The sequence below is a fragment of the Pseudomonas sp. DCA-1 genome (assembly GCF_046523955.1).
Taxonomy (GTDB): domain Bacteria; phylum Pseudomonadota; class Gammaproteobacteria; order Pseudomonadales; family Pseudomonadaceae; genus Aquipseudomonas; species Aquipseudomonas putida_Y.
In genome coordinates this window covers 632,672-688,694 of record NZ_CP169881.1, presented here as the reverse complement: position 1 = coordinate 688,694, position 56,023 = coordinate 632,672, and the positions used below count along the sequence as shown (strand labels likewise).

Sequence of the window (56,023 nt, the reverse complement as noted above, 5' to 3'; positions counted from 1 at the left end):
AGCGATTGGCGATCAACTGCCGATGGGCGCAAAGCCGACTCACTTGCTGCGTTCATGTCTACACGTACTCCCTGGCCCGTGAGTGGCTAATTTACGTAGTTATTGTTACAGATCCGAGGCGCGGCCTGGCCGTGCAACCTCGCTATCTGTTTGAAAAACAATACAAAACGTATGCCAGCTCGGCCTCCGGGCGTCGCCCGCGCAAAAAAAGGCCCGTCATACGACGGGCCTCTTTATTCATCACGCGTTCAGCGCTTGATCGGCGCCGGCTGCTGTTGGGTCAGGCAGTGAATGTTGCCGCCACCCAAAAGCAGCTCGCGGCCCGGGATCATCACCACCTCGTGGTCGGGGAAGATCCTTGCCAGGATCGCTCTGGCTTCGGCATCTGCCGGGTCGTCGAAGCTTGGGGCAATGATGCCACCGTTGACGATCAGGAAGTTCACGTACGAACCCGCCAGACGCACCGAAGGGTCACGTTCCTGGCTGCCGGCGACCTGGTCGACACCGGCGCACTCTTCGGCAGTGGCGAACAGCGGGCCCGGGATCGGCATCTTGTGCACGATGAACTCGCGGCCCTTGGCGTCGCGGGTGTTCTTCAGCACATCCATGGCCGCGTGGCAGCGCGCATAGTTGGGGTCGTTGGAATCATCGGTCCAGGCCAGTAACACTTCACCCGGGCGCACGTAACAGCAGAAATTGTCGACATGGCCGTCGGTTTCGTCGTTGTACAAGCCATCCGGCAGCCACACCACGGTGTCGACTGCCAAGTGATCGCGCAGCACCGCTTCGATCTGCTCGCGGCTCAGGTGCGGGTTGCGGTTGCGATTGAGCAGGCATTCCTCAGTGGTGATCACGGTGCCTTCACCGTCTACGTGGATCGAACCACCTTCAAGCACAAAGCCTTCGGTCTGGTAGCGCTGGCAGCGCTCCATTTCCAGCACCTTGGCGGCCAGTTCCTCGTCGCGGTTCCAGGGTGCGTACAGGCCACCATCAAAGCCGCCCCAGGCATTGAAGCCCCAATCTACACCGCGCACTTCGCCATGGTCGTTGATGACGAAGGTCGGGCCGGTGTCACGCACCCACGCATCGTCGTTGCTGATTTCAACCACACGAATGTTCGGCTGGTCGAGTTGGCGTCGAGCGTTTTCGTACTGGCCGGCGGAGACTGCGACGGTCACAGGTTCGAAACGGGCAATGGCCTTGGCCAGGGTTACGTGGGCAGCCTGCGCCGGCTTGCCGCCCAGGCGCCAGTTGTCCGGGCGCTCCGGCCAGACCATCCATACCTGAGTTTGCGGGGCCCACTCGGCGGGCATGTGGAAACCATCGGCACGGGGCGTGGAGTTGAGGGTTTTCATGGGTGACCTCTGTGATGGCCCTGAGCCGGGTGTGCTGGGGCGTTTGTCAATTTATAACCGATATATATCGATATTTAAAGCCTGGAATCCTAAGAATTTGCTGCCTCACGGCGAACTTAAATCGATAACAATCGGCAATCGTTAGGGCTGGTCTGGTTAAAGGAACTGCCTGCCGTCTACCATAGCCATCCCTTATGCATCCTGTTACAGCTACGCGCGGAAATTTCCGGCAAGGCCGACTAGGGTCAATACTTGAGCGACGGGCCAGCGAGCCGCTATGAACATCATCCCTACAGCAATACCTGAAGTACTGATCATCGAGCCAAAGGTGTTCGCTGACAGCCGTGGTTTCTTCTTCGAGGCATTCAATGCCCGTGAGTTCTCACAGCAAACCGGCGTGAACGTGGAGTTCGTTCAGGACAACCACTCGCGCTCCATCAAGGGCGTGCTCCGTGGGCTGCACTACCAGGTGGCAAACACCCAGGGCAAGCTGGTGCGCGTGGTGCACGGGGAAATCCGCGATATCGCCGTGGACGTGCGCAAAAGCTCGCCAACATTCGGCAAATGGGTCGCGGTGCACCTGTCGGCCGACAACCATCGCCAGCTGTGGATTCCACCTGGCTTCGCCCACGGTTTTGCGGTGATGAGTGAATCGGCCGAGTTCCTCTACAAGACCACCGACTACTACAACCCGGGTGCTGACCGCTGTATCCGCTGGGACGACCCCCAGCTGGACATCGACTGGGGGCTGCAGCAGCCACCGCTGTTATCGGACAAGGACAAGGTGGGCCTGACATTGGCAGAGGCGGAACTGCTGCCTTAACTAGCGCATAATTGCGTCAGACTTTTCTGGCGCATTTACGTGATGATTGCAAAACCCACGCCCCCACGCCGTCCCCGCTGGCGCAGCCTGGCCCTGCTGGCGCTGAGCCTGGCTCCATTGCTGTGGCCCCTGCATCACTTGGCCGAGCGCTATTACCAGGATGAGCTGGCCTCGCAGAACCGCCAGACACTCGACCTGTATGTCGCCAACCTGCTCGGCACCCTGCACCGCTACGAGACCTTGCCGCAAATTCTCGGCGACCTACCGGCGCTGCGTGGCGTGCTGGCCGACCCGTTCCGCCTGGAAGCGGTGACCAACGCCAACCGCCTGCTCAAGGACATCGTGCAACAGACCGGTGCCGAGGTGATGTACCTGATGGACGTCAGCGGCAACACTTTGGCCGCCTCGAACTGGGACAAGCACGACACCTTCGTCGGGCGAAACTTCGCCTTCCGCCCCTACTTCAACGAAGCCATGGCCGGCCATCTGGGCCGCTTCTTCGGCCAGGGCACCACCTCGGCCAAGCGCGGCTACTTCTTTGCCGCGGCCGTGCGGGACCGCGAGCGGATCGTCGGTGTGCTGGTGGTCAAGGTCGATCTCGACCACACCGAAACCCTGTGGGGCCGTACACCCGAGCAGCTGTTGCTGACCGATCACAATGGCGTGGTCATCCTGACTTCGCGGCCCGACTGGCGCTTCCGTGCTACCCGCACGCTGACCGACGCCGAGCGCCAGGCCATCATCGCCATCCAGCCCTATCCGACCCAGGCCCCACAGCCACTGGTTCTCAACCCGCAGGCCTGGATCACACAGACCCGCGACATCAAGGAAACCGGCTGGCAAGTCAGCATCCTCGCCCCGCGCACGCTGGTTGATCGCTCGGTGCAAACGGTAATGGCCATCGGTGCCGGTACGCTGTTGGTACTGATGCTGCTGGCCGGTCTGGTGATGCAACGGCGGCGCCATTACATCGACCGCATCGACTTCGAAGCCCGTGGCCGCCAGGAACTGGAAAAGCGCGTGGCCGAACGTACCGCCGACCTTGAAGGCCTGAACACCCGCCTGAAAAATGCCGTGCTGGAGCGCGAAAACGCTCAGCAGGAGGCAGTGCGCGCGCAGGACGAACTGGTGCAGGCCGGCAAGCTGTCGGTGCTCGGCACCATGTCGGCCAGTATCAGCCATGAGCTGAACCAGCCTCTGGCCGCCATCCGCAGCTACGCGGAGAACGCCGAGATCCTGCTCGACCACCAACGTACCGAAGACGCCCGCGGCAACCTCAAGCTGATCGGCGAACTGACAGGGCGCATGGCCTCGATCATTGCCCACTTGCGTGCCTTCGCCCGTCGTGACCGCCATGCCCCAGAGAGCGTGGCCCTGCAGCCGGCCCTGGACGATGCCCTGGCGCTGCTGGCCAAGCGCCGCCGGGCGATGGCCGTAGAGCTGATACGCGACCTGCCGGAAGCTACCTTGTGGGTACAGGCCGGCGAGACCCGCTTGCGCCAAGTGCTAGGCAACCTGCTGGCCAATGCCCTCGACGCCCTGACCGAAAAAGCCAATCCGCGCCGCCTGTGGCTAAGTGCCGAGCAGCGTGATGACTGCGTCTACCTGTACATCCGTGACAATGGCCCCGGTTTCAGCCGCCAGGCTCTGGAGCATGCCAAGGAGCCGTTCTTCACCACCAAGACCCGTACACAGGGCCTGGGCCTGGGCCTGGCCATCTGTGAAAGCCTGATGCGCGCCCTGGGCGGTGAACTGCTGCTGGCCAACCACCCGGAAGGTGGCGCAATGCTGACCCTCCAGCTGCGTGTGGCCGCGTCTGGCGCTACTTTGCCCAATTCGGAGGACCCCTCGGCATGACCACCGAGACACTGATCGACAGCCGAGCCCAGGTCATCCTGGTGGACGATGACCCCCACCTGCGCCAAGCCTTGAGCCAGACTCTGGACCTGGCCGGGCTCAAGGTAGTCGCCCTGGCCGAAGCTCAAGGCCTGGCCGAGCGTATCGAGGCCGACTGGCCAGGCGTGGTGGTCAGCGACATCCGCATGCCTGGCATCGATGGCCTGCAGTTGCTGGAACAACTGCACAGCCGTGACAGCGAGCTGCCGGTGCTGCTGATTACCGGCCATGGCGATGTGCCTCTGGCGGTGCAGGCGATGCGCGCCGGGGCTTATGACTTCCTGGAAAAACCTTTTGCCACAGACGCTCTGCTCGACAGCGTACGCCGCGCCCTGGCCTTGCGCCGGCTGGTGCTGGACAACCGTAGCCTGCGTCTGGCACTGAGCGACCGCCAGCAGCTGGCAACCCGCCTGGTCGGCCATTCACCGGCCATGCTGCGCCTGCGCGAGCAGATCGCTGCCTTGGCCGGCACACGTGCCGATGTGTTGATTCTGGGCGAGACCGGCGCTGGCAAAGAGGTGGTGGCTCGCGCCCTGCACGACCTGTCCAGCCGCAGCGAAGGGCCGTTCGTGGCGATCAACGCAGGCGCACTGGCCGAGTCGGTGGTCGAGAGCGAGCTGTTCGGCCATGAGCCCGGTGCGTTCACCGGCGCGCAGAAGCGCCGTATCGGCAAGTTCGAATTTGCCAACGGCGGCACGCTGTTCCTCGACGAAATCGAGAGCATGAGCCTGGATGTGCAAGTGAAGTTGCTGCGCATGCTGCAGGAGCGGGTGGTCGAACGCCTGGGCGGCAACCAGTTGATCCCGCTGGATATCCGCATCATAGCCGCCACCAAGGAAGACCTGCGTCAGTCTGCCGACCAAGGGCGATTCCGCGCGGACCTGTATTACCGCCTGAACGTGGCGCCGCTGCGTATTCCGCCCCTGCGCGAACGCGGGGACGACATATTGGTGTTGTTCCAGCATTTCGCCGATGCGGCCAGCCAACGCCACGGCTTGTCGCCGCATGCGCTGCAGCCAACGCAACGCGCCCTGCTGCTGCGTCATGACTGGCCAGGTAACGTCCGCGAGCTACAGAACGCCGCCGAGCGTTTCGCCCTTGGCCTGGAACTGGCACTGGATGGCCAGGCACCCTCGGCAGCAGCACCGACAGCGCCCAAGCTGAGCGGTAACCTCAGCGAGCAGGTCGAGCAGTTCGAACGCTCGCTGATCGCTGCCGAACTGGCCCAGCCACACAGCTCCATGCGGAGCCTGGCCGAAGCACTGGGTATCCCCCGCAAAACCCTGCATGACAAGCTGCGCAAGCACGGCTTGAACTTCGACGGCGGCAGCGGCGGGCATGATGATCAAGAGGACAACCGTTAATGAGCACCGATAGCCAGTACCTGCAGTCCGTACTGCACAGCGACATCCCCCTGACCCGCGAAATGGGCCTGGAAGTGATCGATTGGCAGCAGCACACCCTGCGCCTGCAACTGCCGCTGGCGGCCAACGTCAACCACAAAAGCACCATGTTCGGTGGCAGCCTGTACTGCGCAGCAGTGCTGGTGGGTTGGGGGTGGTTGCACTTGCGCCTGCGTGAACTGGGGATCGATGACGGGCACATCGTTATCCAGGAAGGGCAAATCAGCTACCCGCTGCCAGTGACCGGCACGGCGGTGGCGCGTTGTGCCGCGCCGGACGAGAAAACCTGGGAGCGGTTCCTGACCCTGTACCAGCGGCGTGGGCGGGCACGGTTGACGTTGGAGACCACGGTGAGCAATGACGGCAGTGACGAGCCAGCGGTGAGGTTCAGCGGCCAGTACGTCTTGCACCGCTAGCCCAGCAGCTGCTGAAAGCAACCGCGCTGCACAAAACCCAAAGGCTGGCGCAAAACCTGTGGGAGCGGGCAGGCCCGCGAACACCGGCGAAGCCGGTGCCATTCACCGCGGTGCCTGCTTCGCGGGCTCGCCCGCTCCCCCAGGGTAGGGTGAGACTCCGTCAGATCAGGCTCAGGAAGGCCTGGCGCCATGCAGCATTGGCGGGCAAGGCCAGGAAATACGGGTTAAGCAACGACTCGCGCGGCGGATACCGGAATGGCAAGCCATCCAGCCCGATCACCTCGCCGCAGGCCCCTTCCACCACGCCTTGCGCCGCTGCAGTATCCCACTGCGAAGTCGGCGCCAGGCGCGGATAACAATCGGCGCTGCCCTCGGCCAACAGGCAGAACTTCAACGAGCTGCCGATATTGGCCAGCTCCAGCTCTCCCACCGCAGCCCCAAGCCCGGACAACAGCGCTTCCTGTTCCGCGCTGGAGTGCCGACGGCTGGCAACTACGGTAAAACGCTCGCCCTCCGGTGGTGCGATGCGTACCTGGATCGGTTGGGCGGCCTCGCCGGCATCAGCACGCCAGGCTCCCAGGCCGCGCCCACCGAAGTAGCAGCGCCCATTGGTCGGCATCGACACCACGCCAAACACCACTTCGCCGTTCTCGACCAGGGCGATGTTGACCGTAAATTCTTCACTGCCAGCAATGAACTCCTTGGTGCCATCCAGCGGGTCGACCAGCCACCAGCGGCTCCAGCGTTGGCGCTCGGCCAGCGGAATATTGCAGTCCTCTTCGGACAGCACCGGAATCTGCGGCGCCAGCGCCAGCAGGCCATCGGCAATTACCCGGTGCGCTGCCAGGTCGGCGGCGGTAACCGGCGAATCGTCGGCCTTGTTGGTCACTGCTACATCGGCGCGCCAGAATGGAAGGATCGCTTCGCCTGCCGTCAGCGCCAGCTTGACCACTTCGTGCATCAGTTGCAGGTCGGTCATAGCTCCAGCAGCCCCCGCTGAATCAGCAGGTCACGCGCCAGGTAAAGCGCCGCCAAGGCGCGACCCTCGGTGAACTGCGGATGCATGGCCAAGGCCGACAACTCACGCAGGTTGACCTTGTCGACCCGCATCGGCTCGGGCTCATCGCCTTCCAGGCGCTCTTCGTACAGGTCGCTGGCCAGCACCACCTGAATCTTCTGGCTCATGTAGCCCGGCGACAGCGACAGTTCCGTCAGGTGCTCCAGCTGGCGTGCGCCAAAACCGGCTTCTTCCTTGAGCTCCCGGTCAGCTGCCGCCAGCACGTCTTCGCCCGGCTCGATCAGGCCCTTGGGCAAAGACAGCTCGTATTCATCAGTGCCACCGCAGTATTCCTCCACCAGCACAGCGTGCTCGGCATCGAGCATGGCCACGATCATCACCGCGCCGTAGCCGTTACCCCGGCCCACCAGACGCTCATAGGTGCGCTCGGCGCCATTGCTGAAGCGCAACTGTACGGCTTCGACGCGGAACAAGCGGCTGCTGGCGACAATTTCGCGGCTGAGTACGGTGGGTTTCTGGCGCATGGGGCGGCTCCTTGGCGTGAACGGGTTACTATACCGTGGCTTGCCGACTGATCGAGAGTTTCCCATGCCTGTTCTTCCCTGGTCTGCCATCGATACCGTCCTGCTGGACATGGATGGCACCCTGCTCGACCTGCATTACGACAACCGCTTCTGGCTGGACCACCTGCCTCAGCGCTATGCCGAGCTGCACGGTGTAAGCCGGGCCATGGCGGAAATGGAGCTGCAACCGCTGTTCGAACGCAATGCCGGCACATTGAACTGGTACTGCCTGGACTTCTGGAGCCGCGAGTTGCGCCTGCCCATTCGCGAGCTGAAGCGGGAAATTGCCGACCTGATTGCCCTGCGCCCGGATGCCGATACCTTTCTGGCGGCGATTCGCCAGGCCGGCAAGCGTGTCGTGATGATCACCAATGCCCACCGAGACTCGCTGTCGCTGAAGCTGGAACGGGTGGAGCTGGCACCGTACTTCGAGCGGCTGATCAGCTCGCACGACTATGGCTACCCGAAGGAAAGCCCGCAGTTCTGGGATGCCTTGCAGGCGGATATCGGCTTCGAGCCGGAGCGCAGCCTGTTCATCGACGACACGCTGGCGATTCTGCGCAGTGCACGGCGCTTTGGTGTGGGGCACTTGCTGGCGGTGCGCCAGCCCGATAGCCAGGCACAACCACGAGATACCGAAGAGTTTGCAGCGGTCGAGGATTACCGGGCGTTACTGGAAGGCCTGTGAGGCCCCATTCGCGGGCAGGCCCGCTCCCACATTCACTGCTGGCGCTGTAGCTGTGGGAGCGGGCGCGCCCGCGAAGAGGCCTGTACAGACTTTAGCGATCAGTCAGGAATACGCAGCACCTGCCCCGGATAGATCTTGTCCGGGTGCTTGAGCATCGGCTTGTTAGCCTCGAAAATCTTGTTGTACTGGCCGGCATTGCCATACACGACCATGGCAATGGCTGAAAGTGTGTCGCCCGATTTCACAGTAACGAACCTTGCCGCCTGGACTATCGGCCCGGTCACGGTGATCTGGTCCTCGACACTGGCCACGCCACTGATGTTGCCCGCCGCCAGAATGATCTTCTCCTTCTCTTCCTGGCTGGCCACTTCACCCTTGAGGATGATCTTGTCTCCTTCTACAGTGGCGCTAATGTTCGGGTTGCCCAGGCCGACAGCTTCCACGTGTTTCTTAAGCTGCTCTTCGGCATTGGCGTTGCCAGGGGTCAGCAGGTCGATCAACTTCTCGCCGGCTTCCTTCACGAAACTGAACAGGCTCATTGCGCTCTCCTTGTTGACGAAACCTCGGACACAGGAGTCTAGGCCAGCTTTACCACTCTCGCCCTGTGCGACCAATCGACGCGGTCTATCAAGGCATAGACCCTAGCGATTAGACGCCGCCGGCCCGCGCGCCTAGGCTTGTGCTATCAGAAAGCCGCCGGTATTCAGCCCCGATGAACAGCAAGCCTCCGGTCTGCGCGGCCTCATCGCCTTTGTCCATGCCAGCCGCCAGCAACACCTACGATTACGTCCAGCTCAGCGATGCCAAACGCGACAGCACCCCGCTGGCCGAGGAAGTGGCCCTGGCCATTGTCTATAACGGCCTCAACCAGGCGGTGATGCTGGTAAGCCCTACCGATCTGGAAGACTTCGCCGTCGGTTTCAGTGTCGGCAGCGGCATTGTCGAAGGCACCGCAGAAATCTACGACCTCAAGCTTTCCGGCAGCGGCGCGGCAATGTACGCCGACCTGGAGATTTCCAGCCGGGCGTTCTGGAACCTGAAAAACCAGCGCCGCCAACTGGCCGGCACCAGTGGTTGCGGCCTGTGCGGGGTCGAAGCCCTGGAGCAGGCGCTGCCAGATCTGGCCGTGTTACCGGGTGCGCCCCTGCCCCCGGCCCAGTGGCTGGTCGGCCTGCGCGAGCGCATCGACGCCTTCCAGCCACTGGGCCAGCATTGCGGCGCCGTGCATGCAGCACTGTTCATGGACCGCCAAGGCGAACTGCTGCTTGGCCGCGAAGACATCGGCCGGCACAACGCCCTCGACAAACTGATCGGCGCCCTGCTGCGACAGCGCATCGACAGCCAGGGCGGCCTGGCGATCGTCACCAGTCGCTGCAGCCTGGAGCTGATCCAGAAGGTGCTGCGTGCCGGCATCCAGACCCTGGTCAGCCTGTCTGCGCCCACCGGCCTTGCCCTGCAATGGGCGCGCAAACACAACCTCAACCTTATCCACTTGCCCAAGCACAGTGCACCGCGGGTCTACAGCCCAGCGGCGGAGTCGTAACAGTCGTGACCTCGTACCAACCTCTTCCGAACAACGCCCCAACCTCCCCCCCTCGCTACAAGCCCTACCACGGCCCCGCCGGCGGTTGGGGCGCACTGCGTAGCGTGGCCAAGGCCTGGGTCGGCAGCGATAACGCGCTGAAGAACATTCGCGCCCTGCTCAAGACCAACCAGAGCGGCGGTTTCGACTGCCCCGGCTGCGCCTGGGGTGATTCGCCAGAAAGCGGCATGGTCAAGTTCTGCGAGAACGGCGCCAAGGCGGTGAACTGGGAAGCTACCAAGCGCCGTGTCGATGCTGCCTTTTTTGCCCGTTACAGTGTCACCTCGCTGCTGCAGCAGAGCGACTATTGGCTGGAGTACCAAGGGCGCCTGACCGAACCGATGGTCTACGACGCATCAAGCGACCGTTACCTGCCGATCAGCTGGGATGCCGCCTTCGCCCTGATCGCCCGCGAGCTGAACAAGCTGGCCAACCCTGACCAGGCCGAGTTCTATACCTCGGGACGTGCCAGCAACGAAGCGGCATACCTGTACCAACTGTTCGTGCGCGCCTATGGCACCAACAACTTCCCTGACTGCTCGAACATGTGCCATGAGGCCAGCGGCGTGGCATTGGGGCAAAGCGTCGGGGTCGGCAAGGGCACTGTCACCTTCGACGACTTCGAGCACGCCGACTCCATTTTTGTCTGGGGCCAGAACCCCGGCACCAACCATCCGCGCATGCTCGACCCATTGCGCGATGCGGTAAAACGTGGCGCCCAGGTGGTGTGCATCAACCCGCTCAAGGAGCGTGGTCTGGAGCGCTTCCAGCACCCCCAGAACCCACTGGAAATGCTGACCAACAGTGACCGCCCGACCAACACCGCTTTCTTCCGCCCAGCCCTGGGTGGCGACATGGCGATGCTGCGCGGCATGGCCAAGTTCGTCCTGCAATGGGAACGTGAAGCCCAGGCCAACGGCGAACCGGCCGTGTTCGATCACGCCTTCATCGCCGAACATGGCCATGGTGTCGACGAGTACCTGGCCGTGGTGGACGCCACGCCGTGGTCGCACATCCAGGCACAGTCCGGCCTCACCTTGGCCGACATCGAACTGGCCGCACGCATGTACTGCCGGGGCAAGCGGGTGATCATGTGCTGGGCGATGGGCATCACCCAACACCGTCATTCGGTGCCGACCATTCAGGAAATCGTCAACCTGCAGATGCTGCGCGGCAACATCGGCGCGCCCGGGGCCGGCCTGTGCCCGGTGCGCGGCCACAGCAACGTGCAGGGCGACCGCACCATGGGCATCAACGAGCGCCCGCCAGAGGCGCTGCTGGATGCCATCGAAAAGCGCTTTGGTTTCCCCGTGCCGCGGCGCAATGGCCACAATACCGTCGAAGCCATTCACGCGATGCTCGATGGCCGGGCCAAGGTTTTCATCGGTCTGGGCGGCAACTTCGCCCAGGCCACACCCGACACTGAGCGTACCGCCCAGGCGCTGCGCAACTGCGAGCTGACCGTGCACATCAGCACCAAGCTCAACCGTAGCCACCTGGTCCATGGCAAGCAGGCACTGATCCTGCCGTGCCTGGGCCGCACCGACATCGACCTGCAGGCCGACGGGCCGCAGGCAGTCACGGTGGAAGACTCGTTCAGCATGGTCCACGCCTCCAACGGCCAACTCAAGCCGCTGTCGACGCAAATGCGCTCGGAGCCTGCGGTGATCGCCGGCATTGCCGCCGCCACGCTGGGCAAACAACCGGTGGACTGGCACTGGCTGGTGGCCGACTACGACCGTATCCGCGACCTGATCGGCGATACCATTGCCGGTTTCAGCGGCTTTAACCAGCGACTGCGTCACCCGGGGGGCTTCTATCTGGGCAACAGCGCGGCCAGCCGCGAATGGGAAACCAGCACCGGCCGCGCCAACTTCAAGGCCAACCTGCTGCCCGACACGCTGCTTGACGAACGCGTACGCGCCAGCGGCCAGTTGCCAGACCTGATCATGCAGTCGATGCGCTCGCACGATCAGTACAACACCACTATCTACGGCCTGGACGACCGCTACCGCGGCGTGCGCGGCCAGCGCGAGGTGCTGTTCGCCAACGAAGCCGACATCATCCGCCTGGGCTTCCAGCCGGGGCAGAAGGTCGACATTGTTTCGTTGTGGGGGGATGAGCATGTGCGCCGGGTGCAAGGCTTTACCCTGCTGGCCTTCGACATCCCTGCCGGGCAGGCGGCGGCGTATTACCCGGAGGTGAACCCGCTGGTGCCGCTAGAGAGCATTGGCGTTGGTAGCCATACGCCAACATCGAAGTTCATTGCCATCAAGCTGGAGCGCGCGCGCGACGACGGGCGCATCCTGTAAAAATGAAAAAAGCCCTGTTCCGTGGCGGTTCAGGGCTTTGTCATAAGGGTCTCAGACAGCCTGAAAACGATAAAGTTTCATAGTAAATACAGCTAGTTAGAGAATTGTGTACAACTCGTGTTACTCGTCGGATTTCCGTTGCCAGCCACGCCTCTTAGCCTCAAATTCGCCTCGTCATCCCTATGAGGCTCTCTCGATGAAGAAGTACTCCTCGATTCTGTTGTTGTCTTTCAGCTTGCTCAGCGGCGTTGCCATGGCAGGCGGCACCACCGAGGCCGGCATTGGCGGCGCACTGGGTGGGGTACTGGGTTCTGTCGTGGGCCAGTCCATTGGCGGTAGCACAGGTGGCGCGATCGGCGCAGGCCTGGGCGGCGCAGCCGGCAGTGCGGTAGGTGCCGACAAGCACCAGCGCGGTGAAGCAGCCATCGGTGGCGCATTGGGCGCCGCTGGCGGTAACGTGGTCGGCCGCTCTGTCGGCGGCACCACTGGTAGCTACATTGGCGCAGCAGCCGGCGGTGGCGCCGGTGGTGCACTGGGTAACTACATGGGCAACAAGGCCGACGACGACGAGCGCCACGAGAATCGCCGCTACCGTCGCGACTACGACGACCGTCGCCACTGGGACCGTGGCCGCCACTATGGCCACCGCAAGCACAAGCGCCACTGGCGCGACTAACGCCTGAGGGCCCTGCCCCGGCAACAAACCCCGCCCCTGCCAGCGGGGTTTTTTATGCCTGTCGCTCCAGCATAAGGCCAGACAGGATCACCTGCAGCGCCTCTGGCAACGCCACAGGCCGGCCGCTGGCGCGCTCGATGAACACCTGCACCACCGTGCCTGCCGCGCACGCGTCCGGCTCGCCCGGACGGTACAGCGCCAGCCGGTACTCAACCGTGCTGCCCGCCAGGCGCGTCACTCCCAGCCCCACCTCCAACAAGTCCGGGAAGCCCGGCAGCGCGTAAAAATCCGCAGCCGAACTGACCACGAAGGCGGCCAGTTCACCGTGTCGCAGATCCAGTTCGGCCTGCTCGACGAGAAACGCCTGTATCGCGGTTTCGAAGAAGCCGTGCACCGTTGCACCGGCGATGTGGCCGTTCAGGTCGTTGTCCTGGGGGCGGGTGAGGATCGGGTGGAAGTGGGAGAAGGCAGTGCGCTGAGGGGCTTCGGTCATCTGGCTGACTCTTGTCTTCGCAATGGATGCTGACAGTGAAACAGAAAAACCTGACTTTCGCTGCTTATGCGGGCCCCTTCGTGGGCAAACCGCTCCTGCAAACTACAAAAAAGCCGCCCTCTGGGGCGGCTTTCTCGTTGCGGCTGAGCTCAGCTTACAGCTGCGGGCCAGCGGCTTTGATGGCGTCGGAAACTTCGAACTTCTTGAAGTTTTCGATGAACAGCTTGGCCAGGCCTTTGGCAGCCTCGTCGTAGGCCGCTTTGTCAGCCCAGTTGGTGCGGGGGTTGAGCAGTTCGGTTTCAACGCCCGGAACGGCCTTCGGCACGTCTAGGTTGATGATGTCCAGGTGCTCGGTTTCGGCACCGACCAGTGCACCGCTCTGGATCGCAGCGATCACGGCACGGGTGGTGGGGATGCTGAAGCGCTTGCCAACGCCGTAGCCACCACCAGTCCAGCCGGTGTTGACCAGGTAGACCTTGGAGTTGAAACCGTTGATGCGCTTGATCAGCAGCTCGGCGTACTCGCCAGCCGGACGCGGGAAGAACGGTGCGCCGAAGCAGGTGGAGAAGGTCGACTTGATGCCGCCGCCCGAGCCCATTTCAGTGGAACCGACCAGCGCGGTGTAACCGGACAGGAAGTGGTAGGCCGCCTGCTCGTTGTTCAGGATCGACACCGGTGGCAGAACACCTGTCAGGTCGCAGGTGAGGAAGATCACTGCGTTAGGCTCGCCGCCCAGGTTCGCTTCCGAACGCTTGGCAACGTGCTCAAGCGGGTAGGCCGCACGGCTGTTCTGGGTCAGGCTGACATCGGTGTAGTCAGCGTGCTTGTTGGCGTCGAGAACGACGTTTTCCAGTACTGCGCCGTGCTTGATGGCTTTCCAGATGACCGGTTCGTTCTTCTCGGACAGGTCGATGCACTTGGCGTAGCAGCCGCCTTCCATGTTGAAGACAACGCCTTCGCCCCAACCGTGCTCGTCGTCACCGATCAGGTAACGGCTTTCGTCAGCTGAAAGGGTGGTCTTGCCAGTGCCGGACAGGCCGAAGAACAAGGTCACATCGCCTTCTTCGCCGATGTTGGCCGCGCAGTGCATAGGCAGTACGTCGGCAGCCGGCAGCAGGAAGTTTTGCACCGAGAACATGGCTTTCTTCATTTCACCGGCGTAGCGCATGCCAGCGATCAGCACTTTCTTCTGGGCGAAGTTGATGATCACGCAACCATCGGAGTTGGTGCCGTCACGCTCTGGTTCGCACACGAAGTTGGCGACGTTGAGGATCTGCCACTGGTCGCGGCCAGCCGGGTTGAACTGCTCCGGGTTGATGAACAGGCAACGACCGAACAGGTTCTGCCAGGCAGTCTGGGTGGTCATCTTCACCGGCAGGTAGTGCTCGGCTGCAGCCCCTACGTGAACATAGGAAACGAAGTGATCCTGTGCGTTGTTGAACGCCTCGACGCGAGCCCACAGGGCATCGAACTTGTCAGCCGGGAACTTGCGGTTGATCGGGCCCCAGGAAATGGCGTCTTGGGTGGAAGGTTCTTCGACGATGAAACGGTCAGCCGGCGAACGGCCAGTACGGTGACCAGTCTCCACGACCAGTGCGCCAGTATCGGCTAGTACGCCTTCACCGCGTTGCAGCGCTTCTTTTACCAGCTCATCGACGCTCAGGTCGGTGTACACGGTGTTGTTGGCTTGCGTCATGAGATACCCCATCCGGCCCGAGGCCGAGTGCTCCAAACGTTTTGTAGTTGTCTTGAAAAAACTACTACAGCGAAAAAAGTGGCCGGATTATGCCAGAAACGCCCAAAAAAAGTAGGCCCCTCCTGTCAGAACTGCGCTTTTGCGCAATTCGGCAGGAGATTGTCCTGTGCTTTAACGTTTCAGTGACGAGTTTCTGAGGCCACGTCAGTGCCGCCACCCGCAAACAGTTGCGCCACGTCGCTGGCATCGAAGAAGTAGCGCTCGTTGCAGAACTGGCAATCGATCTCTACCGTCCCGCCACACTCTTCGACCAGCGCCTTGGCGTCGTGCTCGCCCAGACTGACCAGCGCATTGCCGGAGCGTTCCCGCGAACAACTGCAATTGAAGCGCAGCGGCTGGATATCGAACAGGCGCACGGCATCTTCGTGGTACAGGCGGTGCAGCAGGGTTTCGTTGCCCTCTGTCCACTCTTCGGACTTGAGCGTCTTGGCCAGGGCCACTACGTGCTGCCAGCTGTCTTCGCGTTCTTCATCATCCGGCTGGCGATCACGCGGCAGTTGCTGCAGCAATAGCCCACGTGCCTTGCCGCCTTCGGCATTGAGCCAGAAACGGGTATTGAGCTGCTGTGACTGAACGAAGTAGTTGGTGAAACATTCCGACAGGTTGGCGCCATCGAGGTCGACGGTCCCCTGGTAGCGCTGGCCCTTGACCGGGTCGATGGTCAGGGTCAGGTGGCCGTCGGGCATCAGCTGCGACAGGGTGGCACCGGCCGGAATTTGGTCCGCTTCATAGCGGGCCATGCCGCGGATTTCGCGGTCGCTGGAACACTCCACCATCAGCAGCGGAATCGGCCCAGCCGAACGCGCCTGCAGAATCAGCAGGCCATCGAACTTCATCGCCCCCACCAGCAAGGCGGTGGCGGCCATCAACTCACCGAGCAGCACCTTGACCGGCTGGGGGTACTCATGACGCGCCAACACTGCGGCGTAGCTGTCATCGAGAGACACCCACTCGCCGCGCACATCGCGCTCGTCGAAGATGAAACGTTGGGTGAAATCGGTATCAGGCAATTCGCTCATAGGTTTTGGCTATCTGAAAATGATGACAAAATGGTTACAAGGGTTATCGCGAACCTGCGAGAGCCCATGACAGAGCGCTCACACGGCGCTCCGATTTCTGTTTGCAATAGAGGTATTTTATGGACAATCGACCACTGTTCCAAGCAAGGTGGTCCTGGGGGCCGCTGGCAGCCTGTACGCTGCTTCCCATCGCTCTACTGTGTTTCTGGTTATGGCCCATTGGCCAGATCCTGTGCCTGACTTTCGACGAATGGCTGTTCCGCAGCCTGAACGCGCCGCTGGCCGATAACACCACCTGGCGCTACATCTGGACCATCGGCAGCCTGCGCCCGTTCGACATCGTCGTCGGCCTGATCCTGCTGGCTGTGCTCATTCGTGGTGACTGGGTGTTCAAGGCCGCTCAGGTTCGCCAGGCATTTTTCGGCTTTCTGGTCACGCTACTCCTCTTAGTGGTGATTCGCGCGCTGTTTTCCAAGTGGGTGGATGCAGCCGGGTGGCAACACAAGAGCCCATCGATGATCTTCGACGACGTCGTGCACCTGAGTGACTATTACCCGAACCTGGAGGCTGCCTGGGAACTCAAGGACCGTTCCAGCAAGAGTTTCCCGGGTGATCACGCCTCGGTGCTGCTGATCTGGGCGCTGTTCATGAGCGTGTTCAGCCGCGGCCTTTTGCAGTACCTGGTTGTCTGGGGGTTGGCGCTGCTGTTCATGCTGCCGCGCCTGGTAGCAGGTGCCCACTGGGGGCAGGACGACTACATCGGCGGCTTGCTGATGGCGGTGCTGGCGCTGGGCTGGAGCTACTACACGCCGCTGGCGGCCAAAGGCAGCGAGGCGTTGATGCGCTGGACAGCGCCGTTGTTCAAGCTGCTGTCCACGCTACCGCTGGTCGGGCGAATGGCGGTGCTCCGTTAGGTGCCTGGGGCTGCACGGCAGCCCCATTCAATCGTAACTTCCATGCAGCTGGTGGATCTGCCGACGCTGCTTCTTGGTCGGCCGGCCATCGGTGGTCACACCCATGGCCCCGGCCTTACGCATCTCAGCGGCCTGTTCACGGCGACGCACACTTTCTTCGGTTTCCTCGTACAACGTCTGCGCCTCCGGGGCACCACGACGCACCATCGACAGCGCCTTCACCACCACGGTGCGCTCATCGAACCCGGTACGCAGTACGAACTCGTCGCCCACCCGCGGCTCCTTGCCTGGCTTGCAACGCTCGCCCCGGCAATGCACCTTGCCACTCTCGATCGCCGCCTTGGCCAGCGCTCGGGTCTTGTAGAAGCGCGCCGCCCACAGCCATTTGTCCAGGCGAACCTTGTCGTCGTCTTCGGCTTTTTGTGCCATCCCGTTACCTCGGATTCTGTCTTTCATCGAACTGTACTACCTTCACATACGGATGCAAAAAGTCCCCGCCGTGCTTAAAGTTCACCACCTCATTCGCAGGGTGCGCTTCGTGAAGACATTTGACCATTTGACTGTGATCGGCCTGCGCGAGTGGGTCGCCTTGCCTGACCTCGGCGTGGCCGGGCTGCGCGCCAAGATCGACACCGGTGCCAGCACGTCGAGCCTGCATGCCACCGAGGTGGAACCCTTCGAGCGCGACGGCCAGCCCTGGGTTCGCTTCACTGCGCACCTGGGCTCGGTGGTGCAGTTGCGTCACCGCCGGTGCGAGGCACCGCTGGTGACCATGAAGACCATCAAGAGCTCCAACGGCCACGCCCAGACTCGCTACGTCATCCGCACGTCATTGGCGCTGGGTGATGGTGTGTGGGAGGTGGAGTTCACCCTGGCCTGCCGCAAGAGCATGCGCTACCGCCTGTTGCTTGGCTCCAAGGCCTTGATACACGGCCAGCTGGTGGTCAACCCCGGCCTGAAGTACGTACAAGACAAACCGGCCTTCCCGGCCACCCTTTCCCCTGTCACAGGTGCTGCATGAAGATCGCTGTGCTGTCGCGCAATCCGCGTCTGTATTCCACCCGCCGCCTGGTCGAAGCCGGTACCCAGCGTGGCCACGAAATGGTGGTGATCGATACCCTGCGGGCCTACATGAACATTGCCAGCCACAAGCCGCAGATCCACTACCGTGGCAAGCCGCTGGAAGGCTTCGATGCAGTGATCCCGCGCATAGGTGCTTCGGTTACGTTCTATGGCTGCGCGGTGCTGCGCCAGTTCGAAATGATGGGCGTATACCCGCTCAACGAGTCGGTCGCCATTGCCCGCTCGCGCGACAAGCTGCGCTCGTTGCAGCTGTTGTCGCGGCGCGGCATCGGCCTGCCGATCACTGGTTTCGCCCACTCGCCGGACGACATCCCCGACCTGATCCAGATGGTCAACGGTGCCCCGCTGGTGATCAAGGTACTGGAAGGCACCCAGGGCATTGGCGTGGTGTTGTGCGAAACCCCCCAGGCGGCCGAGTCGGTGATCGAAGCGTTCATGGGCCTCAAGCAGGACATCATGGTTCAGGAGTACATCAAGGAAGCCGGTGGCGCAGATATTCGATGCTTCGTGGTAGGCGATAAGGTAATTGCCTCAATGAAGCGTCAGGCAAAGCCGGGCGAGTTCCGCTCCAACCTGCATCGGGGTGGCGTCGCCAGCCTGATAAAAATCACCCCTGAAGAGCGCATCACCGCCATTCGGGCGGCCAAGGTGATGGGCTTGAGCGTGGCGGGTGTGGATATCCTGCGTTCCAACCACGGGCCGTTGGTGATGGAGGTAAACTCGTCGCCGGGGCTGGAGGGCATTGAAGTCACCACCGGCAAGAACGTCGCCGGGATGATCATCGAGCACCTGGAGAAGAATGGCGGGCCCAATCAGACCCGGACCAAGGGCAAAGGCTGATTCAAGCCTGTACCGGCCTCTTCGCGGCTGAAGCCCCACAGGTACTGCACAAACCCTGTAGGGCTTTAGTCGCGAAGAGGCCGGTGAGCCTTACACAGCATTACGCGGCAGCAGCAGCCCCAGCGGCAACCTGACCCGCGCCTCGATCCCGCCGCCAGACCTGTTGCGCAACTCCACATTCCCGCCATGTTGCGCAGCAATCCGCTTGACGATCGCCAGCCCCAGCCCGGTGCCCTTGCCACCCCGCGCCCGGTCACCACGAATGAACGGGTTGAAGATGGTTTCCAGTTCCGACTCGTCGATACCGGTGCCGCGGTCCAGCACGCTGAGCACCACATACGGCGCACTCTCGTCACCCGACACATAGGCAGCCACCTCGACCCCCTTGCCAGCATGGTGCAGGGCGTTGCCGATCAGGTTGCCCAGCATGCGCTTGAGCGAAACCCGGCGCAGCGGGAACGGTGGAATCGGCTCCAGGCACAGGCGCACGCGCTCTTCTGGCTGGTTGTACGGAGCCACCACCTCACGCACCAGATCAGCAAGGTCGACCTCTTCCACCGGCTCGTCACGGCCATCGCGGATGAAGGCCAGGAACTGGTCGAGGATCGCGTCCATGTCCTCGATATCGCGAACCATGTCATCGCTCAGCTCGTTGTCGCTGTTCAGCAACGACAGCGACAGGCGCAGCCGCGTCAGTGGTGTGCGCAAGTCGTGGGAAACCCCGGCCAGCATTAGCTCGCGCTCACGCCCGGCCTGCTCGACATCCTCGGCCATCTGGTTGAACGCCTTGTACACCTCGGTCATCTCGCTGGGAGTATCGCTGATCGGCAGGCGCACACTGCGCCCCTGGCCAAGCTGGCGGGCGGCGAACACCAGGCGCTTGAGCGGCTGGTTCAACTGGCGCACAAAAATCCACGCCGAGGCGGTGGACAACAAACCAATGGCCAGGAACCAGCCCAGCACGTTCCAGATCTTCTGCCCGCGCAATGGGTGCGGGTACAGCGGCACCTTCAGCCAACCTGGGCCAAGGCTTGGCGCATTGACCCACAACGCCGGAGGCGCATGAATGCGCAACCGCACCTCGGTGTCTTCACCCAACTCGGCCTGCATCTGCCGTTGGTAGATTTCACTGTAAGGCCAATGCTGCTCACCTTCGGGCACACCCGAACCGGTCACCCGGATAAGGCCTGCCGCCTCGGCGATCTTTTCGCGGTTTTCTTCGTCAGCGGCCCAATAGGCACGTAAGGTCAGCGCTACACCATGGCTGTACTGACGGTCGACCAGCACGTCCTCGTTCATCAGCAGGTAGACCAGGGTCAGCGCCTTGGAGAACAGAACGACGATCAACACCAGCCACAGGGTGCGGGCGAAGAAACTTTGCGGAAACCAGAGCGGTGTTTTCATCGACGTTCAGGCATCATTTTCCGGCGTTTCCGTCCGGTACGAACACGTAGCCCACGCCCCAGACGGTCTGGATGTAACGCGGCTTGGACGGGTCCGGCTCGATCATGCGACGCAGGCGCGAAATCTGCACGTCGATGGAGCGCTCCAGCGCATCCCATTCGCGGCCGCGCGCCAGGTTCATCAGTTTGTCGCGGGTCAACGGCTCGCGGGCGTGCATCACCAGGGCCTTGAGCACAGCGAACTCACCAGTGGTAAGCATGTGCACTTCGTCGCCACGCTTGAGCTCGCGAGTGGCCAGCGACAGCTCATAGTCACCGAAGGTGACCGACTCGTCTTCGCTGCCCGGCGCTCCCGGCACGCTCGGCGCCTGGCGGCGCAGCACAGCCTTGACCCGGGCCATCAGTTCGTCCGGGTTGAACGGTTTGCCCAGGTAGTCGTCGGCGCCCAGCTCCAGGCCCTTGATGCGGCTGAGCTCGTCGCCCTTGGCGGTCAGCATGATGATCGGGATCTGGTTGTTCTGCTGGCGCAGGCGCTTGCACGCGGACAGGCCGTCCTCACCTGGCAACATCAGGTCGAGCACCACCAGGTTGAACACCTCGCGCTGCAGCAGGCGGTCCATCTGCTCGGTGTTGGGCACTGCACGGGCACGGTAGCCCTTGCTGGTGAAGAAACGTTCCAGCAGGCTGCTCAGCCCCGGATCGTCGTCGACGATGAGAATCTTGTCACCTTCAGCGGTGTTTGGCGTGCCGGTCATGAATAACTCCTCTGATATCGCCGCGCATTATGGCGTAGCCATTGCTGCACGTTGCGTGAGCATTGTTAGCAGATTTTTCCCCCGGCGCCAGTTCCGGCTGGCCGGGCGCCATCACCGCAAGCCGTTTGCGATGGGTATAATGCGCGGCTTTCATCCAGCGCCGCCGGGCAAAAGGCCCACAGGCGACCCCCGTATTCACAAATGTCAGGTGGTTTACATGGACAGCATCAACAGCCGTATCGCCGAGGAACTGGGCGTACGCCCGCAGCAGGTCGAGGCGGCCGTGAGCCTGTTGGACGAAGGCTCGACCGTGCCCTTCATCGCCCGCTATCGCAAGGAAGTGACCGGTAGCCTTGACGACACTCAGTTGCGCCACCTGGAAGAGCGCCTGCGTTACCTGCGCGAACTCGACGAGCGCCGCGCCAGCATCCTTTCCAGCATCGAGGAACAGGGCAAGCTGACCCCGGAACTGGCCCGCGAGATCAAGCTGGCCGACACCAAGACCCGCCTCGAAGACCTGTACCTGCCGTACAAGCAGAAGCGCCGCACCAAGGGCCAGATCGCCCTGGAAGCCGGCCTTGGCGAACTGGCCGATGGCCTGTTCAACGACCCGACCCTGGCCCCGGAAAGCGAAGCCGCACGCTTCGTCAACGCCGAAAAGGGCGTGGCCGACGTCAAGGCCGCGCTGGAAGGCGCCAAGTACATCCTGATGGAGCGCTTTGCCGAAGACGCCGCCCTGCTCGACAAGCTGCGCAGCTACCTCAAGCAGGAGGCCGTGCTCAGCGCCCGCGTCGTGGCTGGCAAGGAAGAAGAAGGTGCCAAGTTCCGCGACTACTTCGCTCATGACGAGCTGCTGCGTACTGCGCCGTCGCACCGTGCCCTGGCGATCTTCCGCGGGCGCAACGAAGGCGTGTTGAGCGTCTCGCTGAAGGTAGGCGAAGAACTGCCCGGCACCCTGCACCCGTGCGAGCTGATGATCGGCAACCACGTCGGTATCGAAAACCGCAGCCGACCGGCCGACAAGTGGCTGGGTGAAGTGGTGCGCTGGACCTGGAAGGTCAAGCTGTACACCCACCTGGAAACCGATCTGTTCGGCGAGCTGCGCGACAATGCCGAAGGCGAGGCGATCAACGTGTTCGCCCACAACCTGCACGACCTGTTGCTGGCCGCACCGGCCGGCCCGCGCGCCACCCTGGGCTTCGACCCGGGCCTGCGCACCGGCTGCAAGATCGCCGTGGTCGACGCAACCGGCAAGCTGCTGGACCACACCACGGTCTACCCGCACGCGCCGAAGAACGACTGGGACCGCACCATTTCCATCATGGCCGCACTGTGCGCCAAACACTCGGTGGAACTGATCGCCATCGGCAACGGCACCGCCAGCCGCGAAAGCGACAAGCTGGTGGCCGAGCTGGTCAAGAAATATCCAGCCCTGAAAATCACCAAGATCATGGTCTCCGAAGCCGGTGCTTCGGTGTACTCGGCATCGGAACTGGCCGCCCGCGAGTTCCCGGACCTGGACGTGTCGATACGCGGCGCCGTGTCGATCGCCCGTCGCCTGCAGGATCCGCTGGCCGAACTGGTGAAGATCGACCCGAAATCCATTGGTGTCGGCCAGTACCAGCACGACGTCTCCCAGCTGAAACTGGCACGTGGCCTGGACGCGGTAGTCGAGGACTGTGTGAACGCCGTGGGCGTGGACGTAAACACCGCTTCGGTGGCGCTGCTGACACGCATCTCCGGCCTCAATGCCACGCTGGCACAGAACATCGTCGCCCACCGCGATGCCAATGGTCCGTTTGCCACCCGTGCAGCGCTGAAAAAGGTCAGCCGCCTGGGTGAGAAAACCTTCGAGCAGGCCGCCGGCTTCCTGCGCGTGATGAACGGCGACAACCCGCTGGACGCCTCTGCGGTGCACCCTGAGGCTTACCCGCTGGTGCAGCGCATTGCCGCCGATACCGACCGCGACATCCGCTCGCTGATTGGTGACAGCAGCTTCCTCAAGCGCCTGGACCCGAAAAAGTTCACCGACGAGACCTTCGGCCTGCCAACCGTCACCGACATTCTGCAAGAGCTGGACAAGCCCGGCCGCGACCCACGTCCGGAATTCAAGACCGCCACCTTCCAGGACGGCGTCGAAGACCTCAAGGACCTGGAACCGGGCATGATCCTCGAAGGCGTGGTAACCAACGTTACCAACTTCGGTGCCTTCGTCGACATCGGTGTGCACCAGGACGGCCTGGTGCATATCTCGGCGCTGTCGGAGAAGTTCGTCAAAGACCCGCGTGAAGCGGTCAAGGCCGGCGATGTGGTCAAGGTGAAGGTCATGGAAGTGGACATCCCGCGCAAGCGCGTCGGCCTGTCCATGCGCATGAGCGACACCCCGGGCGAGAAGGTCGAAGGCAACCGCGGTGGCAACCGTGGCAATGGCGGCAATCGCCAGCAGCAGGCACCGCGTCAGCGCGAAACCGCCACTGCCGCCCCGGCCAACAACGCCATGGCAGCCCTGTTCGCCAACGCAAAGCAGTTGAAGAAGAAGTAATGGACGTACCACGTGAATACGTCGAAAGCGCCTTCAGCCAGCTTCTGGGCTGCCGCCTGCAACACCTGGACACCGGTGTTGCCGAGGTAGCCCTGGCGCTCGAGCCACATTTGCGCAACCGTGGCCAGAAGCTGCACGGCGGGGCGATTTTCAGCCTGGTGGATATCGCCATGGGCCTGGCCTGCTCGGCCAGCCATGGCTTTGACCAGCAAAGCGTCACCATCGAGTGCAAGATCAACTACATGCGTGCCGTCAGCGACGGCGAAGTGCTGTGTACCGCCCGCGTGCTGCACGCCGGGCGGCGCACGCTGGTGGTCGACGCCGACGTAGTCCAGGGCGACAAGCTGGTGGCCAAAGCGCAAGGAACCTTCGCGGTTCTCTAGCTCACCAAGCAGTATCTGCGGTATTTTCAGCAGTGCGCTGGCACTGCTGGAACCGCGTAAACCAGGCGATAACGCCAGTTCCTTTCTTCCTACCCTTGTAGACCGTTATCTCTACCCCCATATTGGGGCGACTGACGCGTGAAGGAATACATCTTGAGCGACCTCCTCAACCGCCGCCTGAGCCTGCTCGGCGCCAATCTCCCCCTGCTCAAGCAGTGCCTGCACGGTATTGAGCGCGAATGCCTGCGCGTGACCGACGAAGGTCGCCTGGCCCAGACCCCGCATCCGGAAGCTCTGGGATCGGCGCTGACCAACGAGCAGATCACCACCGATTATTCCGAGTCGCTGCTGGAGTTCATCACCCCGGCGCTGGCCGACCCGGCCAAGGTGCTCGAAAGCCTCGAAGAGACCCACCGTTTCGTCTACAGCAAGCTGGGCGACGAATACCTGTGGAGCCCGTCGATGCCGTGCACGCTGCCGGCCGAGGAGGACATCCCGATCGCTGAGTACGGCAGCTCGAACATCGGCAAGCTCAAACACGTCTACCGCAAGGGCCTGGCCCTGCGTTACGGCCGTACCATGCAGTGTATTGCCGGTATCCATTACAACTTCTCGCTGCCCGAAGCGCTTTGGCCATTGCTGCGCGAAGACGAAGGCAGTACGGAAAATGACCGCGACTACCAGTCGTCGGCCTACATCGCGCTGATTCGTAACTTCCGCCGCTACAGCTGGCTGCTGATGTACCTGTTCGGCGCCTCGCCGGCACTGGACAAAGGCTTCCTGCGTGGCCGCCCGCACCAGCTTGAAGAGCTGGATGCCGAAACCCTGTTCCTGCCCTACGCCACCAGCCTGCGCATGAGCGACCTGGGTTACCAGAGCAACGCCCAGGCCGGTCTTACGCCCTGCTACAACAACCTGGCCAGCTACACCGACAGCCTGCGCAAGGCCGTTGGCACGCCCTACCCGCCGTACGTTGAAGTCGGCACGCATGTGGATGGCGAGTGGGTTCAGCTGAACACCAATATTCTGCAGATCGAAAACGAGTACTACTCGAACATTCGCCCCAAGCGGGTCACCTACTCCGGCGAACGGCCGATCCAGGCCCTGACTTCGCGCGGTGTGCAGTATGTGGAAGTGCGTTGCCTGGACATCAATCCGTTCCTGCCGGTTGGTATCGACCTGACCGAGGCGCGCTTCCTCGACGCATTCCTGCTGTTCTGCGCGCTGGAAGACAGCCCGCAACTGGACAACGGCGAATGCGGCCAGTGCACCAGCAACTTCCTGACTGTGGTCAAGGAAGGTCGTCGTCCGGGCCTGGAGTTGCACCGCAATGGCCAGCCGATCAGCCTGAAGGACTGGGCCAGCGAGCTGATCGAGCGTATCCGCGAGTTGGCCAACCTGCTCGATCAGGCGCAGGGCTCTGATGAGCACGCCAAGGCCCTGGATGCCCAGCAGGCCAAGGTCGACGACACCTCACTGACCCCATCGGCCCAGGTGCTGGCACGCATGACCGAGCATGACGAGAGCTTCGTCCAGTTCTCGCTGCGCCAGAGCCGTGTACACGCCGAGACTTTCCGCGAACAACCACTGAGCAACGAAAAACAGCAGGCATTCGAGACGCTGGCCCGCGAGTCGCTCGCCAGGCAGTCCGAGCTGGAACAGGAAGAAGTCGGCGACTTCGACCTGTTCGTCGGTGCCTACCAGGCCAGCATCCTGGCAATCAGCAGTTGATGAACCGCACCACCACCCCGCGCAAACCGCGTGCCAGCAGCCAGGCCAGGATCGAGGCGATCCTGGCGGCTGCGCGTGAGCTGTTGGCCGAGCAAGGGGTGGCGGCGCTTTCTATCTACAGCGTGGCCGAGCGGGCGCAGATTCCACCGTCGTCGGTGTATCACTTCTTCGCCAGTGTGCCGGCCTTGCTGGAGGCGCTTACTGCGGATGTACACCGGGCGTTTCGCGAAGCCCTGAGCGCACCGATCGACAGCAGCGCGTTCAGCACCTGGCACGAGCTGTCACGGCTGATCGAAGAACGCATGCTTGATATCTATAACGAGGATGCGGCAGCGCGGCAGTTGATCCTGGCGCAGCATGGCCTGAGCGAGGTGGTGCAGGCCGACCGGCAGCACGACATGGAACTGGGCAACTTGATGCACAAGTTGTTCGACCAGCATTTTCACCTGCCGGTGATGCCACTGGATGTGGATGTGTTTGCCCTGGGCATGGAATTGAGCGACCGGGTGTATGCACGGTCGGTGCAGTTGCACGAGGCGATCACCCCGCGCATGGCCGAGGAAGGCAAGCGTGTATTCGAGGCGTATCTGGGGTTGTATCTGCCGCCGTTTCTGGCCAAGCGTTCCAGCTGAGAAATCTGGGGCCGCTTGGCGGCCCTTCGCGGGCACGCCCGCTCCCACAGAGCCCGCGCATACCCTGGAGCTTGCGAAGTACCTGTGGGAGCGGGCGTGCCCGCGAAGGCTGCAAAGCAGCCCCATTATCGAGCAGCAGCATCACAGCTTGGCAATAGACACTTCAGTCGACTTTACGAAGGCAATCACTTCGCTGCCCACCTGCAGCTCCAGCTCACGCACGGAACGGGTGGTAATCACCGAAGTGACGATACCCGAAGCCGTCTGCACGTCGATTTCCGACAGTACCGGGCCTTCGAGGATTTCTTTCACAGTACCTTTGAACTGGTTGCGAACATTGATGGCTTTGATAGTCATGGTTTGCTTCCTTTTGGCTTTTGGGATTCAGTGCGCCCAGCGCAGTTGCGTGGGCAGAGGGGCTACAGGATCCGGCTCGGGCGCAGTGCCCGGGATGGACAGAACACGGTTGAGCACTTCGCTTTCCAGCGCGGCCAGACGGTGCGAACCACGCGCCCGGGGCCGTGCCAGGTCAACAGTGAGGTCGAGCCCGACCTCGCCGTCCTCAATCAGGATCACCCGGTCAGCCACGGCAACCGCCTCGCTGACGTCGTGGGTGACCAGCAGCACAGTGAAGCCGTGCTGACGCCACAGGCGTTCGATCAGTTGCTGCATCTCGATGCGGGTCAATGCATCCAGCGCCCCCAGTGGCTCGTCCAGCAGCAGCAGACGGGGCTGGTGAATCAAGGCTCGGGCCAAAGCCACGCGCTGCTTCTGGCCTCCCGAGAGCGCTGCCGGCCATTCGTTGGCGCGGTCGGCCAGGCCAACCGCATCCAAGGCCTCCAGCGCACGCTGTCGCCAGTCACCAGACAGCCCGAGGCCAACGTTGTCGATCACCTTCTTCCACGGCAGCAGCCGCGCGTCCTGGAACATCAGGCGGGTTTCTTCACGGGCCTCTTCCAGCGGCGCGGCACCGGCCAGCAACTGACCAGCGGTGGGCTGGTCCAGCCCGGCAAGCAGCCGCAGCAAGGTGCTCTTGCCGCAGCCGCTGCGGCCGACGATAGCCACGAACTGGCCGGCCGGGATGTGCAGGTCGATGCCCTTCAACACGTCGCGCTGGCCAAAAGTCTTGCGCAGGCCCTTGGAGGCCAGCGGGATGCCACGCAGCAGGCGTGGCGGCTGTTCCTTGAACACGGTCATGCGCCCTCCTTCCTGGCAACTTGATAGGCCGGGTGCCAGCGCAGCCAGGCACGCTCCAAGCCTCGGGCCGCAAGGTCGGCAAGCTTGCCGAGTACGGCATACAGGACGATGGCCAGCACTACCACGTCGGTTTGAAGAAATTCGCGAGCATTCATTGCCAGGTAACCGATGCCAGCGTTGGCCGAAATGGTTTCGGCAACAATCAGCGTCAGCCACATGAAGCCCAAGGCGAAACGCACGCCCACCAGGATCGAAGGCAGCGCCCCCGGCAGGATCACCTGGCGGAACAGGCCGAAGCCGGACAAGCCGTAACTGCGCGCCATTTCCACCAACGCTGGGTCAACGTTGCGAATGCCGTGGTAGGTGTTCAGATAGATCGGAAACAACGTGCCCAGCGCGACCAGAAAGATCTTTGCCGACTCGTCGATACCGAACCACAGAATCACCAGCGGTATGAGCGCAAGGTGCGGCACGTTGCGGATCATCTGTACCGAGCTGTCGAGCAGGCGTTCACCCCAATTCGACAAGCCGGTGATGAAGCCCAGTACCAGGCCGATGCTGCCGCCGATGACAAAGCCCAGGCCTGCACGCCAACCGCTGATGGCCAGGTGGGTCCAGATTTCGCCGCTGCGCACCAGCTCGACGCCCGCGCTTACCACTGCGCTAGGTGCCGGCAGGATACGCGTCGACAGCCAGCCAGCGCTGACGGCCAACTGCCATATTGCCAACAGCAGCACCGGCAGCGCCCACGGCGCCAGGCGCTGGGTCAGGTTGGAGGAAGTTGCACGACTCATGGCCAGGCCCTCAGCTCTGCGACACAGATTTGGGCAGGATGTCGTTTGCCACCATCTCGCCGAACGGGCTTACGTAGCCGCCGGCCTGCGGTTGCTCAGGGCGTTGCACATCGAGGTGCGGGAACAGCAGTTCAGCCACGCGATAAGACTCTTCCAGGTGTGGATAACCCGAGAAGATGAATGTATCGATCCCCAAGTCGGCATATTCCTTCACCCGCGCCGCCACCGTCGGACCATCGCCCACCAGTGCGGTGCCAGCCCCGCCACGTACCAGACCAACGCCAGCCCACAGGTTGGGGCTGACCTCCAGGTTGTCGCGCTTGCCGCCGTGCAGGGCAGCCATGCGTTGCTGGCCCACCGAGTCGAAGCGCGCCAGCGAAGCCTGGGCACGAGAGATGGTGTCATCGTCCAGGTGCGAGATCAGGCGGTCGGCGGCGGCCCAAGCCGCTTCGTTGGTTTCGCGCACGATCACATGCAGGCGAATACCGAAGCGGACTTCGCGCCCCTGAGCCGCTGCTTTTTCGCGCACCTGAGCAATCTTCTCGGCAACGGCTGCCGGTGGCTCGCCCCAGGTCAGGTACAGCTCGACCTGTTCGGCCGCCAATTCCTGAGCGGCCTCGGACGAGCCGCCGAAATACAGCGGTGGGCGTGGTTGCTGAATCGGCGGGTAGAGCAGCTTGGCGCCCTTTACCTGGATGTGCTTACCGTCGTAATCGACGTTTTCCCCTTCCAGCACCTTGCGCCAGATACGAGTGAACTCGACCGAAGCTTCGTAGCGCGCCTGGTGGTTCAGGTGCAGGCCGTCACCCGCCAGCTCGTCCGGGTCACCACCGGTCACCAGGTTGAATAGCGCACGGCCATTGGACAAGCGATCGAGGGTGGCTGCCTGGCGTGCTGCCACGGTCGGCGAAATGATGCCCGGGCGCAGGGCTACCAGGAACTTCAGGCGCTGGGTCACGGGGATCAGCGACGCGGCCACCAGCCAGGAGTCCTCGCAGGAGCGCCCGGTCGGGATCAGCACCCCACCAAAACCAAGGCGATCGGCGGCCTGCGCGATCTGCTGCAGGTAACCGTGGTCGACCGCACGTGCGCCTTCGGAAGTGCCCAGGTACTTGCCGTCACCGTGGGTTGGGAGGAACCAGAAAATGTTAAGGCTCATTGGAGTCGTCTCCTCAAGGGTGGCTCTAGCCGGAGCGACGCCCCGGCACAGGCAGTCAATCAAGGCGCGCTAGCGACCTTGGCCGGGGGTGTCCAGATCACGTCCTTGATGCTCAGCGGCTTGGGTATCAGCTTGAGCGCCTGGAAGGTGTCAGCGATCCTCTGTTGCGCGGCCACCACCTCTGGGGTCAGCGGCGCAGCGCCGTAGCCTTGGCGTTTGACTGAGGTGAGGGTGATGTCGGCAGGCAGGCCGAGCAGCGGGGCAACTTGGTCGGTCACTTCCTGCGGGTTGGCCTGGGACCATTCACCCACGGCGCGCACTTCCTCGATCACGGTGTTGATCACCGCAGGGTGCTGTGTCGCATAGTTGCGGGTGGCGAGGTAGAACTGGTGGTTGTCGACCAGGCCCTTGCCGTCACGCAGGGTGCGCGCTTGCAGCTGCTGCTCGGCGGCGGCCTGGTACGGGTCCCAGATCACCCAGGCATCCACGCTGCCGCGCTCGAAGGCGGCGCGGGCGTCGGCAGGAGGAAGGTAGACAGGCTGGATGTCGCTGTACTTGAGGCCGGCGTCTTCCAGGGCGCGGACCAGCAGGTAGTGCACGTTGGAGCCTTTGTTGAGGACGACCTTTTTGCCCTTGAGGTCCTTCACCGACTGGATCGACGAGCCCTTGGGCAGCAGGATTGCTTCGCTGTGCGGCGCTGGCGGCTCGTAGGCGACATAGAGCAGGTCGGCGCCAGCGGCCTGAGCGAACACAGGCGGGGTCTCACCGGTTACGCCGAAATCGATGGAGCCGACGTTCAGCCCTTCAAGCAACTGCGGGCCGCCGGGAAATTCGGTCCATTGCACCTGTACTCCCTGCTCGGCCAGGCGCTTCTCCAGCGTGCCCTTGGCCTTGAGCAGCACCAAGGTGCCGTATTTCTGGTAACCGATACGCAGGCTCTCGGCCTGGGCTTGGGTAATGGCGCCGAAGGACACAGCCGCCGCGAACAGGGCGACCAGACCACGACGCAAGAAGACTGTGCGCATGGCGCTCTCCTGTGCGAATGGGTTCGGGTTGCACCTGCTTGCCTCGTTAACGGGCGAGTAAGGTGGTGAAGCGGGTAATGCCGTTAGATGCTCCAGCGAGCGCTGATCAGACGTTCATTCAGTACGCCGGGCGCCACGGGGTTCGGCCGACGGGTCAAGGCCGCGTGGAAGGTTTCCAGCGAGTCCTGCAGGCGCTCTTCCAGCGCCTGTACCAATTGGGCGGGCTTTGTACCTTCTGCGTAAGCCACCTGGCTATCGTCGGCAAAGATCCCTTGCAGGGTCTCTTGTGCCTTGAGTGCCGACAGCACCGGCTTCAATGCGTAATCCACCGCCAGCATGTGGGCGATGCTGCCGCCAGTGGCGATTGGCAACACGATCTTGTGGGTCAGTGCGCGTTCGGGCAGCAGGTCGAGCAATGTCTTCAGTGCACCGGCAAACGATGCTTTGTAGACAGGGGTAGAAACGATCAGGCCATCCGCCTGGGCCACCAACTGCTGGAAGTGTTGCACTTGGGGGCTATCGAAACGGGCATGCAACAGGTCTTCGGCGGGGAAGTCACGCACCTGGAAGGTCACCACTTCAACGCCACGGTCCTGCAGCCACTGGCGCGAACGCTCGAGCAGCACGCCGGAGCGTGAACGGAGACTTGGGCTACCACCGATTGAGACGACCAGCATTGCTGCGCTTCCTTGTGTTCTGTTGGAGGTAACATTAACAGCCGCTTCATATATCTAGAAATCATATTTATTCATTTATTTATTCCATTATTGTCTTTGTCCGCGAGAGCCTCTTCGCGGGCGCGCCCGCTCTCACAGTTTTTTTACAGGCATAAAAAAGGGCCGTCGAAACGGCCCGAAAATCCCTGCTTGGCTAAGAGCAATGCAACGAGGAATCCATTAACGATTGGGCTGAGGGGTCAGGCGCAAATAGGGTTTGACCGCCCGGTAACCTTTGGGGAAGCGCTGCTTGATCTCCTCCTCATCCTTGAGCGAAGGCACGATCACCACCTCGTCGCCGTCCTGCCAGTTACCTGGTGTGGCAACCTTGTGGTTGTCGGTCAGCTGCAGCGAGTCGATCACCCGCAGAATTTCGTTGAAGTTGCGCCCGGTACTGGCCGGATAGGTGATGGTCAGGCGCACCTTCTTGTTCGGATCGATGATGAACAGCGAGCGCACGGTCAGGGTGTCGCTGGCGTTCGGGTGGATCAGGTCGTACAGGTCGGACACTTTGCGGTCGGCGTCGGCGATGATCGGGAAGTTGACCACGGTATTCTGTGTTTCGTTGATGTCATCAATCCACTTGTGATGCGAGTCGACCGGGTCCACCGACAGGGCGATGGCCTTGACCCCGCGCTTGGCAAATTCGTCCTTGAGCTTGGCGGTCAAGCCCAACTCGGTGGTGCACACCGGGGTGAAGTCGGCCGGGTGGGAGAACAGCACCCCCCAGCTGTTGCCCAGCCACTCGTGGAAGCGGATCTTGCCTTCGCTGGAATCCTGTTCGAAATCGGGGGCGATATCGCCGAGTTTGAGGCTCATGGGCTGCGGCTCCTGGGCTGGGTTCTGTACCTTAGGGATTCAATGTGCCTGCAATCGACCAAGAACAAAAGGAATAAATAACAATTTATTTATAACCAAAATTCATAAAAATCTGCAGACATAAAAAAGCCTCGCATCAGGCGAGGCTTCTTGTTCAGCTACGGCTTACAGGAAGTTGTAAGTGTAGTTGAAGATCAGGCGGGTCTGGTCCTGGTCAGCCAGCGAGCTGGTGCCGGTGCCACGGTAGACGCCGTGACGCAGGCTGGCGCCCAGGCCCTTGAAGGTGCCGTCCTGGATAACGTAGTCGACACGGGCGTCACGTTCCCACTCGCTGAAGTGGCCGCCGCCAACGGCGTTTTTGCCATCTTCACCTTTCAGGTAGGAAACCGACGCTTTCAGGCCCGGCACGCCCAGGCGAGCGAAGTCGTAGGCGTACTGACCGAAGGTGGTGTTTTCACCAGCCTTGGCGAACTGGTTGATCATGCTGTCGGTGAACAGGTAGAAGCTGGAGCCGCCGGCGCCTTCCGGACGGTTGTTGCCATCGCGGACCGAGCCCTGGTTCAGCCAGACAAAGCCACCGTCGTCACTGACTTGTTGATGGCCCAACATCAGCGAATGACCACCCAAGGTGTACGTAAACATTGCGGACCAGGTCTTGTTATCGACCTTGCCGTCATTTTTCTCGTAACCGCCGTTGTTATTGAAGTTATACGCTCCTGGTCCGCCGTTCTTGCCATCGCTGCTGCTATCGAAGTAGCGCAGGTCGGTTTTGAAGGACTGATCATCAGCAATCTTGAAAACGTGGGTCGCACCCAGGAAGTGCTGTTTGTAGAAGTCCTTCAGGTTCGAGTAGTAGTACTGCAGTGTCAAGTCAGGGGTGAGCTTGTAGTCCAGACCGCCGTAGATGAACTTGTTGCTATCGGCAGTGGCGCCGTTGACCGAAAGGCCGGTACGGTTGCTCGAAGCACGGCCCATGGCATGGGTCAGTTGACCGGCGTTGATGGTCAGGTTGTCGATTTCCTTCGACTGGATAGTGCCACCCTCGAAGGTCTGCGGCAGGAGGCGGCCATCGTTGGAGACCAGAATCGGCAGGTTCGGCGCCAGAGCGCTACCATAGTGAACTTCGGTCTTCGAGAAACGCGCCTTGGCGTTACCACCCACGCGGGCCCACTGGCTTACAGCCGAGCGGTCGGTGTCACTTGGGAAGAAGGAGCTGTTGTCAGGGTGTTTGCCGCGGCCGCCATCCAGATGAATACCCCACAGGGCCTGGACGTCTACACCGAAACCAACGGTGCCTTCAGTGAAACCGGACAGGTAGTCGAGCTTGAAGCCCTGACCCGATTCGCGGTTGTCAGCCCCGCCGTCACGGTTGTCATTGTTGAAGTACATGGTGCGCGAGCTGAGCGACAGCTTGCTGTCCTCAACGAAACCGGCAGCGCCTGCTTGTTGGGCGAGAACCCCCAGTGCCACGGCCAGAGCCAGGCTGGACTTGTACATGTTTTGCTCCTCTACGTTCTAATTTTTGTGTATCTCTGGCGGAGGGGTCTGATGCCCCGCTCACCGGGATGGGCGATTTAGTCCCAAAGCGTGACCATCAAGTCAATCGTTTCTAAACGTTTCGCGACTTTGGTCTAAGACGCCACCTGCGCTACAGGATAATGACAATCCTATAAAACCAAAATGACCGTTTTATGAATTTGTAAGATTTTTACGGAATATGTTAGAAATTTTTACTTCCGGTCACTATAGAATCGCAACGAATAATAGCTTTTAGCTATAAGCAAACGTTTGCTTATAGCCTAATGAGTTTCGTTCTTGATTAGCGCGGGAGTGGCTGACCTACGGAGGCGATCCCCTGTAGGCCAGCGGCATTGCGACGTGGAATGCGGGATGGGTTGACCGCGACGCACGACAGCCCTGCAGCATGGACCTGCATGTGCAGCCTTGTGCTGTGAATGGGCCGCAGAGCGGCCCCGTCGGTCTAGCGGACCAAATGCAGGTACTGCATGTGCCGCTCGTACTGGTCGAGGATGTCGTTGATGATCTGCTCTTTGCTATAGCCCACCAGGTCATAGTTCTGGCTGCCTTCGCTCAGGTGCACCTCCGCCCGGTAATAGCGACGGTTCTTCAACTCCTGCGTACCCAGCCCCCCCAAGGCGAATGATGGCGTGAAATAGCCACGCATCTGCACCTGGTAAATGAACGGCTGTTCCTCGCCATGGCCAATCTTCAGGCTGACGTTGTCATGGCTAGGGTCGTCCTGGGTGATCAGTACCAGGCCTTTCTGCTCGAACACTTCACGCACATCGGCAATCGCAGGGCGCACCACATCATCCATGAAGCGGTACACCTCATCACGCGACGGGAAGTGCACCGCCTGGCTCAGGCGATGGCGCCAGCCGCCACGCCCCCGGCGTGACTGGGCGAACGGGGCCAGCGAGTGCATCTGCGCGATCTGCCGTTGCGACTCCAGGTAGAACGCCTTGTGCAGCCCCCACATCATGCACAGCAGAATCAGCGAGAACGGCAGCGAAGTCAGTACCACTGCCGACTTCAGCGAATCGATGCTGCCAGCGAACAACAGCGCACTGGTGATCAGCGCAGTCATCGCCCCCCAGAAGATACGCAGCCAGTTCGGCCCATCCTCATCAGCTCCCCCACCCTTGGCCGACAAGGTCGACAGCACCACGGTACCCGAGTCGGCCGAGGTGACGAAGAACACGAAGCTGATGAACACCGTGGTGGCGATTACCGCCTTGCTCCAGGGGTAGGTTTCCAGCAGCAGGTACAGGCTCATCGACGGGTTATCCAACGCCGATTGGCCCAGCGCGGTCATGCCGTGGTTGATCACCTGGTCCAGGGCGCTGTTGCCGAAGATAGACATCCACGCCAGGGTGAAGCCCAGCGGGATCAGCAACACGCCAAAGACGAACTCGCGAATGGTGCGGCCCCGGGAAATGCGGGCGATGAACAGGCCCACGAACGGCGCCCAGGCAATCCACCAGGCCCAGTAGAACACGGTCCAGCCGCCCAGCCAGCCACGATTCTCACCATAGGCATACACGTCGAAGCTTTTGCGCGGCAACGCCCCCAGGTAGTCGCCCAGGTTCTGGATCAGCGTGTTGAACAGGTGCTGGGTAGGCCCGGCAAACAGCACGAACAGCAGCAGCGCACAGGCCAGGAACAGGTTGATATCGCTCATCACCCGCACGCCCTTCTCCACCCCGGCCACGGCGACGGCCACAGCCGCGCCCATCATCAGGGTGATGAGGATCACCTGCACCCACTGGCTGTGGCTGATGCCGAACAGGTAGTCCAGACCGGCGTTCAGATGCAGCACCCCAAAGCCCATGTCGGCACCCAGGCCGAACACCGTGGCGATGATGCCGAAGCCGTCCACCGCATAGCCGATCGGGCCGTTGATGCGCTTGCCAATCAACGGGTACAGCGCCGAACGCAGGGCCAGTGGCAGGTTGTGCCGGTAGGCGAAATAGGCCAATGCCATGCCGACGAAGGCGAACACGCCCCAGCCATGCAGGCCCCAGTGCAGGAACAAGATCTGCATCGCCTGGCGCCCGGCCTCGACCGTGCCTGCTTCGCCTTGGGGCGGTTGCAGCATGTGGGTGAGCGGTTCGGAGACACAGAAGAAGAACAGCGTGATGCTGATGCCGGCGGCGAACAGCATGCCGGCCCACGACAGGTAGCTGAACTCGGGTTCGTCGTGGTCGGCACCGAGTTTGATCTTGCCGTAGCCAGACAAGGCGGTGACCACCACGAAGACCAGGTACAGCGTCATCGCCAGCATGTAATACCAGCCGACCGTGTTGGCCGCCCAGTTCTGCGCCGCCAGCAACCAGTCACCTGCGGCTTGCGGATTGGAGATGACTACCAGGCCAAAGATGAGGATGAAACTTGCCGCAAAGTAGAACACCGGGGGGTTCATGCGGATCTTGCCATTGGAAAGGGAAGGGTTCGGTGCACTCATCGGGCGTGCACCTCGTCGAATGACGTGAGGTTCGGAATGAACGGGTTCAGCAAAGGAATCCTCCTGTTGAACACCGGCAGCGGACCAGCGTTTTTTCATTGAACAAGCGTTCAAGTTAAACATGGATCGGATTTCAATGCGAATTGGGGCGCTGATTGGGTCGTCCTGTTCCGGTCTCTTCGCGGGGTAAACCCGCATCTACATTTGGTACGTTCCGTGTAGGCGCGGGCTTGTCCGCGAAGAGGCCGGCACAGGCAATTTCAATGCGGGATCAGTTCTTGTCCTGGCAATCCAGCTGCAGGTTGGCCTGAGTAATGTTGCTTTCAGCCGGCACACTGCGAGTCAGCCACACATTACCGCCAATGGTCGAACCCTTGCCGATGGTGATACGCCCCAGCACCGTGGCCCCTGCATAGATCACCACATCGTCCTCGACGATCGGGTGACGCGGCAGGCCTTTGTGCAGAGTCCCCGACTCATCGCTGGGGAAACGCTTGGCACCCAGAGTCACCGCCTGGTAGATGCGCACGCGCTCGCCGATGATCGCGGTTTCACCAATGACCACACCAGTGCCGTGATCAATGAAGAAGCTCGGGCCGATCTGCGCCCCCGGGTGGATGTCGATGCCGGTGGCCGAATGCGCCAGCTCCGAACTGATCCGCGCCAGCAACGGCAGGCCGGCTTGGTACAGGTGGTGCGCCAGCCGGTGGTGGATGATCGCCAGGATGCCCGGGTAGCACAGCAGCACTTCATCGACGCTGCGCGCAGCCGGGTCGCCGTGGTAGGCGGCCAGTACATCGGTGTCGAGCAGTACGCGCAGTTCCGGCAGCGCAGCGGCAAAGCCCTGGATCAGGCTCAGCGCACGGGCGTCGACGCCAGCCAGCTCAGCCTTGCTCTGTCGTGCCGCATAGCGAAGTTCAAGACGAGCCTGGGCCAGCAAGGCGGTCAGCGCGGCATCCAGGGTATGGCCGACGTAGAAGTCTTCACTTTCTTCGCGCAGGTCGACTGGTCCCAGCCGCATGGGGAACAGCGCGCCGCAAAGTTGTTCCAGAATCTGTCGCATCGCTTCGCGCGATGGCAGCTCGCGCCCGCCCTGCTCACCGATGCTGCGGCCATTACGGGTGCGCCATTGCTCACGGGCGCCGCGCAGGCCAGTGACAATGCTCTGCAACTGCCAATGCGCGGATGAAGGTTGTTCGCTCACGGGGTTCTCCTGCCATATAGGCCATCTGATTTTGTTGCCAGGCCCGCGAAAAGGCCGAACCTGCCTGCTGCAATCCACTTTACGGCAAATCCGAGGCTTGGAAAAAACAACGCTTTATTCCATCCTGCACTAAGTCAGGCATAAGCCGCGATGACGGAGTGGGTATCGTCGCCTACCCTCAAAGCAGCCAGCACCTGGCGCAAATCAAAAAAAGGAATATTAAAGTTATTTTTTAGTATTTCCCGGCCTAATCAGCCAACCCTATAGTCGCCACCTCACTACCTAGACAACAAGCGCGGGGCTCTGAAATGTCGAAATTCGCCAAACCGCTACTCAACGCCAGCCTGGCCCTCCTGCTGGGTGCCGGCCTGCTCAGCCAGGCGTTCGCCGGCGAGCAATTGAAGACCATCCAGGAAAAAGGCGTCATCAACGTCGGCCTAGAGGGCACCTACCCGCCATTCAGCTTCCAGGACGAAAACGGCAAACTGACCGGCTTCGAAGTGGAACTGTCCGAGCTGCTGGCCAAGGAGCTGGGGGTCAAGGCCAAGATCCAGCCGACCAAGTGGGACGGCATCCTCGCCGCGCTGGAATCCAAGCGCCTGGATGTAGTGGTCAATCAGGTGACCATTTCCGAAGAGCGCAAGAAAAAGTACGACTTCTCAGAGCCCTACACTGTCTCCGGCATCCAGGCACTGATCCTGAAGAAGAAAGCCGAGCAGCTGAACATCAAGGGCGCACAGGACCTGGCCGGTAAAAAGGTCGGCGTAGGCCTTGGCACCAATTACGAGCAGTGGGTGAAAAAGGACGTGCCGCAAGCCGATGTGCGCACCTATGAGGACGACCCAAGCAAGTTCGCCGACTTGCGCAACGGCCGTATCGACGCCATTCTGATCGACCGCCTGGCCGCGCTGGAATACGCGCAAAAAGCCAAGGACACCGAACTTGCCGGCGATGCCTTCTCGCGCCTGGAAAGCGGCGTGGCCATGCGCAAGGGTGAGCCGGAACTGTTGGCAGCCATCAACAAGGCTATCGACAAGCTCAAAGCTGATGGCACGCTGGCCAAGCTGTCCGAGAAGTACTTCGGTGCCGATGTCACCAAATGATCGCTGAAAGCCTGCAACTCGTTGTCGACTCCGCGCCCTTCCTGCTGAAGGGCGCGGGTTATACAGTGCTGCTCAGTGTCGGCGGCATGTTCTTCGGTCTGGTGCTGGGCTTTGCCCTGGCGCTGATGCGGCTGTCGAAGATCCTGCCGCTGAACTGGCTGGCGCGGGTCTACGTGTCGTTCTTCCGCGGCACGCCGCTGCTGGTGCAGCTGTTCGTCATCTATTTCGGCATGCCGCAAATCGGCATCGAGCTCGACCCGATCCCCGCTTCGCTGATCGGCCTGTCGCTGAACATGGCGGCCTACATCTGCGAGATCCTGCGCGCAGCCATTTCCTCGATCGACCGCGGCCAGTGGGAAGCAGCCGCCAGCATCGGCATGACCCGCGTGCAAGCCATGCGCCGGGCGATCCTGCCGCAGGCCTTGCGCACCGCGTTGCCTCCGTTGGGCAACAGCTTCATCTCGCTGGTAAAGGACACCGCCTTGGCCGCCACCATCCAGGTGCCCGAGCTGTTCCGCCAAGCCCAGTTGATTACTGCGCGCACGTTCGAAGTGTTCACCATGTACGTGGCGGTCGCGGTCATCTACTGGGTGCTGTGCAGCATCCTTGCGCACTTCCAGAACCGCATGGAAGCGCGGGTCAACCAGCATGACCAGGAGCATTGAGCATGATTGAAGTCAAAGGCCTGACCAAGCGGTTCAAGGGCCAGACCGTGCTCAACGGTATCGACCTGACCGTGCAGCCCGGTGAAGTAGTGGCCATCATCGGCCCCAGTGGTTCGGGCAAAACCACGTTCCTGCGCTGCCTGAACCTGCTGGAAACCCCCGATGCCGGGCAGATCCAGATCGGCGCCATCAGCATCGATGCCAACCGCCCTTTGGGCGGGCAGCAGAGTGCGATTCGCCGTTTGCGCCAGCAGGCCGGGTTCGTGTTCCAGAACTTCAACCTGTTCCCCCACCGCACCGCCCTGGAGAACGTGATCGAGGGGCCGGTGGTCGTCAAGAAAACGCCTCGCGAGCAGGCCATCGAGCTTGGCCGGCGCCTGCTGGCCAAAGTCGGCCTGGCGGGCAAGGAAGACGCCTACCCACGGCGCCTATCCGGCGGCCAGCAGCAACGGGTGGCCATCGCCCGCGCCCTGGCCATGGAACCGGAGGTAATCCTGTTCGACGAGCCGACCTCGGCGCTGGACCCGGAGCTGGTCGGTGAAGTGTTGGCGACCATCCGCGGCCTGGCCGAAGAAAAGCGCACCATGATCATCGTCACCCACGAGATGAGCTTTGCCCGCGATGTGGCGAACCGGGTGATCTTCTTCGACAAGGGCGTGATCGTGGAGCAGGGCGAGGCCAAGGCGCTGTTTGCAGCGCCGAAGGAAGAGCGCACGCGGCAGTTCCTGCGCAAGTTCCTCGGGACTGCGGCCTCCGAGTAAACCTGTTCCGGCCCTTTCGCGGGTAAACCCGCTCCTACAGTGAATGCACAGATCTTGAGGCATCTGTAGGAGCGGGTTTACCCGCGAAGAGGCCGGCACGCCCGTAATAAATCCCCCCTTCTATAAATATTCCAAAAAGTTAGTTCATAAAATTTTTATAAATCATTAGGGTATATAAACCGGACCACCGGACCAGCACACGTCTGTCGCGATCAGCTGTAGCGACATAACTATTTTGTGAGGTCAGGAATGGTCAGGATCACAATCACCCCAGTGCGTAACGCCAGGGCATTGAGTGCAGCCAAGGAGCGGCACTGATGCCCAGCCAAGCCAACACCCAATCCCATAGCGATCTGGACAGCTCGCCCCCGCTGCTGCCGGCCAAGGTACTGCGCAACGACGCCGAAGCCCTGCAAGCGGCCCGCGAACTGGCCGAGGTCGCCCGTGAGCAAGCGGCCCGTCGCGACCAGCAACGCAAACTGCCCTGGGCCGAAATCGAACTGTTTACCCGCAGCGGTCTGGGCAGCATCAGCGTACCCAAGGCCTACGGTGGCCCCGACGTGTCGTTCGAAACCGTCGCCGAGGTGTTCCGCCTGATCAGCGCCGCCGACCCCGCCCTGGGGCAGATCCCGCAGAACCAGTTCGGCATGCTGCAACTGCTGCGCCTGACGGCCAGCGAGGCGCAACAAGCGCTGATCTTCCGCAGCGTGCTCGACGGCTGGCGCATCGGCAACGCCGGGCCTGAGCGCGGCACCAAAGACACCCTTACCCTCAAGGCCCGAATCACGCCCGCCGGCGACAGCTATAGCTTAAGCGGCGAGAAGTTCTACTCCACCGGTGCCTTGTTCGCCCATTGGGTGACGGTAAAGGCCCTCGACGACGAAGGCCGCCAGCGCCTGGCATTCGTGCGCCGGGGAAGCCCGGGGTTGCGTATTGTCGATGACTGGTCCGGGTTCGGCCAGCGCACCACCGCCAGTGGTACCGTGCTGCTGGACCAGGTGCCGGTTGACGCGGAACTGGTGATCGACAACTGGCGCCAGCGCGATATCCCCAACATTCAGGGCGCCGCTTCGCAGCTGATCCAGGCGGCGATCGACGCCGGCATCGCCGAAGCGGCTATCGATGATGCGATCACGTTCGTGCGCGAAAAGTCCCGGCCGTGGATTGAAGCCAACGTCGACCGTGCCAGTGACGACCCTTATGTAATTGCCGACATCGGCCGCCTGAAACTCGAGCTGCACGCCGCCGAAGCGCTGCTGCGCAAAGCTGCTCGGGTACTCGACGAAGTCAATGCTGCGCCTATCGACGCAGCCAGCGCGGCACGGGCCTCGATTGCAGTGGCCGAGGCCAAGGTGCTGACCACCGAAATTGCCCTGCAGGCCAGCGAGAAGCTGTTCGAGCTGGCCGGCAGCCGCGCCACCCTTGCCGAGTTCAACCTCGACCGCCACTGGCGAAATGCCCGGGTGCACACCCTGCACGACCCGGTGCGCTGGAAGTACCACGCGGTCGGCGCTTACCACCTTAACGGCACCCTGCCTGCACGGCATTCCTGGATCTGATTTGCTGCCTTTGGGGCTGCTGCGCAGCCCTTCGCGGGCTTGCCCGCTCCCACAGGATTGCCACCGCCTGAACTGGCATCACTACACCTGTGGGAGCGGGCAAGCCCGCGAAGGGCCGCAAAGTGGCCCCCGGAGAACTCCATGACAATCGCTATCATCACTAGCGACGCCCAAGCTCTGGCCGTCGCCGAAGACATCGCCCAGCAACTGCGCCGCGACAGCGCCTTGCGCGACCGCGAGCGCCGCTTGCCGCTCGCCGAACTCGAGCTGTTCACCCGCTCCGGCCTGTGGGCCATCAGCGTGCCCAAAGCCTTCGGCGGTGCCGGCGTGTCCAACGTCACCCTGGTCAAGGTCATCGCCCGTATCGCGCAGGCCGACGGTTCGCTCGGGCAGATTCCGCAGAATCATTTCTACGGTCTGGAAGTGCTGCGGATAAACGGCAGCCCCGAACAGAAGCAGCGCCTGTACGCCGAGGTACTGGCCGGCCGCCGTTTCGGCAATGCCCTGGCCGAGCTGGGCACCAAGACCGCCCACGAGCGCACCACCCGCCTGAGCCGTGACGGCGACGGTTTCCGCATCAACGGGCGCAAGTTCTATTCCACAGGCGCCATCTATGCCCAGCGCATTCCAACCTCGGTCGTGGATGAACAAGGCATACAACAGTTGGCCTTCGTCCCGGCCGACAGCCAGGGCCTGCAGGTGATCGACGACTGGAGCGGCTTCGGCCAGCGCACCACCGGCAGCGGTTCGGTGGTGTTCGACAACGTGTACGTCAGCGCAGCCGACGTGGTGCCGTTCCAGAGCGCCTTCGAGCGCCCCACCCCGGTCGGCCCGCTGGCGCAGATCCTCCATGCCGCCATCGATACTGGCATTGCCCGCGCCGCCTATGAAGATGCCCTGCACTTCGTGCGCACCCGCAGCCGTCCGTGGGTCGACTCCGGCCTGGACAACGCCACGGATGATCCGCTGACGCTGAAAAGCTTCGGCCATCTGGCGATCCGCTTGCATGCGGCCGAAGCCCTGCTGGAGCGCGCCGGCGAATACCTCGACCGCGCCCGCGACGACAGCACTGCCGACAACGTGGCCGCCGCCTCCATTGCCGTGGCCGAAGCACGTGCCATCAGCACCGAAATTTCCCTCGCAGCCGGTACCACCCTGTTCGAACTGGGCGGCAGCCAGGCAACATTGGCCGAACACAACCTCGACCGCCACTGGCGCAACGCTCGCGTGCACACCCTGCACGACCCGGTGCGCTGGAAGTACCACGCCATCGGCAACTACTACCTCAACGATGCCAACCCGCCGCGCCGGGGGACCATCTGATGGCCAAGCAGATTCTGCTCAATGCCTTCAACATGAACTGCATCGGGCACATCAACCACGGTCTGTGGACCCACCCACGGGACACTTCAACCCAGTACAAGACCCTGGACTACTGGACCAACCTGGCACGCCTGCTGGAGCGCGGTCTGTTCGACGGGCTTTTCATTGCCGACATCGTCGGTACCTACGACATCTATGGCCAGTCACTGGACGTCACCCTCAAGGAGTCGATCCAGTTGCCGGTCAACGACCCGCTGCTGCTGGTCTCCGCCATGGCTGCGGTCACTCGTCACCTGGGTTTTGGCCTTACCGCCAACCTCACCTACGAGGCGCCGTACCTGTTCGCCCGGCGCCTTTCCACACTCGACCACCTGAGCAATGGCCGGGTGGGCTGGAACATCGTCACCGGCTACCTCGACAGCGCCGCCCGGGCCATGGGGCTGGCGCAGCAACCGGCGCATGATCGCCGCTACGACCAGGCCGATGAATACCTGCAGGTGTTGTACAAGCTGCTGGAAGGCAGCTGGGCCGATGACGCAGTGGTCGCCGACCGCCAGCATCGCGTCTATGCCACGCCCGACAAGGTGCGCAAGGTTCAGCACCAGGGCGAGTTCTACAAGGTCGAAGGCTACCACCTGTGCGAGCCCTCCCCACAGCGCACCCCGGTGCTGTTCCAGGCCGGCAGCTCGCCGCGTGGCCTGGCCTTCGCCGGCAACCATGCCGAATGCGTGTTCATCAGTGGCCAGGACAAGGCAGCCACCCGCGCCCAGGTCGACAAGGTTCGCGCGGCCGCCCAGGCCGCCGGCCGCTACCCGCAGGCGGTCAAGGTGTTCATGGGCATCACGGTGATCGTCGCGGCCACCGAGCAACTGGCCCAGGCCAAACATGCCGAGTACCTGCGCCACGCCAGCGCCGAAGCGGGGGTCGCGCACTTCGCCGCGTCCACGGGCATCGACTTCGCCGCCTATGAACTGGACCAACCCATTGCCTTCAGCCAGGGCAACGCCATCCAGTCAGCCACGCGCCAGTTGCAAGACAGCGCCTGGACCCGCCGGCGCCTGTTGCAGCAGCACGCCCTGGGCGGCCGCTACGTAACCCTGGTCGGCGCGCCTGAACAGGTGGCCAAGCAGTTGATCGCGTGGATCGATGAAACCGGCCTGGACGGTTTCAACCTGACCCGCACCGTCACCCCGGAGAGCTTCGAGGACTTCATCGAGCTGGTCATCCCGCAACTTCAGCAGCGTGGCCGCTACAAGACGGCCTACACCGAAGGCACCCTGCGCGAAAAACTGTTCCATACCGACCACCCGCACTTACCCGCCGACCACCCTGGCTCGGCTTACCGCTTTATCCCTGCCTCGACTGGAGCGCTGCACCATGCTTGAGAAACTGTTCCGGCCCGTCGCGGCCATTGCCATCTCCCTCGGCCTGTGCGCCGGTGCCCTTGCTGCCGAGCCGTTGAAGATCGGCACCACCTCGGCCTTTGCCATTCCGCTGGAAGCCGCGGTGGAAGAAGCCCACAAGCGAGGCCTGGAAGTGAAGCTGGTCGAGTTCAGCGACTGGATTGCGCCCAATGTCAGCCTCAACAGCGGCGACATCGACGTGAACTACTTCCAGCATATCCCGTTCCTGGAAAACGCCAAGGCTGCTGCAGGCTTCAACCTCGTGCCTTACGCCCCGGGCATCATCAACAACGTTGGCCTGTACTCGAAAAAGTACAAAAGCTTTGCTGAGCTGCCCGAAGGCGCCAGCGTGGCCATCGCCAACGACCCGATCAACAGCGGCCGTGGTCTGCTGCTGCTGGCCAAGGCCGGGTTGATCACCCTGAAGCCAGGCGTTGGCTACAAGGCCACCGAGGACGACATCGTCGCCAACCCGAAAAGGCTGAAGATCCTTCAGGTCGAAGCGGTGCAACTGGTACGTGCCTACGACGACACCGACCTGGTGCAGGGTTACCCGGCCTACATCCGCTTGGCCAACACTTTCGATGCCACCTCGGCATTGCTGTTCGACGGGCTGGAAAACAAGGAATACGTGATCCAGTTCGTCATTCGCCCGCAAAGCAAGGACGACCCACGCCTGGCCAAGTTCGTCGACATCTACCAGCATTCGCCAGTGGTGCGCGCTGCGTTGAACAAAGCTCACGGCAAGCTCTACCAAGCCGGCTGGGAAGGCTGACATGAGCCAGGCCAGCGCGCTCAGAGCGCCCACACCCCAAGCACTGCCGCCATTGGCCAGGGAACAGGCCCTGCGCCCCGAGATCAATGAAGCCCACGTGCGCTTCATCGGCCTGGGCAAGACCTACCCGGGCCAGGCGCAACCGGCCTTGCAAGGCATCGACTTGAACATCCGCCATGGCGAGATCTTCGGCATCATCGGCCGCAGCGGCGCCGGTAAGTCATCACTGCTGCGCACCATCAATCGCCTGGAGCAACCCAGCCAGGGCCGCGTATTGATCGACCAGGTGGATATCGCGCCTTTCGATGAGGACCAGCTTGTGGCCCTGCGCCGGCGCATCGGCATGATCTTCCAGCACTTCAACCTGATGTCGGCCAAGACCGTGTGGCAGAACGTCGAGTTGCCGTTGAAAGTCGCCGGCGTGGCAAAAGCCGAACGCCAGCACAAGGTGCGCGAGTTGCTGGAACTGGTCGGCCTGCAGGAAAAACATCACGTGTACCCGGCGCAACTGTCCGGCGGGCAGAAACAGCGCGTGGGCATTGCCCGGGCACTGGTGCACACCCCCGAGATCCTGCTGTGCGACGAGGCCACCTCGGCGCTGGACCCGGAAACCACCGCCTCGATCCTGGAGCTGCTGCGCGATATCAACCAGCGCCTGGGCCTGACCATCGTGCTGATCACCCACGAAATGGCAGTGATTCGCGACATCTGCCACCGGGTAGTGGTGCTGGAACGCGGCGCAGTGGTCGAGCAGGGCGAGGTCTGGCGGGTGTTTGGTTCACCCCGTCACGAGGTCACCCGCACCCTGCTCGCCCCTTTGCAGGCCAAGCTACCTGCCGCACTGCAAGCCAGCCTCCAGGCCAGCGCGGCGGGCCGCAACAGCGCCGTGGTGCTGAAACTGACCGTGCTTGGCGAGCCAGAGCTGTCTGCCCTGTTCAACGACCTGGGCGGGCGTGTGCGTCTGCTGCAGGGCGGCGTGGAAACCATCGGCGAACATGCCTTGGGGCAACTCATCCTCTCGGTGCAACACTCGCCGCACGACACCCATCAATTGCTGGAACGTGCCCGCCGTTGGGCCGAAAACGTGGAGGTATTGGGCCATGTGGTTTGATCGCCTGCTGGAAGGCTTGCTTGATACGCTGCTGATGGTTGGGGTTTCGTCACTGATCGCCCTGCTGGTGGGTGTACCCATGGCGGTACTGCTGGTCACCAGCGACAAGGGTGGGATCTTCGAGGCGCCGCTGCTGAACCGGGTGCTGGACGCCTTCGTCAACCTGTTCCGCTCGATTCCGTTTCTGATCCTGATGGTTGCGCTGATTCCTTTCACCCGCCTGGTGGTGGGTACCACTTATGGCGTGTGGGCGGCAGTGGTGCCGCTGACCATTGCCGCCACACCGTTCTTTGCGCGGATTGCCGAGGTGAGCCTGCGTGAAGTCGACCATGGCCTGGTGGAAGCCGCACAGGCCATGGGCTGCCGGCGCTGGCACATCGTCTGGCATGTACTGTTGCCCGAGGCGCTGCCGGGGATCGTCGGGGGCTTCACCATTACCTTGGTGACCTTGATCAACTCGTCGGCGATGGCCGGGGCGATTGGTGCCGGCGGGCTGGGGGATATCGCCTATCGGTATGGCTACCAGCGTTTCGACAGCCAGATCATGCTGACCGTGATCGCCATGCTGGTAGCGTTAGTGGCGTTGATCCAGTTGGGCGGGGACCGCCTGGCGAAGGGTTTGAACAAGCGATGCGCATGACCTGGGAAATTTATTGGGGCGTAAATCCAGCGCCGCCCGCGCGGCGCATCGCGAGCTGCGCTCGCTCCTACGTTTGTTTCGGGCCAGTTATGCCTGTGACAGGCGCTCGCGACCGCCTTGTTTGTACGACACGATATCGCGGCATGCGCCAAGGGGGGGCGCGCGCAAATCCCGCAGGAATGATTGGCCCGCAACAAACGTAGGAGCGAGCGCAGCTCGCGATGCGCCGCGCGGGCGGCGCTCGGTCTCAAAGGCGCTGCACGACTCGCGCCATACATACCCTCAATCCCAGCGCAGATCCTCAGCCGGCACCGGCCGCCCGAACCAGTACCCTTGCCCCAGCTGGCACTCCTCCTGCAACAGGAAGGTGGCCTGTTCCGCCTGCTCGATGCCCTCGGCATGCACCTGCATACCCATGCTGCGGGCCAAGGCAATGATCACCCGCACAATTGCGATGTCATCCTCATCCACTGGCAACCCAGCTACAAACCCTTGGTCGATTTTCAACTTCTGCACCGGCAAACGCTTGAGCCGCAGCAGTGATGAATACCCGGTGCCAAAGTCGTCGATGGCCAAGGTCACCCCCAGCTCGCGCAAACGGTGCAGTTGCTCAAGCGCCACCTCAGGGTCTTCCATCACCGCGCTTTCGGTCACTTCAAGCTCCAGCAAGGCCGGGGCCAGGCCGGTGTCGTGCAGCACTTCGGCTACCTGTTGATAAAGTTCGTGCTGGCCAAACAGCCGGCTGGAGATGTTCACCCCCACAAATGCCAGCTGCCGGCCTTCAGCCTGCCACTGCACCATTTGCCGGCAGGCCTGGCGCAGCACCCAGGTATCGATCTCGGCAATCAGGCCGGTGCGCTCGGCAATCGGGATGAACTCACCCGGCGGTACCAGGCCGCGCCTGGGGTGCTGCCAGCGCACCAGCGTCTCGACCCCGACCTGTCGGCCTGATGCCAGGTCGTGTACCGGCTGGAAGTACACCCTCAGTTCATCCTGCTCCAGGGCCCGACGCAATTCAGCGGCGGTCTCGACCCGATGCTGTGCATGGGCGGTCAGCTCTTCGGTGTACAGGGCATAGCAGGCCCGCCCGTTGCTTTTGGCCTTGTACAACGCCGAGTCGGCATTGCGCAGTAACTGCTCGGCACCCAAGGCATCGCTGGGGTACAGGCTGATTCCGACACTGGCGCTGATGAACAGGCGATTGCCCTCGAACTGAAACGGCTCACGCATGCGCTCGATGATGCACTGCGCCAGCTTGCCCGCCTGGCCGACCTGTTGGCAGTTCTCGGCCAGCACGCCGAACTCGTCGCCGCCCAGGCGCGCCAGGGTCATACCGTTACCCAACACCTCGCCCAGACGCTCGCCCACCAGCTTCAACAACTGGTCGCCAATGGTATGGCCCAGGCCGTCGTTTATGCTCTGGAAATGATCCAGGTCCAGCAGCAACAAGGCGCAACCGCGCTTGTTGGCCTGCGCCGCCGCCAATGCCTGCTCTACCCGGTCGGTAAACAGCAGGCGGTTGGGCAGGCCGGTCAACGGGTCGTGGTGGGCCAGGTAGGCAAGTTCCTGTTCCGAATGCTTGATGGCGCTGATATCACTGAACACCGCCACGTAATGACTGAGCTCACCTTCGTCATCGCGAATGGCGCAAATGGTCTGCCACTGCGGGTAGATTTCACCGCTTTTGCGCCGGTTCCAGATTTCACCGCTCCACTCGCCCTTCTCGGCCAGGGTGGCGAAAACCTCCTGGTAGAAGGCCAGGCCATGGTGGCCGGACTTGAACTTGTTCGGGCGCTGGCCGATAACCTCATCCTGCTGGTAGCCGGTGATGCGCATGAAGGCACGATTGACGTGCACGATAAGGCCCTGGCGGTCGGTCACCAGCACACCTTCGAGGGTACTGTCGAACACCGCGGCAGCCATGCGCAGCCGTTCACGGTCTTCACAACGCAAACGTGCGCCATGGCCGATGAAGTTGAGCAGGCGCACGCGCGACACATAGATCAGCACGGCACTGAGCAGCACCCAGACCACCACATTGATCTGCCGCCCCACGGTCAGTGCCAAGGGGTCGTCAGTCATGCTGTGCAGCATCATCTCCGCCAGCGCAAGCCAGAGGATCGAGAGCACCACATACAGCGCAGCCATGCGCAAGGCGTCGCGAACGGAAACAGACATGTCGGGTGGGAAAGGCCATCAAAAAGGAGTGGGCATTATAAAGGCTGAAACATGTCGTGACCTCCTATCTCAACGGTTGACTGGTTTTATTTCCCCGCCAAGGGATAATCAGCCCTTCCCCCTGCATTTCGAGGGTATTTGCACCTATGTGGTATAACGGCCTGCTCGACCTGTCGGCCTGGCAACTGGTCGGCATCACTCTGTTGATGACCCACGTGACCATTGTCAGCGTCACGGTCTACCTGCATCGCTACTCCGCGCACCGGGCCCTGGAGCTCAACGGCGCGCTCAAGCACTTCTTCCGCTTCTGGCTGTGGCTGACCACGGCGCAGAACACCCGCGAGTGGACCGCCGTCCACCGCAAGCACCACGCCAAGTGCGAAACCCCCGACGACCCGCACAGCCCGGTGTACAAGGGCCTGGGCACAGTGCTGCGCAAAGGTGCCGAGCTGTACCGTGAAGAGGCGCGCAACCCCGAAACCCTGCGCATCTATGGCAAGAACTGCCCGGATGACTGGATCGAGCGCAACCTGTACTCGCGTTACAAACTGGGCGGTATCGCACTGATGGCGGTGATCGACCTGCTGCTGTTCGGCACCATAGGCATCACCATCTGGGCGGTGCAGATGATGTGGATTCCGTTCTGGGCCGCCGGTGTGGTCAACGGCCTGGGCCATGCCCTGGGCTATCGCAACTTCGAATGCCGCGACGCGGCCACAAACCTGGTGCCATGGGGCATCGTCATCGGCGGTGAAGAACTGCACAATAACCATCACACCTACCCCAACTCGGCCAAGCTCTCGGTCAAGCGCTGGGAGTTCGACATGGGCTGGGCGTGGATCCGCCTGTTCTGCCTGCTGCGTCTGGCCAAGGTGCAGCGCGTAGCGCCCATCGCCCATCGGGTGGCCGGCAAGGCCAGCCTGGACATGGACACCGCCATGGCCATCTTGAACAACCGCTTCCAGATCATGGCCCAGTACCGCAAGCTGGTGATCGGCCCGCTGGTGAAACAGGAACTGGCCCGCGTCGACGCCTCGGTGCGTCACCGCTTCCGCCGTGCCAAACGGCTGCTCTCGCGCGAAACCAGCCTGCTGGAAGATCGCCACCACGTGCGCATCGAGTCCATGCTCGCGCACAGCCAGGCACTGAAAACCATCTATGAAAAGCGCCTGGCCCTGCAGCAGATCTGGGCGCGCACCAGCGCCAACGGCCACGACATGCTGGCGGCCATGAAAGACTGGGTACACGAGGCTGAAACCAGCGGCATCCAGGCACTGCGCGACTTCGCAGCACAACTCAAGACTTACTCGCTACGCCCGACCGGCGCCTGACCGCCGTTGATCGGCACGCCTCTCAGCGGGGCGTGCCGTTCGGAACTTAGCCCCGACCTCTCCACTCGAATCTGGAATATCGCCTGCGTGGCGGGCCGGATGCTGGCCGCACGCCTTCACGTTGAGACCTGCTCCGTGCACATGGCCAAGAACATTCCAACGATATTTCCGGGTACCCCACCTCCCGAAGCCGCCCAGACCTTGCTGGCGTTACTCCACGCCCAAGGCGAGGTTGCCCGCCTGAGTGAGCGCGATCAGCTGTTCAGCTCGTTGCTCGACAGCGTCAATGCAGTGCTTTGGGCCTTCGACTGGGGAACCCGTCAGGTGCTGTACGTCAGCCCAGCCTACGAGCGCATCTTCGGCCGCCCGGTCAGCCTGGTGCTGGCTGACTACAACGAATGGCGTGACAGCATCTACCCCGACGACCTCGAATTCGCCGAACGTAGCCTGGCCCAGGTCCTGCTCAAGGGTGCGGTGGAAGACCGCGAGTACCGCATCCTCAATGCCGACGGACAAATACGCTGGCTGAGCGACAAGTGCTACATCAACCAGCAGCACGATAGTGATCGGGTAATCATTGTCGGTATCGCCGAAGACATCACCGAGAAGAAGCAGCTTGAAGGCGAACTGCAGCGCCTGGCCACCACCGACGTGCTGACCCAGAGCAGTAACCGCAGGCACTTCTTCGAATGTGCTCAGCAAGCCTTCGACAGTGCTCGCGAGGACGGTACACCGCTGGCTTTCCTGCTGCTGGATATCGACGACTTCAAACGCATCAACGACAGCTATGGCCACCAGGAAGGCGACCAGGTGCTGCAACACATCGCCGACAGCGGCAAGGCCGTGCTACGCCGGGGCGACCTGTTCGGGCGCATTGGCGGCGAAGAATTTGCTGCGGTGTTTCCGGGCTGCAACGCTCAGGTCGCGGAGCAGATTGCCGAGCGCTTGCAGCGGCAGATTCAGCTCTTGAGCTTTAGCCATGGGCAGCAGACGTACGGGGTGACTGTGAGTCAGGGGCTGACCGGGCTGACCGATGAGGATGTGACGCTGGACAGCCTCTATGCGCGGGCAGATGCGGCAATGTACAGGGCCAAGCGGCAGGGCAAGAATCAGATAGTCCGCGGCTGATCAGGCGGCAGGGGCACCGGCTTTGGCCGGTATTCGCGGGCCCGGCGCCACACCTGTGGGAGCGGGCAAGCCCGCGAAGGGTCGCAATGCGGCCCCCGAATCTCAGCTGGAAACCTCGGCCCCAGCCACCGGCGGTTCTTCCTGTGGCTTTACTTCCGGGCTCTCCACTTTGCGCAACCGCCTAAGCTCCGGCAGGCCAAGCTTGAGCAGGCGCGCCGTCTTGCCGCTGGCCACCTTCTCCAGCCCCTGCTCAGCCGGCAGCCGCGACAACTGCCCAGCCAGGTTCATGGCCAGGATCTCCAGCGAGTAAACTCCACCACCCAACTGGTAGATCGCAGCGATCAACTCGCGCAGTGCCAGCGGCAGACGCCAGCGAGTACGCAGCGCCGAGCCGAATGCCGCACCAAACTCCTCCAGCGATTGCTGCACATTGCGCTCGTTCAGGTCTCCCCCGGCCAGCCGCCACTCCTGCAGGCAGCGCAACACCGCCAGGTCGCCCAGGCAATGCAGCAAGCCCGCGCAATAACAACGCCCCTCGTCCAGTTCGAGCATGCGCGCCAAGGTGCGGCCATATTCGGCAGTGTGCAGTGACAGGTCCCAGTAACGGGCTGCGTGCTCTGCCAACAGGGGGTCGCTGAGGCGTGCGCTGCGCTTGAGGGTCATGCCCAGGATCAGGTTCATGCTTTGGGTACTGCCAAGCTTGTTCAGGGCCTGCAGCAACGTCTGCACCGGGGCTTCACGGTGCAATGCCGCACTATTGGCGGCAGCAATCAGTACCGCCGTGACTTGCGGGTCGTTACACACCTCCTCTTCGAGCGCCCTGAGGTTCAGGCCTTGGGGATTGAGCGCCCGTTTGATCGCCAGCTGCACATCTGCCAGCAGCGGCCCACCATCGGCGCTAGCGCGGCGCTGTTCAAGGTAGGCCGGCAGGCTGGCACCCGCCTGCAATGCCGGTACCGGGCAGGCAATCTCCTCGCCAACGGCCAGCAGCAACTCTTCCAGGCGTTTGCGCAGGTTATCCAGATTCAACGGCTTGCTCAGGTAAGCAGTGGGGTGCAGGGGCAGCGCTTCACGCACACTGGCGCTGTCATTGCGGTTACTCATGAGAATGAACGGTACCCCTGGCCCTTTGGCGCGCACCTTGCGCAGCAGGTCGAGGCCATCGACACCGGCCAGCTCACGGGCGGCGATGATCAGGTCAGGCTTGTTGGATAAGGCACTGAGTGCCTGCGAGCCGTCAGTGCATACCTGCAGGCGGGCATCACAACGTACGCTGAGCAGCATCTCGCTGAGTAAATCCCGTACCCAAGGATCGCCTTCGACAATCAGTACGCTTGGTGGGGTGGGGGCTGCAGCACTCATCGCCAACTACTCCTGAATACCCTGACACACAGTCCGTCGCAGCTTCCAAAGCGAGTCCTCCGACAACCATAGCGCTACATGGCTTTTCTGGGCATAAAAAAAACCCGCCTGGGCGGGTTTTTTCTGGAGCACGTCACATCAGGCGATTTCAGCGAAGCACTCTTCGATGATGGCCAGGCCTTTGTCCAGCAGCGCGTCTTCGGCGGTCAGCGGAACAAGGATACGCAGGACGTTGCCGTAGGTACCGCAAGACAGCAGGATCAGACCCTTTTCGCGGGCCTTGGCGACAACCTGGCCAACAGCAGCAGCGTTCGGGGTGTGAGTGCCTTTCTCGAAGACTTCGACGGCGATCATCGAGCCCAGACCACGGACGTCGCCGATGATCGGGTACTTCTTCTGGATTTCGCGCAGGCCGGCGGTCAGGCGCTCACCCACAGCCTTGCTGCGGTCCAGCAGTTTTTCTTCTTCGAACACTTCGATCACGGCCAGGGCCGCGGCGCAAGCGATCGGCGAGCCGGCGTAGGTGCCGCCCAGGCCGCCTGGAGCGATGGCATCCATGTACTCGGCCTTGCCGCACACACCGGCCAGCGGGAAGCCGCCAGCGATGGACTTGGCAAAGGTGGTCAGATCAGGCGCAACGCCCATCTGTTCCATGGCGAAGAAGGTACCGGTACGGCCAGCGCCAGTTTGTACTTCGTCGGCGATCAGCAGGATGCCGTGCTGGTCGCACAGGGCGCGCAGGCGTTTCATCAGCTCTTTCGGCGCTGGCAGGAAACCGCCTTCGCCTTGTACTGGCTCGAGGATGATCGCGGCGATGTCGCGCGGCTCGGCGTCGTTCTTGAAGATGCGCTCGACCGAGGCAATGGCGTCGTCAACGCTGATACCGTGCAGTTCGCTCGGGAACAGGGCGCGGAAGATGCCGCCTGGCATCAGGCCCATGCCAGCGGAGTACGGCACGACCTTGCCGGTCAGGCCCAGGGTCATCATGGTACGGCCGTGATAACCGCCGGTGAAGGCGATGACGCCAGCGCGGCCAGTGGCAGCACGGGCGATCTTGACGGCGTTTTCAACGGCCTCGGAGCCGGTGGTGACCAGCAGGGTCTTCTTGTCGAAGTCGCCTGGGACCAGCTTGTTGATCTTTTCGCACAGCTCTACGTAGGGTTCGTAAGCCAGCACCTGGAAGCAGGTGTGGCTGACCTTGGTCAGCTGCTCTTGCACGGCTGCAACCACTTTCGGGTGCAGGTGGCCGGTGTTCAGTACTGCGATGCCGCCGGCGAAGTCGATCAGTTCGCGGCCTTCAACGTCGATCACGGTCGAGTTCTTCGCGGTGTCGACGAAGATCGGGTGGATCTGGCCGACGCCACGTGGGACGGCAGCTACACGACGTTGCATCAAGGATTCGTTGGTTTTGCTCATAATGCCCTCATTGCGCCGACAGGAATGGCGCTTTTATTCGGGGGTGGCTGGGAGTGCTCGCGAACAGTATTCGTTGATCGACTGTCGTGAGCGCCCTGGCCACCAGGTACTGCAATGTAAAAAAGGCCAGCGAGACGTCGCTCTCGCGCCCCGCTGGCAGAGGTAAAGCCTTTACCGTGCGATCAGACGCTGATGCACAGGTATTTGATTTCGAGGTAGTCCTCGATACCGTACTTGGAACCTTCGCGGCCCAGGCCCGAGGCCTTGATACCACCGAACGGCGCCACTTCGTTGGAGATCAGGCCGGTGTTGATACCCACCATGCCGTATTCCAGGGCTTCGGCGACACGGAACACACGGCTCATGTCACGGGCGTAGAAGTACGAGGCCAGGCCGAACTCGGTGTCGTTGGACATGGCGATGACTTCGGCTTCGTCTTTGAAGCGGAACAGCGGCGCCAGTGGGCCGAAAGTCTCTTCCTTGGCGACAGCAGCGCTCTTCGGTACGTCTACCAGGATGGTCGGTTCGAAGAAGTTGCCTTCGATCAGCTTGCCACCGGACAGCACTTTGGCGCCTTTGCTGACGGCGTCCTCGATGTGCTCCTGGACCTTGGCGACAGCCTTGCCGTCGATCAGCGGGCCAGTGGTGGTGCCGTCTTCCAGGCCGTTACCGATCTTCAGCTTGGCAACTGCAGCGGCCAGCTTCTGGGCGAACGCGTCGTAGACGCCGTCCTGCACGTAGATACGGTTGGCGCAAACGCAAGTCTGGCCGTTGTTGCGGTACTTGGAGATGATCGCGCCCTCGACCGCCTTGTCCAGGTCGGCGTCGTCGAACACGATGAACGGGGCGTTGCCACCCAGCTCCAGGGAAACCTTCTTGATGTCCTTGGCGCATTCTTCCATCAGCTGGCGACCGATTTCGGTCGAGCCGGTGAAGGACAGCTTGCGTACCAGGGAGTTGCCGGTCAGTTCGCCGCCAACTTCGCCGGCGCTGCCGGTAACCACGCTCAGCACGCCTGCCGGGATGCCGGCACGGTGGGCCAGCTCAACCAGGGCCAGAGCGGAGTATGGGGTTTGCGAAGCAGGCTTGAGAACCATGGTGCAGCCAGCGGCCAGGGCCGGGCCGGCTTTACGGGTGATCATGGCGGCCGGGAAGTTCCACGGGGTGATGGCCGCGGTAACGCCGATTGGCTGCTTGATGACAATCAGGCGCTTGTCTGGCTGGTGGCCCGGGATGGTGTCACCGTAGATGCGCTTGGCTTCTTCGGCGAACCACTCGATGAACGAGGCAGCGTAGGCGATTTCGCCCTTGGCTTCGGCCAGCGGCTTGCCCTGTTCGGTGGTCATCAGGCGAGCCAGGTCGTCCTGGTTCTCGATCATCAGTTCGAACCAGCGACGCAGCTTGGCCGAACGCTCTTTCGCAGTCAGGGCACGCCAGGCCGGCAGGGCCTTGTCAGCGGCTTCGATGGCGCGGCGGGTTTCCGCGGTGCCCATCTTCGGCACGGTACCGATGACTTCGCCGGTGGCCGGGTTGGTCACCTTGATGGTCTGGCCGTTGTCCGCATCCAGCCACTCACCATTGATATAGGCTTGCTGGCGGAACAACTGAGCGTCTTTGAGCTGCATGTCGGCTTCCCGAATTGTTGATTGTTGAAAAGCGCCCAAGGCAGGGCATCGAGCGTTTGAAATCTCAAACGAATGCTAAGCGGCTGCTGGGGTGTTGGACAATAGGCTGTTCGAAAAAAAGAACGAATGGTTGAACAGCCCATCTGAAATCACCCGCAGAATGGCCGCTAAAGGGTAGACGATGCTGCGGCCGGACTCGGGGCGAAGCCAAAATTCGTTTCACTGCTGGTCACGGTCAGTTTCCACACGCCCTGACGTCGGGCTGAAACGATGATGCTGTCGTCATCGGCAGAGTAATCGACGGAATTGACGTGGATCCAGTTACGGCCGGTATTACCCCGGCCGACAGTTCGATCGGTATTGTCGTGTATCCGGCCCCAGGTATCTGCACAGCCAACACGGTAAAAACAGCTACAGATCAAGGCGATGGACGTCAACGACACAGATGGGTATCATGCGTG

Annotated in this window: 52 protein-coding genes (1 of these 52 only partly in view); 26 read left to right on the top strand and 26 right to left on the bottom strand. The window is 62.2% G+C overall.

Annotated features, from left to right (window positions below; genetic code table 11):
- Positions 1–56, bottom strand: the 5' portion of a protein-coding gene (locus ACE4QZ_RS03410; RefSeq protein WP_080671093.1) for a hypothetical protein. The gene continues 142 nt to the left of window position 1, outside the view; only the first 56 of its 198 coding nucleotides appear in the window; it begins with the start codon at positions 54–56; the stop codon falls past the left edge of the window.
- A gap of 192 nt (positions 57–248) precedes the next feature.
- Positions 249–1,355 (bottom strand): agmatine deiminase, encoded by a 1,107-nt coding sequence (gene aguA, locus ACE4QZ_RS03405; RefSeq protein WP_021782613.1) that lies wholly within the window; start codon positions 1,353–1,355, stop codon positions 249–251.
- Positions 1,356–1,632: 277 nt separating this feature from the next.
- On the opposite strand from aguA, the gene rfbC reads away from it, so the two are divergent.
- Genes rfbC through ACE4QZ_RS03385 form a run of 4 tightly spaced genes read left to right on the top strand, consistent with a single transcriptional unit; the run spans position 1,633 to position 5,893 of the window.
- Positions 1,633–2,178 (top strand): dTDP-4-dehydrorhamnose 3,5-epimerase, encoded by a 546-nt coding sequence (gene rfbC / locus ACE4QZ_RS03400; protein WP_021782612.1) that lies wholly within the window; start codon positions 1,633–1,635, stop codon positions 2,176–2,178.
- Between the two features lie 42 nt (positions 2,179–2,220).
- Complete coding sequence (locus tag ACE4QZ_RS03395; protein ID WP_021782611.1) at positions 2,221–4,035, top strand: ATP-binding protein; 1,815 nt, start codon at positions 2,221–2,223, stop codon at positions 4,033–4,035.
- Positions 4,032–5,438, top strand: a complete 1,407-nt coding sequence (locus ACE4QZ_RS03390) for a sigma-54-dependent transcriptional regulator (protein WP_021782610.1) — start codon at positions 4,032–4,034, stop codon at positions 5,436–5,438. Before ACE4QZ_RS03395 ends, ACE4QZ_RS03390 begins: the two co-directional genes overlap by 4 nt.
- Positions 5,438–5,893 carry a YiiD C-terminal domain-containing protein gene (locus ACE4QZ_RS03385; protein WP_010951632.1) on the top strand — a complete coding sequence of 152 codons (456 nt, stop codon included), beginning with the start codon at positions 5,438–5,440 and terminating at the stop codon, positions 5,891–5,893. The genes ACE4QZ_RS03390 and ACE4QZ_RS03385 overlap by 1 nt, the downstream gene beginning before the upstream one ends.
- Positions 5,894–6,053: 160 nt before the next feature.
- Here the strand turns inward: ACE4QZ_RS03385 and cysQ are convergent, their stop codons facing one another.
- Both cysQ and nudE read right to left on the bottom strand, forming a co-directional pair.
- Entirely contained in the window at positions 6,054–6,872 is an 819-nt protein-coding gene (gene cysQ, locus ACE4QZ_RS03380) for a 3'(2'),5'-bisphosphate nucleotidase CysQ (protein ID WP_021782609.1), read from the bottom strand.
- Positions 6,869–7,435: an ADP compounds hydrolase NudE gene (gene nudE, locus ACE4QZ_RS03375; RefSeq protein WP_003255794.1), complete on the bottom strand. Its 567-nt coding sequence runs from the start codon at positions 7,433–7,435 to the stop codon at positions 6,869–6,871. Before nudE ends, cysQ begins: the two co-directional genes overlap by 4 nt.
- A gap of 64 nt (positions 7,436–7,499) precedes the next feature.
- Between nudE and yrfG the strand changes: the two genes are divergently transcribed.
- Positions 7,500–8,162 carry a GMP/IMP nucleotidase gene (gene yrfG, locus ACE4QZ_RS03370; protein WP_021782608.1) on the top strand — a complete coding sequence of 221 codons (663 nt, stop codon included), beginning with the start codon at positions 7,500–7,502 and terminating at the stop codon, positions 8,160–8,162.
- A 98-nt stretch (positions 8,163–8,260) separates the two neighbouring features.
- Here the strand turns inward: yrfG and lysM are convergent, their stop codons facing one another.
- Entirely contained in the window at positions 8,261–8,701 is a 441-nt protein-coding gene (lysM, locus tag ACE4QZ_RS03365; protein WP_021782607.1) for a peptidoglycan-binding protein LysM, read from the bottom strand.
- Positions 8,702–8,874: 173 nt separating this feature from the next.
- Between lysM and fdhD the strand changes: the two genes are divergently transcribed.
- The 3 genes from fdhD to ACE4QZ_RS03350 all read left to right on the top strand — a co-directional run bounded on the left by fdhD (position 8,875) and on the right by ACE4QZ_RS03350 (position 12,732).
- Complete coding sequence (fdhD, locus tag ACE4QZ_RS03360; RefSeq protein WP_021782606.1) at positions 8,875–9,705, top strand: formate dehydrogenase accessory sulfurtransferase FdhD; 831 nt, start codon at positions 8,875–8,877, stop codon at positions 9,703–9,705.
- Positions 9,706–9,710: 5 nt separating this feature from the next.
- Positions 9,711–12,056 carry an FdhF/YdeP family oxidoreductase gene (locus tag ACE4QZ_RS03355; RefSeq protein WP_021782605.1) on the top strand — a complete coding sequence of 782 codons (2,346 nt, stop codon included), beginning with the start codon at positions 9,711–9,713 and terminating at the stop codon, positions 12,054–12,056.
- 196 nt (positions 12,057–12,252) lie between these two features.
- A complete protein-coding gene (locus tag ACE4QZ_RS03350; RefSeq protein WP_021782604.1) occupies positions 12,253–12,732 on the top strand; it encodes a glycine zipper domain-containing protein in 480 nt (159 codons plus the stop codon).
- A gap of 52 nt (positions 12,733–12,784) precedes the next feature.
- On the opposite strand, the gene ACE4QZ_RS03345 is transcribed toward ACE4QZ_RS03350, so the two are convergent.
- The 3 genes from ACE4QZ_RS03345 to hslO all read right to left on the bottom strand — a co-directional run bounded on the left by ACE4QZ_RS03345 (position 12,785) and on the right by hslO (position 16,000).
- On the bottom strand, positions 12,785–13,225 hold the full coding sequence (locus tag ACE4QZ_RS03345; protein WP_021782603.1) for an acyl-CoA thioesterase: 441 nt from the start codon (positions 13,223–13,225) through the stop codon (positions 12,785–12,787).
- A gap of 154 nt (positions 13,226–13,379) precedes the next feature.
- Entirely contained in the window at positions 13,380–14,921 is a 1,542-nt protein-coding gene (locus tag ACE4QZ_RS03340) for a phosphoenolpyruvate carboxykinase (RefSeq protein WP_003255806.1), read from the bottom strand.
- 179 nt (positions 14,922–15,100) lie between these two features.
- Positions 15,101–16,000 (bottom strand): Hsp33 family molecular chaperone HslO, encoded by a 900-nt coding sequence (gene hslO / locus ACE4QZ_RS03335; RefSeq protein ID WP_021782602.1) that lies wholly within the window; start codon positions 15,998–16,000, stop codon positions 15,101–15,103.
- 119 nt (positions 16,001–16,119) lie between these two features.
- Here hslO and ACE4QZ_RS03330 point away from each other — a divergent pair, with 119 nt between their 5' ends.
- Positions 16,120–16,914, top strand: a complete 795-nt coding sequence (locus ACE4QZ_RS03330) for a phosphatase PAP2 family protein (protein WP_021782601.1) — start codon at positions 16,120–16,122, stop codon at positions 16,912–16,914.
- Positions 16,915–16,941: 27 nt separating this feature from the next.
- Here ACE4QZ_RS03330 and ACE4QZ_RS03325 read toward each other — a convergent pair whose 3' ends face one another.
- On the bottom strand, positions 16,942–17,343 hold the full coding sequence (locus ACE4QZ_RS03325; RefSeq protein ID WP_021782600.1) for an RNA-binding S4 domain-containing protein: 402 nt from the start codon (positions 17,341–17,343) through the stop codon (positions 16,942–16,944).
- A 175-nt stretch (positions 17,344–17,518) separates the two neighbouring features.
- On the opposite strand from ACE4QZ_RS03325, the gene ACE4QZ_RS03320 reads away from it, so the two are divergent.
- Both ACE4QZ_RS03320 and rimK read left to right on the top strand, forming a co-directional pair.
- Complete coding sequence (locus ACE4QZ_RS03320) at positions 17,519–17,935, top strand: ATP-dependent zinc protease (protein WP_230849511.1); 417 nt, start codon at positions 17,519–17,521, stop codon at positions 17,933–17,935.
- Positions 17,932–18,837 (top strand): 30S ribosomal protein S6--L-glutamate ligase, encoded by a 906-nt coding sequence (rimK, locus tag ACE4QZ_RS03315; RefSeq protein WP_021782598.1) that lies wholly within the window; start codon positions 17,932–17,934, stop codon positions 18,835–18,837. The genes ACE4QZ_RS03320 and rimK overlap by 4 nt, the downstream gene beginning before the upstream one ends.
- 90 nt (positions 18,838–18,927) lie before the next feature.
- Here rimK and ACE4QZ_RS03310 read toward each other — a convergent pair whose 3' ends face one another.
- Both ACE4QZ_RS03310 and ompR read right to left on the bottom strand, forming a co-directional pair.
- Positions 18,928–20,241 (bottom strand): ATP-binding protein, encoded by a 1,314-nt coding sequence (locus ACE4QZ_RS03310; protein WP_021782597.1) that lies wholly within the window; start codon positions 20,239–20,241, stop codon positions 18,928–18,930.
- Positions 20,242–20,254: 13 nt separating this feature from the next.
- On the bottom strand, positions 20,255–20,995 hold the full coding sequence (gene ompR / locus ACE4QZ_RS03305; RefSeq protein ID WP_012270052.1) for a two-component system response regulator OmpR: 741 nt from the start codon (positions 20,993–20,995) through the stop codon (positions 20,255–20,257).
- Between the two features lie 217 nt (positions 20,996–21,212).
- Between ompR and ACE4QZ_RS03300 the strand changes: the two genes are divergently transcribed.
- The 4 genes from ACE4QZ_RS03300 to ACE4QZ_RS03285 all read left to right on the top strand — a co-directional run bounded on the left by ACE4QZ_RS03300 (position 21,213) and on the right by ACE4QZ_RS03285 (position 26,283).
- Positions 21,213–23,537 carry a Tex family protein gene (locus ACE4QZ_RS03300; RefSeq protein WP_021782596.1) on the top strand — a complete coding sequence of 775 codons (2,325 nt, stop codon included), beginning with the start codon at positions 21,213–21,215 and terminating at the stop codon, positions 23,535–23,537.
- On the top strand, positions 23,537–23,920 hold the full coding sequence (locus ACE4QZ_RS03295) for a PaaI family thioesterase (RefSeq protein ID WP_021782595.1): 384 nt from the start codon (positions 23,537–23,539) through the stop codon (positions 23,918–23,920). The genes ACE4QZ_RS03300 and ACE4QZ_RS03295 overlap by 1 nt, the downstream gene beginning before the upstream one ends.
- 153 nt (positions 23,921–24,073) lie before the next feature.
- Positions 24,074–25,651 carry a glutamate--cysteine ligase gene (gene gshA, locus ACE4QZ_RS03290; RefSeq protein ID WP_028697327.1) on the top strand — a complete coding sequence of 526 codons (1,578 nt, stop codon included), beginning with the start codon at positions 24,074–24,076 and terminating at the stop codon, positions 25,649–25,651.
- Complete coding sequence (locus ACE4QZ_RS03285) at positions 25,651–26,283, top strand: TetR/AcrR family transcriptional regulator (RefSeq protein WP_021782593.1); 633 nt, start codon at positions 25,651–25,653, stop codon at positions 26,281–26,283. The genes gshA and ACE4QZ_RS03285 overlap by 1 nt, the downstream gene beginning before the upstream one ends.
- A 141-nt stretch (positions 26,284–26,424) precedes the next feature.
- Here the strand turns inward: ACE4QZ_RS03285 and ACE4QZ_RS03280 are convergent, their stop codons facing one another.
- From ACE4QZ_RS03280 to epsC, 10 genes are all read right to left on the bottom strand, one after another.
- Entirely contained in the window at positions 26,425–26,640 is a 216-nt protein-coding gene (locus tag ACE4QZ_RS03280; RefSeq protein ID WP_003255829.1) for a molybdopterin-binding protein, read from the bottom strand.
- A 27-nt stretch (positions 26,641–26,667) separates the two neighbouring features.
- Entirely contained in the window at positions 26,668–27,480 is an 813-nt protein-coding gene (gene ssuB / locus ACE4QZ_RS03275; protein WP_021782592.1) for an aliphatic sulfonates ABC transporter ATP-binding protein, read from the bottom strand.
- A complete protein-coding gene (ssuC, locus tag ACE4QZ_RS03270; protein WP_021782591.1) occupies positions 27,477–28,274 on the bottom strand; it encodes an aliphatic sulfonate ABC transporter permease SsuC in 798 nt (265 codons plus the stop codon). The genes ssuB and ssuC overlap by 4 nt, the downstream gene beginning before the upstream one ends.
- Before the next feature lie 10 nt (positions 28,275–28,284).
- On the bottom strand, positions 28,285–29,433 hold the full coding sequence (gene ssuD, locus ACE4QZ_RS03265) for an FMNH2-dependent alkanesulfonate monooxygenase (protein ID WP_021782590.1): 1,149 nt from the start codon (positions 29,431–29,433) through the stop codon (positions 28,285–28,287).
- A gap of 59 nt (positions 29,434–29,492) precedes the next feature.
- Positions 29,493–30,458 (bottom strand): sulfonate ABC transporter substrate-binding protein, encoded by a 966-nt coding sequence (locus ACE4QZ_RS03260; protein WP_084850418.1) that lies wholly within the window; start codon positions 30,456–30,458, stop codon positions 29,493–29,495.
- A gap of 83 nt (positions 30,459–30,541) precedes the next feature.
- A complete protein-coding gene (gene ssuE / locus ACE4QZ_RS03255) occupies positions 30,542–31,135 on the bottom strand; it encodes an NADPH-dependent FMN reductase (protein WP_084850419.1) in 594 nt (197 codons plus the stop codon).
- A gap of 219 nt (positions 31,136–31,354) precedes the next feature.
- Entirely contained in the window at positions 31,355–31,993 is a 639-nt protein-coding gene (locus ACE4QZ_RS03250; RefSeq protein WP_003255836.1) for a peroxiredoxin, read from the bottom strand.
- Between the two features lie 165 nt (positions 31,994–32,158).
- On the bottom strand, positions 32,159–33,490 hold the full coding sequence (locus tag ACE4QZ_RS03245; protein ID WP_021782587.1) for an OprD family porin: 1,332 nt from the start codon (positions 33,488–33,490) through the stop codon (positions 32,159–32,161).
- Positions 33,491–33,974: 484 nt separating this feature from the next.
- A complete protein-coding gene (gene betT / locus ACE4QZ_RS03240; protein ID WP_172402802.1) occupies positions 33,975–35,936 on the bottom strand; it encodes a choline transporter BetT in 1,962 nt (653 codons plus the stop codon).
- A gap of 313 nt (positions 35,937–36,249) precedes the next feature.
- On the bottom strand, positions 36,250–37,182 hold the full coding sequence (epsC, locus tag ACE4QZ_RS03235) for a serine O-acetyltransferase EpsC (protein WP_021782585.1): 933 nt from the start codon (positions 37,180–37,182) through the stop codon (positions 36,250–36,252).
- A gap of 308 nt (positions 37,183–37,490) precedes the next feature.
- On the opposite strand from epsC, the gene tcyJ reads away from it, so the two are divergent.
- The 9 genes from tcyJ (at position 37,491) to ACE4QZ_RS03190 (ending at position 46,522) form a co-directional block, all read left to right on the top strand.
- Positions 37,491–38,285, top strand: coding sequence for a cystine ABC transporter substrate-binding protein (gene tcyJ, locus ACE4QZ_RS03230; RefSeq protein WP_021782584.1), 795 nt, complete (start codon positions 37,491–37,493; stop codon positions 38,283–38,285).
- Positions 38,282–38,950, top strand: coding sequence for a cystine ABC transporter permease (gene tcyL, locus ACE4QZ_RS03225; protein ID WP_003255849.1), 669 nt, complete (start codon positions 38,282–38,284; stop codon positions 38,948–38,950). The genes tcyJ and tcyL overlap by 4 nt, the downstream gene beginning before the upstream one ends.
- 2 nt (positions 38,951–38,952) lie before the next feature.
- Positions 38,953–39,711 carry an L-cystine ABC transporter ATP-binding protein TcyN gene (gene tcyN, locus ACE4QZ_RS03220; RefSeq protein ID WP_021782583.1) on the top strand — a complete coding sequence of 253 codons (759 nt, stop codon included), beginning with the start codon at positions 38,953–38,955 and terminating at the stop codon, positions 39,709–39,711.
- A gap of 317 nt (positions 39,712–40,028) precedes the next feature.
- Positions 40,029–41,270 carry an SfnB family sulfur acquisition oxidoreductase gene (locus ACE4QZ_RS03215; RefSeq protein ID WP_021782582.1) on the top strand — a complete coding sequence of 414 codons (1,242 nt, stop codon included), beginning with the start codon at positions 40,029–40,031 and terminating at the stop codon, positions 41,268–41,270.
- 141 nt (positions 41,271–41,411) lie between these two features.
- Positions 41,412–42,593 (top strand): SfnB family sulfur acquisition oxidoreductase, encoded by a 1,182-nt coding sequence (locus tag ACE4QZ_RS03210; protein WP_021782581.1) that lies wholly within the window; start codon positions 41,412–41,414, stop codon positions 42,591–42,593.
- On the top strand, positions 42,593–43,978 hold the full coding sequence (locus ACE4QZ_RS03205; RefSeq protein WP_028697330.1) for an LLM class flavin-dependent oxidoreductase: 1,386 nt from the start codon (positions 42,593–42,595) through the stop codon (positions 43,976–43,978). The genes ACE4QZ_RS03210 and ACE4QZ_RS03205 overlap by 1 nt, the downstream gene beginning before the upstream one ends.
- A complete protein-coding gene (locus ACE4QZ_RS03200) occupies positions 43,971–44,771 on the top strand; it encodes a MetQ/NlpA family ABC transporter substrate-binding protein (RefSeq protein ID WP_021782579.1) in 801 nt (266 codons plus the stop codon). Before ACE4QZ_RS03205 ends, ACE4QZ_RS03200 begins: the two co-directional genes overlap by 8 nt.
- Before the next feature lies 1 nt (position 44,772).
- Positions 44,773–45,882, top strand: coding sequence for a methionine ABC transporter ATP-binding protein (locus ACE4QZ_RS03195; RefSeq protein WP_021782578.1), 1,110 nt, complete (start codon positions 44,773–44,775; stop codon positions 45,880–45,882).
- On the top strand, positions 45,872–46,522 hold the full coding sequence (locus ACE4QZ_RS03190; protein ID WP_410480396.1) for a methionine ABC transporter permease: 651 nt from the start codon (positions 45,872–45,874) through the stop codon (positions 46,520–46,522). Before ACE4QZ_RS03195 ends, ACE4QZ_RS03190 begins: the two co-directional genes overlap by 11 nt.
- A gap of 282 nt (positions 46,523–46,804) precedes the next feature.
- Here ACE4QZ_RS03190 and dibA read toward each other — a convergent pair whose 3' ends face one another.
- Positions 46,805–48,700 (bottom strand): phosphodiesterase DibA, encoded by a 1,896-nt coding sequence (dibA, locus tag ACE4QZ_RS03185; RefSeq protein ID WP_021782576.1) that lies wholly within the window; start codon positions 48,698–48,700, stop codon positions 46,805–46,807.
- 146 nt (positions 48,701–48,846) lie between these two features.
- On the opposite strand from dibA, the gene desA reads away from it, so the two are divergent.
- Both desA and ACE4QZ_RS03175 read left to right on the top strand, forming a co-directional pair.
- Positions 48,847–50,031: a delta-9 fatty acid desaturase DesA gene (gene desA / locus ACE4QZ_RS03180; protein WP_010951599.1), complete on the top strand. Its 1,185-nt coding sequence runs from the start codon at positions 48,847–48,849 to the stop codon at positions 50,029–50,031.
- A gap of 99 nt (positions 50,032–50,130) precedes the next feature.
- Positions 50,131–51,159 (top strand): GGDEF domain-containing protein, encoded by a 1,029-nt coding sequence (locus ACE4QZ_RS03175; RefSeq protein WP_021782575.1) that lies wholly within the window; start codon positions 50,131–50,133, stop codon positions 51,157–51,159.
- 102 nt (positions 51,160–51,261) lie between these two features.
- On the opposite strand, the gene ACE4QZ_RS03170 is transcribed toward ACE4QZ_RS03175, so the two are convergent.
- From ACE4QZ_RS03170 to ACE4QZ_RS03155, 4 genes are all read right to left on the bottom strand, one after another.
- The gene (locus tag ACE4QZ_RS03170) at positions 51,262–52,521 is read right to left on the bottom strand and encodes a response regulator (protein ID WP_021782574.1); all 1,260 of its coding nucleotides are present in this window, start codon (positions 52,519–52,521) and stop codon (positions 51,262–51,264) included.
- Positions 52,522–52,659: 138 nt separating this feature from the next.
- The gene (gene gabT, locus ACE4QZ_RS03165; protein WP_003255866.1) at positions 52,660–53,937 is read right to left on the bottom strand and encodes a 4-aminobutyrate--2-oxoglutarate transaminase; all 1,278 of its coding nucleotides are present in this window, start codon (positions 53,935–53,937) and stop codon (positions 52,660–52,662) included.
- Positions 53,938–54,119: 182 nt separating this feature from the next.
- Positions 54,120–55,562: an NADP-dependent succinate-semialdehyde dehydrogenase gene (gene gabD, locus ACE4QZ_RS03160; RefSeq protein WP_021782573.1), complete on the bottom strand. Its 1,443-nt coding sequence runs from the start codon at positions 55,560–55,562 to the stop codon at positions 54,120–54,122.
- 167 nt (positions 55,563–55,729) lie between these two features.
- Positions 55,730–56,005, bottom strand: a complete 276-nt coding sequence (locus ACE4QZ_RS03155; protein ID WP_223271100.1) for an aryl-sulfate sulfotransferase — start codon at positions 56,003–56,005, stop codon at positions 55,730–55,732.
- Positions 56,006–56,023: the final 18 nt, after the last annotated feature.

Excerpts from the sequence above, each read along its gene's own strand:
- hslO (WP_021782602.1), bottom strand. The coding sequence starts at position 16,000 with ATGAGCGAATTGCCTGATACCGATTTCACCCAACGTTTCATCTTCGAC.
- ACE4QZ_RS03245 (WP_021782587.1), bottom strand. The coding sequence starts at position 33,490 with ATGTACAAGTCCAGCCTGGCTCTGGCCGTGGCACTGGGGGTTCTCGCC.
- tcyN (WP_021782583.1), top strand. The coding sequence starts at position 38,953 with ATGATTGAAGTCAAAGGCCTGACCAAGCGGTTCAAGGGCCAGACCGTG.
- ACE4QZ_RS03175 (WP_021782575.1), top strand. The coding sequence starts at position 50,131 with ATGCTGGCCGCACGCCTTCACGTTGAGACCTGCTCCGTGCACATGGCC.
- ACE4QZ_RS03395 (WP_021782611.1), top strand. The coding sequence starts at position 2,221 with ATGATTGCAAAACCCACGCCCCCACGCCGTCCCCGCTGGCGCAGCCTG.
- ACE4QZ_RS03210 (WP_021782581.1), top strand. The coding sequence starts at position 41,412 with ATGACAATCGCTATCATCACTAGCGACGCCCAAGCTCTGGCCGTCGCC.
- cysQ (WP_021782609.1), bottom strand. The coding sequence starts at position 6,872 with ATGACCGACCTGCAACTGATGCACGAAGTGGTCAAGCTGGCGCTGACG.
- ompR (WP_012270052.1), bottom strand. The coding sequence starts at position 20,995 with ATGACCGGCACGCCAAACACCGCTGAAGGTGACAAGATTCTCATCGTC.
- ACE4QZ_RS03310 (WP_021782597.1), bottom strand. The coding sequence starts at position 20,241 with ATGAAAACACCGCTCTGGTTTCCGCAAAGTTTCTTCGCCCGCACCCTG.
- rimK (WP_021782598.1), top strand. The coding sequence starts at position 17,932 with ATGAAGATCGCTGTGCTGTCGCGCAATCCGCGTCTGTATTCCACCCGC.
- fdhD (WP_021782606.1), top strand. The coding sequence starts at position 8,875 with ATGAACAGCAAGCCTCCGGTCTGCGCGGCCTCATCGCCTTTGTCCATG.
- ACE4QZ_RS03170 (WP_021782574.1), bottom strand. The coding sequence starts at position 52,521 with ATGAGTGCTGCAGCCCCCACCCCACCAAGCGTACTGATTGTCGAAGGC.
- ACE4QZ_RS03330 (WP_021782601.1), top strand. The coding sequence starts at position 16,120 with ATGGACAATCGACCACTGTTCCAAGCAAGGTGGTCCTGGGGGCCGCTG.
- ACE4QZ_RS03285 (WP_021782593.1), top strand. The coding sequence starts at position 25,651 with ATGAACCGCACCACCACCCCGCGCAAACCGCGTGCCAGCAGCCAGGCC.
- dibA (WP_021782576.1), bottom strand. The coding sequence starts at position 48,700 with ATGTCTGTTTCCGTTCGCGACGCCTTGCGCATGGCTGCGCTGTATGTG.
- ssuD (WP_021782590.1), bottom strand. The coding sequence starts at position 29,433 with ATGAGCCTTAACATTTTCTGGTTCCTCCCAACCCACGGTGACGGCAAG.
- ACE4QZ_RS03205 (WP_028697330.1), top strand. The coding sequence starts at position 42,593 with ATGGCCAAGCAGATTCTGCTCAATGCCTTCAACATGAACTGCATCGGG.
- ACE4QZ_RS03385 (WP_010951632.1), top strand. The coding sequence starts at position 5,438 with ATGAGCACCGATAGCCAGTACCTGCAGTCCGTACTGCACAGCGACATC.
- ACE4QZ_RS03345 (WP_021782603.1), bottom strand. The coding sequence starts at position 13,225 with ATGACCGAAGCCCCTCAGCGCACTGCCTTCTCCCACTTCCACCCGATC.
- ssuE (WP_084850419.1), bottom strand. The coding sequence starts at position 31,135 with ATGCTGGTCGTCTCAATCGGTGGTAGCCCAAGTCTCCGTTCACGCTCC.
- tcyL (WP_003255849.1), top strand. The coding sequence starts at position 38,282 with ATGATCGCTGAAAGCCTGCAACTCGTTGTCGACTCCGCGCCCTTCCTG.
- ACE4QZ_RS03295 (WP_021782595.1), top strand. The coding sequence starts at position 23,537 with ATGGACGTACCACGTGAATACGTCGAAAGCGCCTTCAGCCAGCTTCTG.
- nudE (WP_003255794.1), bottom strand. The coding sequence starts at position 7,435 with ATGCGCCAGAAACCCACCGTACTCAGCCGCGAAATTGTCGCCAGCAGC.
- ACE4QZ_RS03250 (WP_003255836.1), bottom strand. The coding sequence starts at position 31,993 with ATGAGCCTCAAACTCGGCGATATCGCCCCCGATTTCGAACAGGATTCC.
- ACE4QZ_RS03300 (WP_021782596.1), top strand. The coding sequence starts at position 21,213 with ATGGACAGCATCAACAGCCGTATCGCCGAGGAACTGGGCGTACGCCCG.
- ACE4QZ_RS03190 (WP_410480396.1), top strand. The coding sequence starts at position 45,872 with ATGTGGTTTGATCGCCTGCTGGAAGGCTTGCTTGATACGCTGCTGATG.
- aguA (WP_021782613.1), bottom strand. The coding sequence starts at position 1,355 with ATGAAAACCCTCAACTCCACGCCCCGTGCCGATGGTTTCCACATGCCC.
- desA (WP_010951599.1), top strand. The coding sequence starts at position 48,847 with ATGTGGTATAACGGCCTGCTCGACCTGTCGGCCTGGCAACTGGTCGGC.
- ACE4QZ_RS03280 (WP_003255829.1), bottom strand. The coding sequence starts at position 26,640 with ATGACTATCAAAGCCATCAATGTTCGCAACCAGTTCAAAGGTACTGTG.
- ACE4QZ_RS03260 (WP_084850418.1), bottom strand. The coding sequence starts at position 30,458 with ATGCGCACAGTCTTCTTGCGTCGTGGTCTGGTCGCCCTGTTCGCGGCG.
- rfbC (WP_021782612.1), top strand. The coding sequence starts at position 1,633 with ATGAACATCATCCCTACAGCAATACCTGAAGTACTGATCATCGAGCCA.
- ACE4QZ_RS03195 (WP_021782578.1), top strand. The coding sequence starts at position 44,773 with ATGAGCCAGGCCAGCGCGCTCAGAGCGCCCACACCCCAAGCACTGCCG.
- lysM (WP_021782607.1), bottom strand. The coding sequence starts at position 8,701 with ATGAGCCTGTTCAGTTTCGTGAAGGAAGCCGGCGAGAAGTTGATCGAC.
- ACE4QZ_RS03200 (WP_021782579.1), top strand. The coding sequence starts at position 43,971 with ATGCTTGAGAAACTGTTCCGGCCCGTCGCGGCCATTGCCATCTCCCTC.
- ACE4QZ_RS03390 (WP_021782610.1), top strand. The coding sequence starts at position 4,032 with ATGACCACCGAGACACTGATCGACAGCCGAGCCCAGGTCATCCTGGTG.
- gabD (WP_021782573.1), bottom strand. The coding sequence starts at position 55,562 with ATGCAGCTCAAAGACGCTCAGTTGTTCCGCCAGCAAGCCTATATCAAT.
- betT (WP_172402802.1), bottom strand. The coding sequence starts at position 35,936 with ATGAACCCCCCGGTGTTCTACTTTGCGGCAAGTTTCATCCTCATCTTT.
- ACE4QZ_RS03325 (WP_021782600.1), bottom strand. The coding sequence starts at position 17,343 with ATGGCACAAAAAGCCGAAGACGACGACAAGGTTCGCCTGGACAAATGG.
- tcyJ (WP_021782584.1), top strand. The coding sequence starts at position 37,491 with ATGTCGAAATTCGCCAAACCGCTACTCAACGCCAGCCTGGCCCTCCTG.
- yrfG (WP_021782608.1), top strand. The coding sequence starts at position 7,500 with ATGCCTGTTCTTCCCTGGTCTGCCATCGATACCGTCCTGCTGGACATG.
- ssuC (WP_021782591.1), bottom strand. The coding sequence starts at position 28,274 with ATGAGTCGTGCAACTTCCTCCAACCTGACCCAGCGCCTGGCGCCGTGG.
- ACE4QZ_RS03340 (WP_003255806.1), bottom strand. The coding sequence starts at position 14,921 with ATGACGCAAGCCAACAACACCGTGTACACCGACCTGAGCGTCGATGAG.
- ACE4QZ_RS03350 (WP_021782604.1), top strand. The coding sequence starts at position 12,253 with ATGAAGAAGTACTCCTCGATTCTGTTGTTGTCTTTCAGCTTGCTCAGC.
- ACE4QZ_RS03215 (WP_021782582.1), top strand. The coding sequence starts at position 40,029 with ATGCCCAGCCAAGCCAACACCCAATCCCATAGCGATCTGGACAGCTCG.
- ssuB (WP_021782592.1), bottom strand. The coding sequence starts at position 27,480 with ATGACCGTGTTCAAGGAACAGCCGCCACGCCTGCTGCGTGGCATCCCG.
- gabT (WP_003255866.1), bottom strand. The coding sequence starts at position 53,937 with ATGAGCAAAACCAACGAATCCTTGATGCAACGTCGTGTAGCTGCCGTC.